The sequence below is a fragment of the Agrobacterium sp. genome (assembly GCF_059499945.1).
The window spans coordinates 282,678-339,357 of the sequence record NZ_JCABZP010000014.1 but is presented as its reverse complement, the minus strand read 5'-3'; the positions used below and the strand labels follow the sequence as shown (position 1 = coordinate 339,357).

54 protein-coding genes and 1 tRNA gene (2 of these 55 only partly in view) are annotated in these 56,680 nt (G+C 58.1%); 17 read left to right on the top strand and 38 right to left on the bottom strand.

What is annotated here, in order from left to right; all coding sequences use genetic code 11:
* From AC5I5B_RS13380 to AC5I5B_RS13340, 9 genes are all read right to left on the bottom strand, one after another.
* Nucleotides 1–768: the 5' portion of a 4-hydroxyproline epimerase gene (locus AC5I5B_RS13380; protein WP_060727044.1), read on the bottom strand. The gene continues 270 nt to the left of window position 1, outside the view; only the first 768 of its 1,038 coding nucleotides appear in the window; it begins with the start codon at nt 766–768; its stop codon lies off the left edge, out of view.
* Between the two features lie 127 nt (nt 769–895).
* Nucleotides 896–2,218, bottom strand: a complete 1,323-nt coding sequence (locus AC5I5B_RS13375; RefSeq protein ID WP_003503627.1) for an alpha/beta hydrolase — start codon at nt 2,216–2,218, stop codon at nt 896–898.
* 188 nt (nt 2,219–2,406) lie between these two features.
* Nucleotides 2,407–3,903: a succinyl-CoA:acetate CoA-transferase ScpC gene (gene scpC, locus AC5I5B_RS13370; protein WP_060727045.1), complete on the bottom strand. Its 1,497-nt coding sequence runs from the start codon at nt 3,901–3,903 to the stop codon at nt 2,407–2,409.
* 292 nt (nt 3,904–4,195) lie between these two features.
* Nucleotides 4,196–4,996, bottom strand: a complete 801-nt coding sequence (locus AC5I5B_RS13365) for a phosphodiesterase (RefSeq protein WP_080865786.1) — start codon at nt 4,994–4,996, stop codon at nt 4,196–4,198.
* 66 nt (nt 4,997–5,062) lie between these two features.
* Complete coding sequence (locus tag AC5I5B_RS13360; protein WP_003503651.1) at nt 5,063–6,355, bottom strand: ABC transporter substrate-binding protein; 1,293 nt, start codon at nt 6,353–6,355, stop codon at nt 5,063–5,065.
* A 42-nt stretch (nt 6,356–6,397) separates the two neighbouring features.
* Complete coding sequence (locus tag AC5I5B_RS13355) at nt 6,398–7,219, bottom strand: carbohydrate ABC transporter permease (protein ID WP_003503652.1); 822 nt, start codon at nt 7,217–7,219, stop codon at nt 6,398–6,400.
* Entirely contained in the window at nt 7,219–8,145 is a 927-nt protein-coding gene (locus AC5I5B_RS13350) for a carbohydrate ABC transporter permease (protein WP_003503653.1), read from the bottom strand. Before AC5I5B_RS13350 ends, AC5I5B_RS13355 begins: the two co-directional genes overlap by 1 nt.
* Complete coding sequence (locus AC5I5B_RS13345) at nt 8,142–9,287, bottom strand: ABC transporter ATP-binding protein (protein ID WP_020811735.1); 1,146 nt, start codon at nt 9,285–9,287, stop codon at nt 8,142–8,144. Before AC5I5B_RS13345 ends, AC5I5B_RS13350 begins: the two co-directional genes overlap by 4 nt.
* A gap of 445 nt (nt 9,288–9,732) precedes the next feature.
* The gene (locus AC5I5B_RS13340) at nt 9,733–10,608 is read right to left on the bottom strand and encodes a DUF5677 domain-containing protein (RefSeq protein WP_111833734.1); all 876 of its coding nucleotides are present in this window, start codon (nt 10,606–10,608) and stop codon (nt 9,733–9,735) included.
* A 761-nt stretch (nt 10,609–11,369) separates the two neighbouring features.
* Between AC5I5B_RS13340 and AC5I5B_RS13335 the strand changes: the two genes are divergently transcribed.
* From AC5I5B_RS13335 to AC5I5B_RS13320, 4 genes are all read left to right on the top strand, one after another.
* The gene (locus AC5I5B_RS13335) at nt 11,370–12,719 is read left to right on the top strand and encodes a tyrosine-type recombinase/integrase (RefSeq protein WP_162695465.1); all 1,350 of its coding nucleotides are present in this window, start codon (nt 11,370–11,372) and stop codon (nt 12,717–12,719) included.
* Between the two features lie 393 nt (nt 12,720–13,112).
* Nucleotides 13,113–13,481 carry a hypothetical protein gene (locus tag AC5I5B_RS13330; protein WP_111833736.1) on the top strand — a complete coding sequence of 123 codons (369 nt, stop codon included), beginning with the start codon at nt 13,113–13,115 and terminating at the stop codon, nt 13,479–13,481.
* Between the two features lie 62 nt (nt 13,482–13,543).
* Entirely contained in the window at nt 13,544–13,816 is a 273-nt protein-coding gene (locus tag AC5I5B_RS13325) for a hypothetical protein (protein WP_111833737.1), read from the top strand.
* 482 nt (nt 13,817–14,298) lie between these two features.
* Nucleotides 14,299–17,121: a PriCT-2 domain-containing protein gene (locus AC5I5B_RS13320; RefSeq protein ID WP_111833739.1), complete on the top strand. Its 2,823-nt coding sequence runs from the start codon at nt 14,299–14,301 to the stop codon at nt 17,119–17,121.
* 484 nt (nt 17,122–17,605) lie between these two features.
* Here the strand turns inward: AC5I5B_RS13320 and AC5I5B_RS13315 are convergent, their stop codons facing one another.
* From AC5I5B_RS13315 to AC5I5B_RS13295, 5 genes are all read right to left on the bottom strand, one after another.
* Complete coding sequence (locus tag AC5I5B_RS13315; protein WP_111833741.1) at nt 17,606–18,064, bottom strand: hypothetical protein; 459 nt, start codon at nt 18,062–18,064, stop codon at nt 17,606–17,608.
* Nucleotides 18,061–18,993: an abortive infection family protein gene (locus AC5I5B_RS13310; RefSeq protein WP_111833819.1), complete on the bottom strand. Its 933-nt coding sequence runs from the start codon at nt 18,991–18,993 to the stop codon at nt 18,061–18,063. Before AC5I5B_RS13310 ends, AC5I5B_RS13315 begins: the two co-directional genes overlap by 4 nt.
* A gap of 399 nt (nt 18,994–19,392) precedes the next feature.
* A tRNA-Arg gene (locus AC5I5B_RS13305) sits at nt 19,393–19,469 on the bottom strand.
* Between the two features lie 217 nt (nt 19,470–19,686).
* Nucleotides 19,687–21,105 (bottom strand): ATP-binding protein, encoded by a 1,419-nt coding sequence (locus AC5I5B_RS13300; RefSeq protein WP_035212580.1) that lies wholly within the window; start codon nt 21,103–21,105, stop codon nt 19,687–19,689.
* Nucleotides 21,106–21,355: 250 nt separating this feature from the next.
* Nucleotides 21,356–23,404, bottom strand: a complete 2,049-nt coding sequence (locus AC5I5B_RS13295) for a methyl-accepting chemotaxis protein (RefSeq protein WP_003503687.1) — start codon at nt 23,402–23,404, stop codon at nt 21,356–21,358.
* A gap of 351 nt (nt 23,405–23,755) precedes the next feature.
* Between AC5I5B_RS13295 and rpmH the strand changes: the two genes are divergently transcribed.
* From rpmH to yihA, 4 genes are read left to right on the top strand one after another with little or no spacing between them, the layout of a single operon-like run.
* Entirely contained in the window at nt 23,756–23,893 is a 138-nt protein-coding gene (gene rpmH, locus AC5I5B_RS13290) for a 50S ribosomal protein L34 (RefSeq protein ID WP_003493611.1), read from the top strand.
* Between the two features lie 36 nt (nt 23,894–23,929).
* Nucleotides 23,930–24,313 (top strand): ribonuclease P protein component, encoded by a 384-nt coding sequence (gene rnpA, locus AC5I5B_RS13285; RefSeq protein WP_003503690.1) that lies wholly within the window; start codon nt 23,930–23,932, stop codon nt 24,311–24,313.
* A complete protein-coding gene (gene yidC, locus AC5I5B_RS13280) occupies nt 24,313–26,118 on the top strand; it encodes a membrane protein insertase YidC (protein ID WP_035212582.1) in 1,806 nt (601 codons plus the stop codon). The genes rnpA and yidC overlap by 1 nt, the downstream gene beginning before the upstream one ends.
* Complete coding sequence (gene yihA / locus AC5I5B_RS13275; protein ID WP_003503694.1) at nt 26,115–26,768, top strand: ribosome biogenesis GTP-binding protein YihA/YsxC; 654 nt, start codon at nt 26,115–26,117, stop codon at nt 26,766–26,768. The genes yidC and yihA overlap by 4 nt, the downstream gene beginning before the upstream one ends.
* Nucleotides 26,769–26,780: 12 nt before the next feature.
* On the opposite strand, the gene AC5I5B_RS13270 is transcribed toward yihA, so the two are convergent.
* Nucleotides 26,781–27,158, bottom strand: coding sequence for a hypothetical protein (locus AC5I5B_RS13270; protein WP_003503696.1), 378 nt, complete (start codon nt 27,156–27,158; stop codon nt 26,781–26,783).
* A gap of 271 nt (nt 27,159–27,429) precedes the next feature.
* On the opposite strand from AC5I5B_RS13270, the gene argB reads away from it, so the two are divergent.
* On the top strand, nt 27,430–28,314 hold the full coding sequence (gene argB / locus AC5I5B_RS13265; RefSeq protein WP_003503698.1) for an acetylglutamate kinase: 885 nt from the start codon (nt 27,430–27,432) through the stop codon (nt 28,312–28,314).
* Between the two features lie 46 nt (nt 28,315–28,360).
* On the opposite strand, the gene AC5I5B_RS13260 is transcribed toward argB, so the two are convergent.
* A complete protein-coding gene (locus tag AC5I5B_RS13260; protein WP_111833820.1) occupies nt 28,361–29,278 on the bottom strand; it encodes an EamA family transporter in 918 nt (305 codons plus the stop codon).
* 106 nt (nt 29,279–29,384) lie between these two features.
* On the opposite strand from AC5I5B_RS13260, the gene AC5I5B_RS13255 reads away from it, so the two are divergent.
* Nucleotides 29,385–30,098 (top strand): pyrimidine 5'-nucleotidase, encoded by a 714-nt coding sequence (locus AC5I5B_RS13255; RefSeq protein WP_060722841.1) that lies wholly within the window; start codon nt 29,385–29,387, stop codon nt 30,096–30,098.
* A gap of 100 nt (nt 30,099–30,198) precedes the next feature.
* Nucleotides 30,199–30,786, top strand: a complete 588-nt coding sequence (locus AC5I5B_RS13250) for an EF-hand domain-containing protein (protein WP_003503704.1) — start codon at nt 30,199–30,201, stop codon at nt 30,784–30,786.
* Nucleotides 30,787–30,827: 41 nt separating this feature from the next.
* Here the strand turns inward: AC5I5B_RS13250 and AC5I5B_RS13245 are convergent, their stop codons facing one another.
* Together AC5I5B_RS13245 and AC5I5B_RS13240 are read right to left on the bottom strand one after the other, a co-directional pair.
* Nucleotides 30,828–31,085 (bottom strand): BQ00720 family protein, encoded by a 258-nt coding sequence (locus AC5I5B_RS13245; RefSeq protein ID WP_003503706.1) that lies wholly within the window; start codon nt 31,083–31,085, stop codon nt 30,828–30,830.
* A 56-nt stretch (nt 31,086–31,141) separates the two neighbouring features.
* Nucleotides 31,142–31,567 (bottom strand): Hsp20 family protein, encoded by a 426-nt coding sequence (locus tag AC5I5B_RS13240; RefSeq protein WP_003503708.1) that lies wholly within the window; start codon nt 31,565–31,567, stop codon nt 31,142–31,144.
* A gap of 206 nt (nt 31,568–31,773) precedes the next feature.
* On the opposite strand from AC5I5B_RS13240, the gene AC5I5B_RS13235 reads away from it, so the two are divergent.
* Nucleotides 31,774–32,718, top strand: coding sequence for a nucleoside hydrolase (locus tag AC5I5B_RS13235; protein WP_020011035.1), 945 nt, complete (start codon nt 31,774–31,776; stop codon nt 32,716–32,718).
* A gap of 68 nt (nt 32,719–32,786) precedes the next feature.
* Here AC5I5B_RS13235 and AC5I5B_RS13230 read toward each other — a convergent pair whose 3' ends face one another.
* Nucleotides 32,787–35,120, bottom strand: coding sequence for a methyl-accepting chemotaxis protein (locus AC5I5B_RS13230; protein WP_035212604.1), 2,334 nt, complete (start codon nt 35,118–35,120; stop codon nt 32,787–32,789).
* Nucleotides 35,121–35,286: 166 nt separating this feature from the next.
* The gene (locus AC5I5B_RS13225) at nt 35,287–36,153 is read right to left on the bottom strand and encodes an LOG family protein (RefSeq protein WP_373426345.1); all 867 of its coding nucleotides are present in this window, start codon (nt 36,151–36,153) and stop codon (nt 35,287–35,289) included.
* A gap of 138 nt (nt 36,154–36,291) precedes the next feature.
* On the opposite strand from AC5I5B_RS13225, the gene dapD reads away from it, so the two are divergent.
* From dapD to AC5I5B_RS13210, 3 genes are read left to right on the top strand one after another with little or no spacing between them, the layout of a single operon-like run.
* Entirely contained in the window at nt 36,292–37,146 is an 855-nt protein-coding gene (gene dapD / locus AC5I5B_RS13220; RefSeq protein ID WP_003503714.1) for a 2,3,4,5-tetrahydropyridine-2,6-dicarboxylate N-succinyltransferase, read from the top strand.
* Nucleotides 37,147–37,161: 15 nt separating this feature from the next.
* Nucleotides 37,162–38,358 (top strand): succinyl-diaminopimelate desuccinylase, encoded by a 1,197-nt coding sequence (gene dapE, locus AC5I5B_RS13215; protein ID WP_060722838.1) that lies wholly within the window; start codon nt 37,162–37,164, stop codon nt 38,356–38,358.
* Nucleotides 38,342–38,938, top strand: coding sequence for a hypothetical protein (locus AC5I5B_RS13210; protein ID WP_020811936.1), 597 nt, complete (start codon nt 38,342–38,344; stop codon nt 38,936–38,938). Before dapE ends, AC5I5B_RS13210 begins: the two co-directional genes overlap by 17 nt.
* Before the next feature lie 20 nt (nt 38,939–38,958).
* On the opposite strand, the gene truA is transcribed toward AC5I5B_RS13210, so the two are convergent.
* From truA to def, 3 genes are read right to left on the bottom strand one after another with little or no spacing between them, the layout of a single operon-like run.
* A complete protein-coding gene (gene truA, locus AC5I5B_RS13205) occupies nt 38,959–39,759 on the bottom strand; it encodes a tRNA pseudouridine(38-40) synthase TruA (RefSeq protein WP_111833742.1) in 801 nt (266 codons plus the stop codon).
* Nucleotides 39,759–40,694 (bottom strand): methionyl-tRNA formyltransferase, encoded by a 936-nt coding sequence (fmt, locus tag AC5I5B_RS13200; RefSeq protein WP_111833743.1) that lies wholly within the window; start codon nt 40,692–40,694, stop codon nt 39,759–39,761. The genes truA and fmt overlap by 1 nt, the downstream gene beginning before the upstream one ends.
* 45 nt (nt 40,695–40,739) lie before the next feature.
* Nucleotides 40,740–41,252, bottom strand: coding sequence for a peptide deformylase (def, locus tag AC5I5B_RS13195; RefSeq protein WP_003503724.1), 513 nt, complete (start codon nt 41,250–41,252; stop codon nt 40,740–40,742).
* Nucleotides 41,253–41,400: 148 nt separating this feature from the next.
* Between def and AC5I5B_RS13190 the strand changes: the two genes are divergently transcribed.
* Nucleotides 41,401–42,594: a DNA recombination protein RmuC gene (locus AC5I5B_RS13190; RefSeq protein ID WP_162692783.1), complete on the top strand. Its 1,194-nt coding sequence runs from the start codon at nt 41,401–41,403 to the stop codon at nt 42,592–42,594.
* Nucleotides 42,595–42,648: 54 nt separating this feature from the next.
* Nucleotides 42,649–43,548 (top strand): ribokinase, encoded by a 900-nt coding sequence (locus AC5I5B_RS13185; protein WP_003503729.1) that lies wholly within the window; start codon nt 42,649–42,651, stop codon nt 43,546–43,548.
* A 12-nt stretch (nt 43,549–43,560) separates the two neighbouring features.
* Here the strand turns inward: AC5I5B_RS13185 and trmB are convergent, their stop codons facing one another.
* The 15 genes from trmB to trpS form a co-directional block, all read right to left on the bottom strand.
* Complete coding sequence (trmB, locus tag AC5I5B_RS13180; RefSeq protein WP_111833745.1) at nt 43,561–44,259, bottom strand: tRNA (guanosine(46)-N7)-methyltransferase TrmB; 699 nt, start codon at nt 44,257–44,259, stop codon at nt 43,561–43,563.
* A gap of 110 nt (nt 44,260–44,369) precedes the next feature.
* On the bottom strand, nt 44,370–45,632 hold the full coding sequence (gene metK, locus AC5I5B_RS13175; RefSeq protein WP_020011044.1) for a methionine adenosyltransferase: 1,263 nt from the start codon (nt 45,630–45,632) through the stop codon (nt 44,370–44,372).
* A 191-nt stretch (nt 45,633–45,823) separates the two neighbouring features.
* On the bottom strand, nt 45,824–46,243 hold the full coding sequence (locus AC5I5B_RS13170) for a helix-turn-helix domain-containing protein (protein WP_003503735.1): 420 nt from the start codon (nt 46,241–46,243) through the stop codon (nt 45,824–45,826).
* Nucleotides 46,244–46,376: 133 nt separating this feature from the next.
* Entirely contained in the window at nt 46,377–47,966 is a 1,590-nt protein-coding gene (gene lnt / locus AC5I5B_RS13165) for an apolipoprotein N-acyltransferase (protein WP_111833746.1), read from the bottom strand.
* Nucleotides 47,967–48,153: 187 nt separating this feature from the next.
* On the bottom strand, nt 48,154–49,293 hold the full coding sequence (locus AC5I5B_RS13160) for a hemolysin family protein (protein ID WP_020011047.1): 1,140 nt from the start codon (nt 49,291–49,293) through the stop codon (nt 48,154–48,156).
* A gap of 15 nt (nt 49,294–49,308) precedes the next feature.
* Nucleotides 49,309–49,815 carry an rRNA maturation RNase YbeY gene (ybeY, locus tag AC5I5B_RS13155; protein ID WP_060722835.1) on the bottom strand — a complete coding sequence of 169 codons (507 nt, stop codon included), beginning with the start codon at nt 49,813–49,815 and terminating at the stop codon, nt 49,309–49,311.
* Between the two features lie 10 nt (nt 49,816–49,825).
* Nucleotides 49,826–50,881, bottom strand: coding sequence for a PhoH family protein (locus AC5I5B_RS13150; protein WP_003503744.1), 1,056 nt, complete (start codon nt 50,879–50,881; stop codon nt 49,826–49,828).
* 40 nt (nt 50,882–50,921) lie between these two features.
* Complete coding sequence (miaB, locus tag AC5I5B_RS13145; protein ID WP_003503745.1) at nt 50,922–52,325, bottom strand: tRNA (N6-isopentenyl adenosine(37)-C2)-methylthiotransferase MiaB; 1,404 nt, start codon at nt 52,323–52,325, stop codon at nt 50,922–50,924.
* Nucleotides 52,326–52,387: 62 nt separating this feature from the next.
* Nucleotides 52,388–53,185, bottom strand: coding sequence for a lyso-ornithine lipid O-acyltransferase (gene olsA, locus AC5I5B_RS13140; protein ID WP_111833747.1), 798 nt, complete (start codon nt 53,183–53,185; stop codon nt 52,388–52,390).
* Between the two features lie 30 nt (nt 53,186–53,215).
* On the bottom strand, nt 53,216–53,644 hold the full coding sequence (locus AC5I5B_RS13135; RefSeq protein WP_003503749.1) for a Fur family transcriptional regulator: 429 nt from the start codon (nt 53,642–53,644) through the stop codon (nt 53,216–53,218).
* A gap of 64 nt (nt 53,645–53,708) precedes the next feature.
* Nucleotides 53,709–54,203: a GNAT family N-acetyltransferase gene (locus AC5I5B_RS13130; RefSeq protein WP_003503751.1), complete on the bottom strand. Its 495-nt coding sequence runs from the start codon at nt 54,201–54,203 to the stop codon at nt 53,709–53,711.
* Between the two features lie 68 nt (nt 54,204–54,271).
* A complete protein-coding gene (gene tsaB / locus AC5I5B_RS13125) occupies nt 54,272–54,940 on the bottom strand; it encodes a tRNA (adenosine(37)-N6)-threonylcarbamoyltransferase complex dimerization subunit type 1 TsaB (RefSeq protein ID WP_111781353.1) in 669 nt (222 codons plus the stop codon).
* A 17-nt stretch (nt 54,941–54,957) separates the two neighbouring features.
* Nucleotides 54,958–55,521: a NifU family protein gene (locus AC5I5B_RS13120; protein WP_003503755.1), complete on the bottom strand. Its 564-nt coding sequence runs from the start codon at nt 55,519–55,521 to the stop codon at nt 54,958–54,960.
* A 145-nt stretch (nt 55,522–55,666) separates the two neighbouring features.
* A complete protein-coding gene (locus AC5I5B_RS13115; protein ID WP_003503758.1) occupies nt 55,667–56,158 on the bottom strand; it encodes a universal stress protein in 492 nt (163 codons plus the stop codon).
* 114 nt (nt 56,159–56,272) lie between these two features.
* Nucleotides 56,273–56,680 carry the 3' end of a tryptophan--tRNA ligase gene (gene trpS, locus AC5I5B_RS13110; RefSeq protein ID WP_099085711.1) on the bottom strand. The gene runs 657 nt beyond the window's last position, so only the last 408 of its 1,065 coding nucleotides appear in the window; its start codon lies off the right edge, out of view — the gene reads right to left on this strand; it ends in the stop codon at nt 56,273–56,275.

The following is a 56,680-nucleotide window of genomic DNA, read 5'->3' as shown; positions in this document are numbered from 1 at the left end:
TCCGCAGGGCGAACGATCCGCCCGGCCCGGCCACATGGTGGTGCAGGTGCGGATGGAACCATCTCCATCCACATCCCGGAACATCACATAGGCGACGCCTGAGATGGCCGGGATTTCAGGATGGACGACGGTCATTTCGCGGTTGACCAAATCTTTCAGGATCATGCCCGCCGAGACCAGCTTCGCGGCATTGGCCTTTTCGATCGTGAGACCGATCTGGCGGACATCGACCAGCGCATAAAAAATGCCGCCATAGGAGATATCCATCGTCACCTTGCCCCATTCGGGCGTGTCGATGCTGACATCCAGCTCGTGCACGAAGGACGGCACCATGGTCAGCTTGACCTTTTCGCAGCGTCCGTCGCGGCAGGTGGCCGTGGCCTTTACCAGACCGGCCGCCGTTTCCAGAATGATGACGGTTTCCGGTTCCTGCATTTCCACCATGCCGCTTTCCAGAAGCGCCGTCGTTGCGCAGATGGAATTCGAGCCCGAGCTGGCATGCGCCTGATCCGGCTGGAGAATGACGAAAGCCGCATGCGCATCCGGATGTTTCGGCGGCAGGAGAAGATTGACCGAGCCCATGGGCGTGCCGCGCGGTTCCAGCGTCAGAAAGCGGCGCAGAGCCTCACCCTGCGGATCGGTATTCATCCAGTGAAGCTGTTCAGCCACAGTATTGCCGGGAATTTTCGGCGCACCGCCGGTGACGACACGGCCGATTTCGCCTTCGCAATGGACATCGAGAAGCTGGAGAGTGCGTTTCCAACGCATGGGGTCTTACTCCGGAAGTTGAGCTGTTAACCGGACCATACAGATAAAAATACAAGCTGTATACAAAACTACGGGAGCGTGATGACAAAAACGCTTAGCGTTTCCGCCCCCTCTCTCGCATCGTAGTTTAGCGGTTACGGCATTCCGCCCGGTTTCGGTTGGCAGCAGCATCGCAGTTCACCCTTGACGATTGAAGCGCCTGATCGTCCACCACGGAGCCGGCCGTATCACCCACCGATCCGACCGTGTTTTCCATGGAGCGACCCAGTCGTTCCACCTGCCTGCCATAATTTTCCCGTGTGCGCGGATCGAAGACTGCAATCGGTGCGCTGACCACCACGCTGGCCGCCGTCCCAACGGTTTGCGCAGCACCAATGCTGACAGCGCCAAGAGCTTCACCGAGACCGACGTCGGAATCCGTTACCGTCTGCCCGGCGATAAGGCGGTCGCCAATCAGACGCACGACCTCGGGGCTCTCGGCAAATTTACCATGGTTCAGTCGGTCGCCGGATTGCAGCTTGGTCAAATCCAGAACGGTGATACCGGCTTTTTCAAGCTCGCTGCGATAGGGCTCGACGGATGGGTCGATCTGGCCGAGACGGTCGACATTGCCGGAAATGCGGCGCGACAGGCTGAGCGCGCGGTCATCCTGCGAAACGAAAAGCGTGAATTTGGGCGGGGTTTTGCCGAGGCTTGCGAATTGCCGGCTGAACACGTCCACATCCAGATCCGGCGCTGCGAGGATGACATTGCCGATCTTCGGATCGACACGGCCATTGCGGATGGCCATCTGGCGCAGCGCCTCCACCGCAAGCCAGGTGCCCATGGAATGGGCCATGACCGTGACCTCGCCGATGGACCTGTCCTTGGCGAGGCGGGTCAGCATCTCCTCCAGCGCATCGCGCGAATAGTTGGTGCTTTCCTTGTCGTAGTTATAGTCAAAGATGCTCGCTCGCGACGGCCAGGTGAAGACGACGGGCACGACGTCAGTGCCGGAATCATGGACGATCTGCGCGAAGCGATAAACGGATTCCTCGTACCGGTTGTTGAAACCGTGAACGAAGACCAGCACGCGCCGGTCCTTCTGGATGTGTCTGCCGATCCAGCTTCTGGTCTCGGCTTCGGAGCGAATGGGCTCCACCGCCACCGTGGTGAAATCCTTCAGCGGATTGGGCGGCAGCTTCTTCGGCCATTGCACCTGCCCGACCTTGCGGTTGGCGTTGGGCGGAATGGAAACCGTCACCGCATCCACCTTCAGACCCGTTCCACGCTCGCCGCCAAAAAGCACGGCGGCGTTTTCCGATGGCGCGCGGGTGGTGGCGACGAGAAGATTGACCGGCGTGGTTCCCGCCACGGTCTGCCCCGTCGGCGTCATGACCCCGATCGGACGCCCCCCGCAACCGGCGAGCAGGGCGACAATGGCGATTACGGCCACGAAGCGAATGGGCATCACATCACTCTCCTACAACCCAGAGGCAGCCGGAAAGCAGCCGGGGGAGAGGATTTTCTACCGGAGGCGGAACCGCCGCGCCAGCAACCTGACCACTAGAGCGGACAATTTCCGCCCCGGTGTGTCCAAACGGACCCAATTGTATGGCGGTTGAGCCGGCAGCGAGGGCACCTTTAAAAAACGCAGGCCTATTTCTGCGGCAGCATCGTGCCCCTTTCGCGCAGCGCCTCATGCCAGGATAGCGCCTCTTCAATGAGATGCGGCGTGTGCCCTCCCCGCGCCACCGCGCGCTGATAATAATCCGTCAGCGCATCACGATATTGGGGGTGCACACAGTTCGCGATGATAACCGCCGCGCGCTCGCGAGGTGCGAGACCGCGCAGATCGGCAAGCCCGGTCTCGGTCACGAGAATATCGACATCATGTTCGGTATGATCGACATGGCTGACCATGGGCACTACGCTGGAAATGGCTCCGCCCTTGGCGATCGATTTGGTGACGAAGATGGACATATAGGCGTTGCGGGCGAAATCCCCCGAGCCGCCGATGCCGTTCATCATGTGCGTTCCGCCGACATGGGTGGAATTGACGTTTCCGTAAATATCGAATTCCAGCGCCGTGTTGATGCCGATAATGCCAAGGCGGCGGATGACTTCCGGGTGATTGCTGACCTCCTGCGGGCGCAGGATCAATCTGCTCTTGTAATCGGCCAATCGCGGCATGACCTGCTCGTTCATGGCGGAAGACAGGGTGATCGATGAACCCGAGGCAAAGGTCAGCTTGCCCGCATCAAACAGTTCGAAAGTCGAATCCTGCAAGACCTCCGAATACATTTTGAGGTCGTGAAACGGCGTATCGATGAAACCATGCATGACAGCATTGGCAATGGTGCCGATGCCGGCCTGAAGCGGCTGGAGTTCATGGGTCATACGGCCGTGACGCACCTCGTTCAACAGGAACTCGGTGAGATGGCCGGCAATGGCCTTGGTCCCATCGTCAGGCGGCAGCACGGTTGAAAAACTGTCGCTCTTGTCGCTCAGAACGATGGCGGCGATCTTTTCCGGCGGCACCGGAATGAACGGCAGGCCAACACGGCTATCCGTTGCCACCACCGGAATGGGCATGCGGGTCGGGCGCCTGGCGGGAATGAAGATGTCATGCAGCCCCTCCAGCACCTCGGGCTGCGACAGGTTGATCTCGACGATGACCTTGTCGGCCAGAATGGCGAAGCTCGCGGAATTGCCGACGGAGGTGGTAGGAATGATGCCGCCTTCCGCCGTGATCGCCACGGCCTCGACAATGGCGATATCGACCCCGTGAATCTGGCCGCCGCGCAATTGCTCGACCGTTTCGGAAAGATGCTGATCAATGAACATCACCTTGCCGTCATTGATCGCCCTGCGCAAAGCCGGATCGGACTGGAACGGCATGCGGCGCGCCAGCATTCCCGCCTCGACCATGGTCTTGTCAAGATCGTTGCCCAGCGACGCACCGGTCATCAGGGTGATTTTCATGGGATGTGTCTTGGCGCGCTCGGCCAGCGCCAGCGGCACGGCCTTCGCTTCCCCGGCCCGCGTAAAGCCGCTCATGCCTACCGTCATGCCATCCTGAATGAGACTGGCGGCATCTTCGGCGCTGACGATCCTGTTCAAGAGGGACGCGTTGCGGATACGCTTTTCAAGCATGCACTTCTCCATGATCTGTCATCACGATGGCACGGCATCTGGCTGGCCACCTCACGGCGACTATGGCGCGCAGTTTCATCGATGAAACTGACATAGATCAAGGGTGCGAACGGAACCATGGCTCTCGCGTATCAAATCCGTTCAACAAACCTCAAGTGACGCATCGGCGCGACAGGCCGCGGGGTCTTCTCACCACCGCAGCCTTGTAATCGGCAAAATACCTCTCCCCCCACTACCGGCAACAGGCGACGAGGCGGAGGTCATCTCTCTGCAACACGGAAATCGTCCGGTGTCAGGGACCTTCGCAGACAGGCGCCTGACCGAGCACGACCTGCCCCACTTCCGCATCATAGGCACGCAGGCCAAATGCGCCGAGGCTTATGACCCGGTAACAAGGATTGCCGCCCGTCCACAGCGGATCGACGACATCGATATCGGTGATGAAACGGTGCGCGCAGGCCTGACCGGAGCTGTAAGCTATGCCTTCGGCCGTCGTACCCGCCATCGGCACATGGATGTGGCCAAAAATGATGTGACGTATACCGGCTGGATGGGCGGAGAGGCGGCGCATGACAGCACCGTCATCATGCATGCCGATATGTTCGAAATGGCGGATGCCGCAATCCATCGGCGGATGGTGAATGAAAACCGTCACCGGCAGATCGCCTGCGCCTTCCAGCGCACTCTCCAGCCATACCAGACGATCCGCGCCATACATGCCGCCTATGACATCGGCTTCGTGGCTGTCGAGAAACAGCAAACGGCCAAAATCCGTATCGATGAAGGACTGGATATAACCGTTATCGTCGCGCGGCTGCTCGGGAAAGGCGGCCACGAATTCCGGTCGGCGGTCATGATTTCCGAGCATCAGCCTCACCGGCATGGAGACCGGCCTGAGGATGTCGCGCAGCAGCTCATAGGCTTCAGGCTCGCCGTAATTGCAAAGATCACCCGTCATGACAAGAAGATCGGCGTCGGCGTGTTTTTCGACAATATCGGCCACCGCCGCACGCAGCTGCTTTTCCGGGTCGACGCCGTTTACAGCAATGCCGGGCGGTACGAGATGGGTGTCGGTAATCTGGATGATCTTCATAACGGGTCTTTCTGCACAAAATGGCTGCGGGAACGGATTTCCCCGCAGCCTTTTCAGTCGTTCTGCTTATTTCAGCAGGGCGTTGGTCTGCTCGACGATCTGCTTGAGACCGGCTTCCGGCGTCACCTCACCGCGCATGACCGTGCCGATGATGTCGCGCTGCGTGCGCCAGATGCGGACGGAATCGCCACCCGGATAACCGGCCCAGGGCAGAGAACGGTCAGCCTGAAGCGAAGCAGTCTTCACATTCGGGTTCTCGACATAATAAGGAGCGAGGAAGTCCGGGCCGGTGGCCAGCTTGTTGGTCGGCAGGTAACCGGTGATGCGAACGATGGTGTTCTGCGCTTCCGGACCGGTGATCCACTTCAGGTACTTCCAGGCAGCGTCCTGCTTGGCCTTTTCCTGGGTCAGGATAACAGCCGAGTTGCCGCCGGTCGGAACGCCGCCCTTTTCCTTGTTGTCGAGCGGGAAGGTCGCCGTCTTCAGTTTGAAGCGGTCGCCGACCAGACCCTGGATCGTCTGAACGTGGGCGGGCGTCGAGAAGATGAAGCCGGTAAGGCCTGCACCGAACTGCTGGCGGGACTGATCCCAGTCGAGCAGGTTCTGGCCGCCTTCGGTGACGAACTGGCGGGTCATCTTCAGGGCGTTGAGGCCGATCTCGTTGTCGAAGCCAACGGTCTTGGCCTTCTCGTCAACGAGCTTGCCGCCCTGTTCGACGATGAGCGCCTGCCACAACCAGTCATCCGGCCAGCCGTTGATGTCGTAGCTCATGCCGGCGAACTTGGGGTCGAGAGCCTTGATCTTCTTTGCAAGAGCAATGAGCTCGGCAAAGGTCGTCGGCATCTTGTCCGGATCACCGCCAGCCTTGGTGACGAGGTCGGAGTTGATGTAGATGATCGGCGAGGAGGCGTTGACCGGCAGACCGTACTGCTTGCCGTCGATCTGGCCGAGTGCCGCCATCTTCGGGCTGTAGTTCTTGTCGAGGAAAGCCTGACCGCCTTCAGCCTGAATGAACGGGCCGAGATCGGTGATCTGGTTGCGCGGTGCAAGCGTGTGAACGAGTTCCGCCGTCAGGTTGTAACCCGAGAAATAAACGTCAGGCAGATTGCCAGTGACGGCAGAGCGCAGAACCTGCTGCTGGCCTTCGTTGTAACCGGCAGCCGGAGCGAGGAAGTTGATCTTCACATCAGGGTTCTTCTTCATGAATTCGTCGGCCAGCGGCTGATGAAACTTGGTGAAGCCCGGCAGGTTGTAGAGAACGTTGAGCGTGATTTCATTGGCCAGAACCGGCTGAGCGAGGCCCGCAAAAGCCATGCCGAGAGCCAGACCGCCCATCACAGCGCGTCGGTTGAGTTTCATGTCAGTCTCCAGAGAGGTTGGGAGGAGGAAGTCTGAACGGCGTCACTTGACGCCGGTCATGGTAATACCGGCGATGAAGTGCCGTCGTGCGAGGAGGAAGCACAGCACCATCGGCGCGGTAATCAGTGTGGCGCCCGCCATCAGCGCACCATAATTCGCGCCGGATTCGACATCGGCGAAAAGCATCATGCCAAGCGGCGGCGGGGCGAGATTGGTGTCGGAGACCACGATCATCGGCCAATACAGGTCGTTCCAGTGGGCAACGAGCGAGAAGATCGAGAAGGCGGCGAGCGAAGGCAGCGACCCGCGAAGGACCAGTCCCCAGCAAATCTCCATTTCCGAGAACCCGTCCATGCGGGCAGCCTCTATGATTTCATTCGGATAGCTGCGGAAGGACTGGTTGAACAGGAAGATGGCGAAGACCGAAAGGAAGAACGGCATCATCATCGCGAAATAGGTATTCAGAAGTTCCGTCTTGGCCAGACCGACGAAAAGCGGCAATGCAAGCGCCTGAATGGGAACGCAGAGCGCCGCAATAACGAGGCCCAGCAGCAGCTTGCGGCCCGGGAACCGGAGCTTTGCCAGCGCATAGGCAGCCGGAACCGATGTCAGCACCTGCACGACGAGAATGCCGACGCAGACAATGACGCCGTTCAGCATGAAACGCGCCATCGGCACCTGACCCGCCGCCCGGGCGTAGTTATCGACAGCGTCGAATTTTTGCGGGATCGGCCAGAGCGAGACATCGAAGATTTCCGCCGGCGAGCGGATCGAGGTCAACACCATCCAGTAGAACGGCAGGAGCATCACGAAAGCGCCCAGCGCAAGCACGAGATGCGGGAAATATTTGCGCAATGCGGCCATCAGTAGTGCACCTTCCGGTCCATGTGCAGCGTCTGGCCGATAGACAGGACCAGCACGATCGCGAGGAAGATAATCGTCAGCGCGGCGGCATAACCGGTGTTGGAATATTCGAAACCTTCGAGATAAAGATCGAACAGCAGGGTTTCCGATCCGAAGCGGCCCTTGGTCAACACAGCCACCGTCTCGAACACCTTGAAGGCCGAAATGGAGGTGGTGACCACCACGAACATGGTCGTCGGCCCAAGCATCGGCCAAGTCACGGTCAGGAACCGGTCGACCGGGTTCTTGGCGCCATCCAGCCGCGCCGCCTCGTGCAGATCCTTCGAAATGGCCGTGAGGCCGGCAAGGAACAGCACCATGTTGAACCCGAGGATCTGCCAGACGCCCATCAGCGCCATGGTGGGAATGAGGAGTACGGGATTGGAGAGGAAGGCGACCGGTTCGAGACCAAGCCATTTGATCGCCGCATTCACCGGACCAAGCGAGGGATGCAGCAGGAACTGCCACACGGTCGCCATGGCGACGAGTGTTGCGGTGACGGGGAGAAAATAAGCCACTTCCCAGAAAGCGCGGCTGCGCTTGCGGTTATATACGAGCAAAGCCACGCCGAGCGCCAGAAAGACGCCGAAAGGAATGACGATGAGCGCATAGATGGCGGTGTTGGCTAGGGCGCGCAGAAAAACCGGATCCTGAAACGCCTTGACGAAGTTTCCAAGACCGACAAAGCGGGTGGAGAGCGAACCCAGCTGGTAATCGGTGACGGAAAAACCGGCCAGAACGAGCATCGGAACAATATAGATCGCCAGAAGCAGCAGGCTTGCGGGGGCTGCGAACATCAGGCCGCGCCAGATCATCCGCCGGTCCGCCTTCGACAGCCGCGGGCGAGCCTTCGCCCGTGCAGCCGAGGAGAAATCAACCGCCGTCATGCCGGCACCCGTTCGCGCACCGTCACCTTGCGACGCAGGCCATCGGCCGCGAAGAGATGCGCGCGTTCCGGTGCAAAGCCGAGATTCATGACGCCATTCGCATCGGCACCCAGCGCCTCGCCCGCGACTTGACGCAGGGTGATGGCGACGGTCTCGTCGCTCAGCAGGCGGCAGCTCACGAAACGATCGGCGCCGTGGGTTTCACTGCGCACCACGCGCACGGCAAAACCTTCTTCGCCCGGGCGCAGGTCTTCGGCACGAAGGCCGAGCGTCGCCGGGCCGGCATCACGGCCGGCACCTTCAATAGCAAGATCGCGTCCAAAAGCCGTGATCTTGCCCTGCGCATCGATTTCGACCGGCAGCAGGTTGATCGATGGCGTGCCGATAAAACGCGCGACCGTCAGCGTCGCGGGCTTGCGGTAAAGCTCGTCCGGCGTGCCCAGCTGCTCGATGCGGCCTTCCGACATCAGGGCGATACGGTCGGACATGGTCATGGCTTCGATCTGGTCATGGGTGACGTAGATGAAGGTTGCCCCAAGCCGGCGGTGCAGGCCCGCCAGTTCCTCACGCATATGGGCGCGAAGTTTCGCATCGAGGTTGGAAAGCGGTTCGTCCATCAGGAAGGCTGCAGGCGAACGCACCAGCGCCCGGGCGAGCGCCACACGCTGACGCTGGCCGCCGGAAAGCTGCGCCGGCTTGCGATCCAGCAGATGCGCGATCTGCAGCGTCTCGGCCGCCTGTTCAACGGCGGCATCGATCTGCTTCAATGTTTCAGCAGGCGCTGCAAAACGTCCGATCAGTGGCAGGCGAGCAGCGAAAGGCAGGCGCCGCATCCTGAGCGGCGTCGCGATGTTCTGGCGCACGCTCATATGCGGATAAAGGGCGTAAGACTGGAAAACCATGGCCAGATTGCGATCGCTCGGATCAACCTCTGTCACATCCTGCTCGCCGATCGAAACCGAACCGCGATCCGGCGTTTCCAGGCCCGCAATGATACGCAGCAGCGTGGACTTGCCGCAGCCCGACATACCAACGAGGGACAAAAACTCGCCTGGACGGATTGAGAGATCGATCTCTTTCAGAACATCATCAGCCCCGAAGCCTTTGCCGATGCCCGAAAGTTCAAGTGATTGTGGCGTCATTCTGCGCTCCTTTTCTGGAGCGCATATGCTTTTATTGTATGACAATATGACGAAGGTTCGGGGAAAGTTCGATGACACTCGAAAGCCCGGATATGTCGGGTGATCGGAAAACCCTTTGGTATAGGCCTCCACCCAAAACCACTAATATTTAGGGGGATATTCAAAATATTCCCAGCGCTTATCTGTAGACTGAGAAACCGTCTTGGAAGCGTCGATTTATACGGCGGCGAGAATCACATGCGCCTGAATTTTGGCGGCAACCTCGCCCCCGTGAATCTCTCCAGTGGAAAAAGCTGAAGATTCACGATTGGTCGAAAGATGCCGAGGGAAACTTTGAACCGCTGGGCTTTTTGCCCGCTAAAAGCAAGGACAAGTCGATAGAACAATACTGAGCTACAAATCTCTGCATCGCTACTATACATCTTTTTACCACGCGGTGTCGTGATCATCGCTGTGGGTAGAGTCCCTCATAAAAGGAGCGCTGACTGTCGTTGAAAGCGGCTTGCAATGGCTCACCCAGCTCCGCCGCCCTCTGGAAAGAGTTGTAGAATTTTTCCGTATCGGAAAACTCGCCTTTGAAGTGTCGGCGCAACGCTTCTGCGCAGAACCATGTCAGGCTGACCTGATCGCTCAAAATCCTCGAGATATGGCCAGCTTCAAGCAGTCGCAGTTCATCTTTAGGACGCAATGCCCGATCAGCCATCAGCTCCATAGCCGCGCTATCTGCGTGAGCGAGATGGCTGCAGATACCATAGATATGAAGAACGCTCTTCATGCCAACGAGCGGCTTGCCGTCCAATGTCCGGCCGTCGAGCGCTTCAATGATCTCGGAGAAGGACCATTTCTGTTCCAACCGCTTTCGCTCGGCCTTGTTTCCTTTGGCGTTGAGATCGAAAAGACGCTCGTCCCTTAAGGCTTCAAATATGGAATTCGGGACATCGTCTTCCTCTTTCAGGTGAACCGAAAACTCAGCTTTTCTCGCTCTTCGTCTATCGTTTATCGAGCCTAGCTTGTTCCAGAATTCGTCTATCAATTCCGCCTTATCTTCGTCCTCGGCAAAACATATAAATAATATCTTTGCAGCGGTCTCGTAGAATGATCGCAATATGATCTCGGCATCCCAGGAATACCCCCAGCTTACGAGAAAGCTAACCCCTTGGTTTCTGGCAGATAGGTACCAAAACAGCTGTTTTAATGTCGGGGTAACGTCGGGTGTGGTCTCTCCGTATCTTTCGAAGAGCCCTGCAATTTCGTCTCTGATAACAGCGTGGGCCTGTAAGCTGGCATCCTGTAACAGCCCCAACGGCGATTCGTTGGACATTTCTGAAATCCCTGAAAGCAAAAATAACCAATTCGGCTAAAGGCGACTGCAGACAGTAAATCGTTCGATTGCAGAAAGCTATAAGTCGACAACCCCGACCTGCCGAAATCCATGCGCTATGCCCAATATAAGGCTGCACCAAAACATATTATTTTCATTAAGAGAAATGGCGCACCCGAAGAGATTCGAACTCCTGACCCCCAGATTCGTAGTCTGGGACTTCGCAGGCTGACGCCTCTTTATTCGCCATCGCTCATGTCGTCAATCGAGCAAAGCTCTATTCCTACTCGTCTATCGCTCAAGCCTAAAGGCTTTCTCCTGCTCTTTCGAATCTCAGCATAAAACCGGGTGTAATGATTATTAATTTGGTATGAAGCGATAATATTAAGAATTGATAGAGATTATCCCTACCGATTGCATCACAACAAAAAATCACCAAAAACAGCGACACGCGAACAGAATTTTATTTAATCTATTGATATTACTCTTAATATTATTTCCATCAACCCCACACCTAGAGAGCAGGAGATTACGTCCGACACGACTCAAATCCATATTTTTATTTAAATATTTCATCATAACTTTATATATATACTTTCATTTACTTCAAATATAAATTATACTCCCCACTCCCGCGCGGACGATCAGGGCAGAAAGAGACGCGTTGACGAACGGGGTACAGAGACGCTATTTCGTCATTACAAATCCCGATGTCATTCCATCGTCATTACAAAAATCGCTCCAAAAACGAGAACGCACAAATGCAGGCGAAGCTATCACTCTCCTCCCTCCCATCGGTCTTGAAGCGGGTCCAAGAAGGAAAACCGACCTATGTATGGGATACTGAACTGGCAGGGTTTGGACTGTACGTCTCAGCCAAGGGCGATGTCTCATATCTCGTTCAGCGCTGGTTAGGAGGCAGAGAAGGGGGAGCCAAGCGATACGTCATCGGCAAGCAGAGAGACGGCATGGATATCCAAGATGCAAAGCGTATCGCCACGACGACAATCGCAGACCTTTTGAACGGCAGAGAACCCGAACCACTCAAGGCAAAGAATGCTGTAAGGTCTGTCATTCAACGACAAAGGCAGGACAAGGACGCCATCCTCACGAGAGATGCACTGACTCAGTACCTTGCTCGTCATCCCTCCACCGGCAGATACAGGAAAGAAATGGAGGCGACATTAGACAGGGGCTTGAAGCCCTTCCTATCATCCCGCCTGAAATCGATATCTAAGACCGACCTATCAGGGGTAATCGAAGGGTACAGTGAGAAACCTGCCGCCAAGAGGACACTATTCGCCGCCCTCCGTCCGTTCTTCAATGACTGCGTAGCCAGAGAGATAATTCCTGCCTCACCCCTTTCTACGATCAAGACCCCAAGACCGGTCGATTCCAGAGACAGAACCCTTACGAGAAGTGAAATCAGGGTATTTTGGATGGCTACCTATCATCCCTCTATCCCTCCTGTCTGGGGTTCATTTTACCGTCTCCTGCTACTGACAGGTCAAAGACGTGAAGAGGTCGCTGGGATGAGGTTCGAGGAAATCGATTTCGAGGGAATGACTTGGACGATACCGAAAGAGAGGGCGAAGAATAAGAAGGCCCATATCGTGCACATCACCCCATTGATGCTTGAGGAAATAAACTCCTGTCCTAGAGCCAACATCAGGACCGGCTATGTATTTCCCGCCGCGAGGATCAGAAAGAAATTGGTCGTCGCAGACGAAGCACGAGAGGCACACATATCAGGCTATAGCAAAATGAAGACACGACTAGACGCCGTAATGAATCTCGTCGGTAGCAAGATTGACGAGGCGGTAGACACCCATGGAAAAATCAAGCCTTTCCGACTCCATGACCTGAGAAGAACCGTAGCCTCTGGAATGGCAGAAGACGGACACTCCCCTGATGTGATCGATAGGCTCCTCAATCATGTCTCCGGGTCTCAGTCTGGTGTGAAGGGCGTTTATCAGCGGTATCAATTCCTCAAGGAACGAGAAGAGGCCACGAAGGGCTGGTCAGAAAGGGTTTCGAGCATGACGAAAGACCTTGCTGAGAAAAATAATCCTGATTTTTGGGAAATCCTGCCAGTCTTACAGCTCAATTAAACAATAGTTTAGATTTTTATTCACAAATGTATTGACTTTTATGTTAAAGTATGGTATAATGACTTGTAGGGTAGTGAGTTGATAAGACGCTTTCACCCTACTACCTTTCTATTCACATTTCGCTTGACTTTTAGTGAAGAATGTGGTAAAGGTATATTGTAGGGTATAGATTAAATTCTCACCTACCACAGCCGTCGATGGCAACTATCCAATCGGACATGCTTTATTTGACTCATAGCGAGTCATGCAGCGGCTTTCTATAGCTTTGGCTATCTCTCTATCAAAATCACCCTAATCGCTCTGAGCGGCTCTCTCTGGCCGTTTCTGGCATACTATCTCGCGAGCGGCTTTGCCGTGACCTCGTCCACTGACAGGACATTTCGAAAGGAACCAATGAAAGAATACTACCCTGAAACTGACGACGAAAAGAACGTCATTCGTACCGACTCCTTAAGACGTACAGTCCGCTACGTTTGCGGTGCAGTCGCAGAAATCGATCAGGCGGGACCCCGGAGCTGGTCGATCAAATTCAAGAACCACAAGCCGAAGAGCCGTATAATCACCGGAACCTTCCTGACTATGGATCAGGCAGAAGAGGCCCTTCATAGGTACGAACGAGAAGCGGGCCTAGAGGTGAAAGAATACTCAAGGAGACACCTCTCCCATGAGGAGTACTCCGTCCACAACCTTGAAGAATACGTTTCATATAAAGAAAAAATACAGCCCTACATTATCAATGCAAAAGCCAAAGCACTTGGCTGAATTCACTCATAATCAATTTCATAAATCAATTTTTATTTTTAATTTAATCTAGGATTTTTATAATGGCTATTACACTCCACCCTGACTGCTCCTTCTCCAAGTCCTTTGATGAACTCAACCCCGCTGAAAAGAAGTGGGCAGAACACGAGATTCAGAAGGTCGCATCGCAGCTTACTGGCAGCAAATGGTCCAACGACCATCTAGAATATTTGAAGTTCATCCTGTCCAAAGAACTCGAAGGCCGACCGGCTCCCACTCGCGTCAAACCACATGGCTTGGAGCGCAAGAAGACCCCGGAGCAGACCCTTTCCGACATCTTCAAGCAGATCAAGTGAGGGCGTATGAAAGCACGTCCTATCCGCTTGTCCTTCGATGACGGTAAGTCCCTCGTTCATGTGCCGTTGTCACGCAAGGGGGAACGAGAGGCAGTCATTGAGCAAGACGATTATCAACGGCTCATCTCTGCTGGCGTCAGTCCAAACTGGCATACTGTAGGGGGTTCTGTTACCGCGCGAACGCCGAAAGGTCAGCGACTACTGGGCAGAATCATCCTCGGGGCAGAAGAGGGCCAGACTGTCCGTTACCAAGACGGAAACCCGCTAAATCTCCGAAGGGATAACCTGTACCTTCGCTACGGCGGTTTCTCGATTAATTCGGACACTGCCTGACATTAAGATTTACCGGCTCGATAAACCACATTGAGCCATACGGGAGGGATGCAGCATGGTCTCCGCTGTGTCCCTTCTGGCGTTCATTTTAAATCCATTCAGGGCGTCGCCCAATCCATTTACATGCAACGGCATGAGCTAGGTTATTGATGCATAACACGACAGAGGCATTTCTTGAATTCCTTGATCCGACCGCCAAGGGCTTCACATTTCAGTACTACCCGGACTTAAAGAACCTGAATTCCAATGCAGGGATTCGCCACGGCAGGCTTACAGACGTAGAAAGCTTCCTATCATCCAAGAACCGTGGTCACTCCGCAATCGGTGTCTGCATTAATGAGACGGACGCCAAGGGTAGAACCGACGAGAACGTAACAAAGATTCGTGCCGTCTGGCATGATGACGACCATGGTTACATCGCCAATGGCGGAGAGTTTCCACTTGAACCCTCCCTGACGGTGGAAACCTCACCCGAACGCTTTCACCATTATTGGATTGCTGATCCTGATTCATCCGGTCTTTCGTTCGATGAGTTTGATGCGATTATGGGGATTATGGTCGATGAGTACAATTCTGACCCTGCGGCGAAATCCCGATGCCAGGCCCTCCGGCTGGTAGGTTCGAAGAATTGGAAATCATATCCCGATTCATTCACCGTCAGGATCGTAGGCGGGTCAGGCAAACGGTACTCCGGTAAGGATGTCCTTGATGCCTTTGGCTTGGCTGATGCAATCGAGACCGTTGAAGACGAAGAATCTGTTGCCAAAGAAGAAATAGAATCTCATCAGCACGGGCCGGATATTGAACGCTTGAAGTCGGCCTTGGAGTACTTGTCGTCTGACGAGTATGCAGATTGGTTCAAATACGGCGCTGCTATTTTTGACGAATTTGAAGGCTCGAAGGAAGGATTTGAAATCTGGGATGAGTGGTCAAAGCGGACCGAAAGCGAAAACTATTCCTCTCCAGACAATCGACGGCACTGGGTTCGGGAATTTCCAAAACGGACCGGAAGAGCTTCGAGGGTCAGCATCGCAACAATCTTTCACGACGCGATTGCAAACGGCTGGAAGGACAGTCCGGCTTTGCCTTTCTTTGAGATGCCAGAAGGTCAAGATGTCAGCCCGTTTAAAGGGACGAAATTCGATGATGACGAGTTTGCAGATTCGGTAATTGACGCTGTCGGTGAGAAGTTCTCAGGGTGGGACCACCGCCCTACGAGCGACGATTGGGAAGGTCTTTCCGATATCACCAAGGCTTATCATCGGATGGCAGGGAATGCACTCGGGCCGGCTTACTTCCTATCATCATTGCCACCGGGGATGGGAAAAACGACCGTAATCACCGAAAGCACTCGGGCCTTATTGTCGTGGCCAGACTATCAGACGGCAAGTGTAATCTACTTCATGTCCCGAATTGAGGAGATCAATACACTCGTAGCTCATATGGGCCTGTCGGACGACGATTTCGGGGTCTTCGTATCGGACTCTCGCAAGTCAGACGTGAAGTCTATCGGCAATCCAAACATCGGGAATGCCCGCGTTCTCTTCACGACACAGCAGATGCTGGAACGGCGCTCAATCGGGAAAAGCTTCGGGGAGATTGAGGAGTTCTTCTACAAAGGAAATCCCCGGAACATCCGCATCTGGGATGAGACCATTGCACCGACGAAAAGCATCACCCTGACGAATTTCGGGATCGGTCGATTGCTTGAGGGCCTACGGGCATCGGGGCATTGGAAAATGGCGTCAGAGCTTTTCGACTGGGCATACCAGCTAAAGGGGAGCAAATCGGGCGACATCGTAGAAGTCCCTGATGTGTCTGTGTCCATAGCGTCAATCGCTGACTTCCGAGACATGTTTGCCGACACAAAGGACAAGGACAGAGCAGAGGCGCTTTTCACAATGGCGGGACGTTCTGTCCGGGTACGAAAGGATAATCTCGATGGTACGACAGCGCTAGAATATCAGGACATCCTTCCCGAAGACCTAGGGCCGATGTTGATCCTTGATGCGAGTGGCGGGCTACGGAAGACCTATTCGTTCTGGGAGGGTCATAGAGGTGGCCTGCATCGTCTCAAGTCTCCTGCAAAGCGCTATGGCAATCTGACGATACACCACATGGACAGAGGGTCAGGGAAAACGCTCTACAAAAAGGACGCGAGCAAGGTCAGAGAGATCGCCGAAGCCGTCACAATGACGATCAACGCTGACTTGCCATCTGACGATCCTGTCCTGATTATTCACCCACTTAAGGAAAACAAAAACAGCCCTGACGTCCAACGGCTAATAATGGAACGATTGAATCCGAACAGAAAGGGAGAGGTGCATTTTCTAAACTGGGGCAGACATACAGCGACAAACGAGTTTGCCCATGTGAAACATGTATTCCTGATTAGCATCCTGCAATATAACGAGGCTCAATATGAGGCTATTGGAAGGGGTGCCAAGAAGTCGAGCTTTGATGAACCTTTTCTTGATGCCGATTATGAAAGCGTCCGGTTCGGGGAGATAGCTCATAACATCCTACAGGCCGCATGTCGGGGCACGGTCAGACGGTCTTTCGAGGGTGACTGCCCTCCGGGTTGTAACCTCTACGTTATCTTTCCGACGAACAAGAAAGGCTTCTCCAGAGAGGGATTGTCCCGGATATTTCCGGGTGCGACGATAAAGGACTGGGCATCGTCTAAGAACGAGGAAGCGAAGCTGACCGGCAATGCTCTTAAAGTTTATGATGCCGTGATGCAGACGGCTACAGGGGCAGAAAGCATAGCAGTATCGGAGGTCATGGACGTATCCGGTATCCGAGATAAAACGAACTTCTCCAAGATCGTGCAACGCCCTGACATACAGGAAGCATTGAGGATGAAGGGTATCGAATATCAGAAGGGTATCGGACGGTCTGTCCCGATGTTTAGGAATAAACGGTATCTGCCATTCATAGCCCAGACAGCTAAACAAAAATTACCCTTCTAATCTTAGCTAGTCAGGCGGGGGGCGTAGAGTTAGTACAAAGGAAAAATGAGTAAAGGAATTTAGCTAGTCAAACGTCCATATAGAAGAAACCCCTTATGGAGACATTACTAGCCAAAAGTTCTGATTATGGGAAACCAAGTGTAGACCTACGGATGCCATAGTTACCATTACTTTTCTCTTGAGCTAGCTTGACGCCCCGCCCCGTCGTTCACGATCTGGCCATGACAGACATCGCGGCAGCCCCGATTGCGGATACGAAGCTAATCATTATCCCCCAGTTTTGATCGATGTAGCCTTCTCTCAAACAGAAGGTCAGAATGAAATATACGACCGCAACCAGACCCCATCCGTAGCTGGCCCGTGCGTTTGCTTTTCGCCGATGGAGAGATTCGAGCTTGTGTCCCTCTGCACGTTCTCTTTCTAAGTCCTGATACTCATGCAATCGCGCCCTAAGATATTCTGTATCGTCCATCACCGGCATCGGTCAGTCCTCTTTGTCTGCATCAATGACTTTGTATGTCGCACCAGAAGTATCCTTTTGCGTGATCTCATCGATCAGGTACTTTGCAAACATCGCCCCTCCCCCCAGAACCATCCATAGTGGAACCCCTACAGCTCCTCCGAGAGCCGCAATTCCTGCGTTGGCACCACCAAATACGGTAATCCCTACAGCGGCCGCACCCATTCCTACTCGCTGTGCAGCAGAGCGGTTATCCCAACCATATTTCTTTGATTGCTTGGCTATTATCTTTAGGGCCGGTAACACGACCTTGCTTTTCGCCGTCAAGGTTAGGGCCTTCTTCGCCTTCATAGGAGCCGAGATTGATTCCCCTCTTATCTCTAAGAGCTTTGCTGCCCATTCCCTTATCTCATCCCCTTCGGATTGACTGACCTGCTTTGCAATCGTCACGGCCAACTGACGTTGTTTATCATTCTCAGTCACTTCAGTTCCTTCTCTGCCGTCGTCAGGAAGACAAGTGTGGAGGCCGTCATATGGAGCATGTAAGCCGTGAGGTAGTCGGGAACTTCTTGGGGAACCGCACCTTGCCCATGACCGCTCAATTTGTTCCGTCCAGTCGGAATGCTACTTTCGAGAAGGCTTCTCAGCGAGGTCATCTGTTGCTGCCAGAATGGGGGAATAAGACCGTTGGACAGGCATACGTCAATCAATGCCTTTGCCGTGTCAGTCGTCTTGTACGTCCACCCCCTCTTGTCGCAGACGGCCTTCATGGTTGATTCAAATGCCTTTAGGCACTCGTTCAAGGCTTCTTTGTTGTTACCGTGCCTGTAGTGCTCGTAGGCTGACAAAAATTCCTCGTGGGGGCCTGCATAGTCCTTTGTGTTCAGGAGCCGGATGGCTGGTTTCACAGCCTCTGTATGGATGAGTTCAGAGTCTACCCGAATGATTTCCCCGTCTATGAATTGGTAGCCGACTCCGCTCTCTTTAAATCGGGTATTCAAATCCTGAATCACTTCGTCCGCGTTTTCGTTGTAAGCCCCATAGTAACAATAATCGATCGTACGCGTGAGCTTATCAATTACCCGCATAGACAATTCTACAACATCAAGGCAGCGATCAATGTCTGTTTCATTTGCAAGAAAATGTAATAACTCGAAATCAGGAGCGTACTCTTGATATCCAGTGGCAACCAGACTGTGCACACCGTATTCGGCCCGAAGGGTATCAACAATAAACTTGAATGTGCTGCGAACTCTGCCCGCACTAAGGCTATCAGAAGGATTCAAACCTTGCTTTATAAGATAACCAATTTGGACACGTAGGGAATTGGACAACTGGTCATACGTGTAGACGTCAGGCACTTCGCCCCTAATTCGCTTCTGACGCTTCGAATAAAGATCAAATACTGCCATATCATCCACCGACATAGAATCGCAGAGGATATATTAGCTCACTGAAATCCAAGCGTAAGACGGCATCTCTACCATTCCCCCGAAAATCGGGAATTTTTCTGAGAAAATCTTTAGGTACAATACACTACTGCACTAGGCACCCCATTTCCCCCTCCTACCGGGTGCCCTAGGGGCAAGACCAAGAGCCGAAGAAATCTATCGTCCATAGGGAACCGGAGGTTCTTAACGGACCCTTGGTCCTTGAGGGCTTCGCCCGAAAGCTTAGCTCGACCATTGGGGCGGCTTAGAGGATTTGGCAGTGCTAAAGGGATTGTCATTACAGGGTCATTACATTTCCTGCCCACCATAACGAACAGAAACAGCCCCAAGAGACTAACGTATTGTTATAGAAAGGAGAAATGGCGCACCCGAAGAGATTCGAACTCCTGACCCCCAGATTCGTAGTCTGGTGCTCTATCCAGCTGAGCTACGGGTGCGTGCCGTTCCGGTCGTTTCCGGTGGCGTGGCGATCCTCTAAAACGTCCTCATTCCGAATGCAAGCGATTTCGTTTGGAAATTGTCATTTTTCCGCAGCAATTCCTGTATCCTGTTGATTATATTGAAAATTCCATGCGCCTCATTTTCCACGGGCCTGAGACCATGTCCATTCCGGCGGAGATAATGATTTCACGGGCCTGCTGCGGTGCGGGTTTTTCAGGCGGTTCTGGCGGCCTGCACGGAGGCGGCGCGGTCGGCGATTTCAATGCGGAACTGCGTGCCGGGACCGGGCTTTTCGACGAGCGCGATGGTGCCGCCATGGGCGAGCACGAGTTCGCGGGCAATGACCAGCCCGAGGCCCGTGCCGCCGGAGCGGGCCGAACCCCGGAAAGCGGAAAACAGGTTCTCCTTGGCCTTGCGCGGCATTCCCGGCCCATTGTCGTCGATGACGATGCTGACGACGCTGCCGGCTCTCTGGGCCAGGATGGAAAGGTGCCTCGGCGCGGCATTTGTGGCATCGGACTGCAGAGCCTGGACGGCATTGCGACAGAGATTATGGATGACCCGGAAAAGCTGTTCGGAATCCGCATCGATCGTGAGATCCGGGGGGACGCTGTCGTGAAACTCGATACCGCTGTCGGGATCGAGCGCCAGAATGTCGCGTACGTCCCGCACCAGAAGGCTCAACTGCACCATCTTGCGTTTCGGCGCGCCTTCGGTCGCCTGGCCATAGGCTAGAACCTCGCCCGTATAGGCCACGGCGCGGTCGATGGTGCGTAGCAGTTTCGGCGCGAAGCTCCTGACCATCGGGTCCTTGGCATCCACAAGCCGGTCGGACATCAGCTGCGCGGAGGAGAGGATGTTGCGCATGTCATGGTTGATCTTCGACACCGCAAGGCCGAGATCCACAAGGTTCTTCTGCTGGCGCAGGGTTTTCTGCAGTTCGGTCTGCATATCCGCAAGATGGCGGCCCGCAACCGACAGTTCGTCCGTCCCCTCCTCGGGCACGAAAATCCGCTCGGGATTGCCTGGATCCTCGGAGAAATTCTGCATGCCGAGCGTCAGCCGGCGTATCGGCCGGATCATGATGCGGTTGATGGAGATGAATATCAGGCCGGCCGTGATCAGCGACAGGACGATGGAAATCAGGAAAACGTTGCGGGCATAGGCAAGCATCGCCGCCCGCAGCTTGTTTTCGCCCAGCACCAGTTCGATGATGGTATCGCTGTCGCCCACCACATCGAAGACGCGGATGACGCGGTTGCCGCCGAACAGCAGGGTGGAGAAGGCATCCCGCACCGCCGCCACCTGCGAAACATCGGAAAGATCATATTGCTCGTCGACACCGGGCGGTGTTTCCGCCACTGCGAGCAGGCGCGAGGTGCCGTCCTTTCGCAGCGCGATAAGCTTTGCCCCGGTTGCCATCAGCGTGTCGTTCTGCACGCTTCGCGGCAGTTCGGCCTGCAGGCCATCAATCACCGCGCCGGCGGCGGCGGCCGTATTCAGACGGTCCTGCAGCCAGGAAAGACGCATATTGGCGACGGAAGGCACGAAGATCAGCACTTCGGCGATCATCACGAAAATGACCGTGAGCAGCAGCAGCCGTCCGGAAAGACCGGCGGTCAATCCCGGCATGCAGTGCACCGGATCGTCTTGCGTGCGGTCCAAGCTGTCTACGCCTTTAGAAAACACCGGGCCATGATCCTGTATGCGCGCCGCTGCTTGCGTGGAACGGCTCGGTTTATATGCAGCGACGATAATAGGACCTAATGGATATTTTTCCAATGCGCTGCAAAACAAACGTTTTCATTGCCGGAAAACAAACGCCGCCCGAAAAGGGCGGCGTTCGCAACGTAAGCCTGTTTGAAGCGGAACTGCAGGTCGCCTAGAATTCCTGCCAGTCGCCATGCGCCGGTGCTGCAGCGGGCTGGGCATTGAGCGCACGACTGACGCTGTTCATCAATTTGCGGGCCGGGGACGCCACCGCAGCCGTCCTGCCGGAGACCGCAACCGGTCCGGCGGATGCCGTTACCGGTCTTGCGGGCTGCTCGAAACGGTGGCTGCGCTGCGCATTTTCGGCACCGACATTGAAACGGGTCACCAGCGTCACGAGATGATCCGCCTCGCTGCTCAGCTTGTGGGTTGCGGCCGAGGTCTCCTCCACCATGGCAGCATTGCGCTGCGTCACCTGATCCATCTGGTTGATGGCGGTATTCACCTCGTGCAGACCGGTGGACTGCTCCCTGGCCGCCGTGGCGATCGAATGGATGTGCTCATTGATCGCCAGAACGCGGGTCTCGATCTCGCTCAGTGCGCTGCCGGTTTTCTGCACCAGCGACACGCCGCGTCCGACCTCCTGGCCGGATTTGGTGATCAGCGCCTTGATGTCCTTCGCAGCCGTTGCGGAACGCTGCGCCAGTTCCCGCACTTCCTGCGCGACGACGGCGAAACCCTTGCCGGCCTCGCCGGCACGTGCCGCTTCCACGCCTGCGTTCAGCGCGAGAAGGTTGGTCTGGAAGGCGATCTCGTCAATGACGTTGATGATCTGGCTGATTTCACGCGAGGCATGCTCGATGCGATCCATGGCGGAGACGGCATCGCGCACGACACTGGCGGATTCTTCCGTCTTCTGCTTGGTTTCGGCAACCATGGCGCTGGCTTCCTGCGCACGGTCGGTGGAATTGCGGACGACGGCGGTGATTTCGTCCAGTGCGGCGGAGGTTTCCTCCAGCGCCGCAGCCTGCTGTTCCGTCCGCTTCGACAGGTCGTCGGCCGCCGAGCGCAGTTCGCTTGCGTTGCCGCTGATGCCTTCCGTGCTGCCGCGCACCTCCCTCATTGTCTCGCGCAGCTTGGTCAGCGTCTGGTTGACGTTCTCCTGGAGTTCGCCGAACACGCCGCGGAACTCGCCGTCCATCCTCTCCGTCAGATCACCCCGCGCCAGACCTTCAATGACGCGGCTGGTCTCGGATACGCCGTTATGGACCCCCGTGAGGAGAGAATTGATCGTCGCGGCGAAACGATTGAGGTTTTCGTCGCCATAATCCTTGTTGATGCGGCGGCTGAAATCGCCCTGGGCCGCAGCGTCGACGACGACGGCCATGCCGGCCTGCAGGTCGTCGCTCTTGGCGCGCATGGCGGTCTCCTGCGCATTCATGCGGCGCACCTCGCGGCCGTTGTTCTTGAAGACCTCGACGGCGGCAGCCATTTCGCCGATCTCGTCGTTGCGGCCGAGATAGGGGACTTCCGCGTCCAGATTTCCATCGGCCACCGCATTCATCACCTGCGAAACCCGGCGGATGGGCGCGCTGAGCTGCCGCGTTCCGATGTAGAGACCGAAGGCGGCTCCCGCGCCGACACCTGCAACCGTCACCGCGACGATCGCCCAGAATATGGCGGTGCTGAAAGAATCCATTCCTGCCTTTACGACTTCCAGTTCGGCAATGTCGTTTTTCACGACACCATCGATCTCCGCCTGATAGGCCTTGCGGTTGGCGCGGTTCGCCTCATTGTTGCCCTGCTGGGCGGCTGCCTGCGGCCCGCTCTCCTTCGCCAGCCGGACAGTCTCCAGACGGAAGGTCCGGAACTCCTTGGACCGGCCGACAAGCTTGTCGAAACTCGCCCGCTGTTCCGCCGGCACGAGCGGAGCCCAGCTGGCAATCAGCTTTTCCATGGCATCGAGGTTTTTGACCATGCCGTCGGCAAAGGGGGTGGCTGCGGCCACATCGGCTGCCGCATAGACACCACGCGCCTCCATGACGACCGCCGTCACCAGACGGTTAAGCGCCTCGCCCTTGTAGGCCCTTTCGGCAGCTTCCTCGAAATGATGCGACCGGACCCGGAATTCGTTGATCGCATAGATGGACAGCCCGCCGATGGTGCAGGCAACAAGGCTCATAAGCCCGACAAGTAGATTGATACGACCGCGAATTCTCAATTTCGTTCCCCCAACAAAAACCAGCCGCGCAATGAAAATGGGAAGCTGGCATAACTTTTCGCGTCACAAGATTTATCAATGCGGCGTTAAGAAAGAATTTCGGATTTTATCGATTGCGCGTCGGAATCAGCCTCTATCGGCAGTCGGCGAAGGAGATTGCGGTGCGTTTTCCGCAAAAGGTGAACCGCGAAAACCCCTTCGGCAATTGACTTTGCTCGGCCTATGCCCTTATAAGCCGCGCACGCTCGGCCATTGAAAGCTCGCCCAGGCGGGGTTAGCCGTGCAAAAAACGAAACGCTCTTGCAAATAATTGCAAATTCAAGAAGGGCCGCACACCGCGGTATTAAATAAATGTCGAAGCGTACTTACCAACCGTCCAAGCTTGTTCGCAAGCGTCGTCATGGTTTCCGTGCCCGCATGGCTACCGCCGGCGGTCGCAAGGTTCTCGCAGCCCGCCGTGCGCGCGGCCGCGCACGTCTGTCGGCTTAATTGCCGAGCCTGTGGCCCGATGAAAGTCGTGGGCACATGAGCAAGACTGAAAAACACCCCGGCCGGCTTAAAAACCGGTCGGAGTTTCTTGCCGTTCAGGCGGGGGAAAAACGGCGGGGAAGCACCTTTCTTCTGGAAGTGCTTGACCGGAAAGCCCCGGAAACCGAGCCTCGCGTCGGTTTTACCGTAACAAAAAGACAAGGCAACGCGGTCGAGCGAAATCGCATGCGCCGCCGTCTCAGGGAAGCCGTCAGGCTTTCTGCCGGGGTCGCAATGAAGCCCGGTCATGACTATGTGATTGTCGCCCGCAGGGATGTGCTCGATACAGCCTTCCCGAAACTTCAGTCTCTCCTTGCCGAGCGCATTGAAGGAACGGCGAAACCGAAACGGTCCCAGGAGACCCGCTCCAGGAAAGAATGATGGAAAAGAACCGCAATTACTTCATCGCGATAGCCCTTTCGGTTGTCATCGTCCTCGCCTGGCAATTCCTTTACATGAATCCGCGTATCGAGCAGCAGCGCCGCGCCGAAGAGGCCCGCCAGGCGCAGCAGCAGCAGACGACGCAGCAACAGCAGCCGGCACCGGGTGCCGCGCCTGGTGCAGCCGTCGAAGGCACACCGCCCGCCTCTTCGCCGCAAACCGCCGCAACGGCGACCCGTGAAGAGTCGATTGCAAGAACCCAGCGTGTGGCCATCGACACCAACGCCATCGCCGGTTCGATCAATCTCGCCGGCGCCCGTTTCGATGACATCCGGCTCAAGGATTACCATGAGACCGTCGATGACTCGAGCCCGATCATCACGCTGTTCTCGCCCTCCGACACCAAGGACGGCTACTTCACCGAACTCGGTTTTGTTGCTGCACAGGAAGTCGGCGGCGTTCCCGGTCCGACCACCGTCTGGACGCTGGCAAGCGGCGAGAAGCTGACGGAAACCACCCCGGTCACCCTCACCTACACCAATTCCAAGGGCGTGATTTTCTCCCGCACGATTTCGATCGACGAGCATTACATGATCTCGGTCGCCGACAAGGTCGAGAACCCGGGACAGGCTGCGGTCTCCTTCGCCACCTATGGCCGCGTGACGCGCAACAACAAGCCGGCGATCCCGCCCGTCTTCGTCATCCATGAAGGCTTTCTCGGCGTTTCGGGCAAAGACGGCAGCCTGACGGAAGAAAAATACAAGGATGTTGAAGAAGCACCGGTAACTATTGCCAAGGCAACCGGCGGCTGGCTCGGCATTACCGACAAATATTGGGCTGCTGCCATCGTTCCGCCGCAGACAACACCGTTCGAAACCCGCTTTTCGCATATCACCGGCAATCAGCCGAGCTATCAGGCGGATTTCAAGAGCGACACGATGACGGTCGAACCCGGCCAGTCCATCGAGCTGAAGAGCCTTGTCTTCGCCGGCGCCAAGGAAGTGCCGCTGGTCGACCGCTATGAAAAAGAATATTCCATCCCGAAGTTCGACCTTCTGATCGACTGGGGCTGGTTCTACTTCATCACCAAGCCGATGTTCAAAATGATGGATTTCTTCTTCCGTTATTTTGGCAATTTCGGCGTGGCCATCCTGCTCACCACCATCGTCGTCAAGGCGCTCTTCTTCCCGCTCGCCAGCAAGCAATATGCTTCCATGGCGAACATGAAGCGCGTGCAGCCGAAGATGGAGGAGCTGAAGGCCAAGCATGGCGATGACCGCATGGCCATGCAGCAGGCGATGATGCAGCTCTACAAGGAAGAGAAGATCAATCCGGTTGCCGGCTGCTGGCCGATGCTTCTGCAGATTCCGGTCTTCTTCGCGCTCTACAAGGTCATCTACGTCACCATCGAAATGCGGCATGCACCGTTCTTCGGCTGGATTCACGACCTTTCCGCGCCCGATCCGACATCGCTCTTCAACCTGTTCGGCCTTCTGCCTTACGACGTGCCGCATTTCCTGATGATCGGCGTCTGGCCGCTGGTCATGGGCATCACCATGTTCCTGCAGATGCGCATGAACCCGACGCCGCCCGATCCGACGCAGGCAATGATCTTCAACTGGATGCCGCTGATCTTCACCTTCATGCTGGCCTCCTTCCCGGCCGGTCTGGTCATCTACTGGGCATGGAACAATACGCTCTCCATCACCCAGCAGGCCGTCATCATGAAGCGTCAGGGCGCCAAGATCGAGCTGTTCGATAATATCAAGGGGCTGTTCAAGCGAAAGCCGGTGCAATCGAAATGAGTGAAACAGGCACGGCAACCGAAAAGCCCCTGTTCGGGCGACCCTGGATTTTCATTCGCGGCGTTCCCGCAATGAAATTCCTGCCGCCCGAAGGCCCGCCGGAGATTGCCTTCGCCGGTCGTTCGAATGTCGGCAAGTCCTCGCTCATCAATGCGCTGGTGGGCCACAAGGGGCTTGCCCGCACGTCCAACACACCCGGACGCACGCAGGAACTCAACTATTTCGTTCCGGATGGTTATTCCGGCGAAGCGGGCGACCTGCCGCCGATGGCGCTGGTCGATATGCCCGGTTACGGCTACGCGCAGGCCCCCAAGGATCACGTCGACGCCTGGACGAAGCTCGTCTTCGATTATCTGCGCGGCCGTGCGACACTGAAGCGCGTTTACGTGCTGATCGATTCCCGCCATGGCGTGAAAAAGAATGACGAGGAGGTTCTGACCCTGCTCGACAAGGCAGCCGTGTCCTACCAGATCGTGCTGACGAAGACGGACAAGATCAAGGATGTCGGCGTTCCGCGGCTGATCGGCGAAACGCTGGAAAAAATCCGCAAGCGCCCTGCCGCCTATCCGGAAGTTCTCGCCACGTCCTCGGAAAAATCGTTCGGGCTGGATAGCCTGCGGGCCGAGATCGTCAGAACGATCTCCCTTTGAGAGGCGCGCCCCTCAGGCGATAGTGAAAAGCAGAACGGCGGTCCACAGCATCGCCGTCAATGCCAGAAGACGCCAGAAGCGCACCGAATGCCAGACCTCCGAAAGCATGGCTGCAAACATGCTGCCACCGCGCAGCGGCTGGCTCCTGAATGGCAGGCCGGAGCGGCTTGGATCCCGTTCCAGCAGCGCGGCGACGGTCGCATTTTCGCGGTATTCGGTTTCCGCCAGATTGTCCCGCCAGCGCCTGACCATGGCCGCGAACTGGCGGTCGCGTTTGATGCGTTTGGCAAGCTCCGCCATGCTTTCCGGCGGCAAGGCACCCAGCACATATTCGCCCGCAAGGACTTCGTCCCGCAAACCGCTTTGCTTGTCTCGATCGGGTGCCGTCATGTGGTCTCTCGCTCCTCAGTCGTTCAGGTCAGCATCGCTTGCGCGGCGCGCGACATCTCCTGTCGCCCTGAATTCACCCCTCCCCTTTCCCCTGCAAGGCTGGTCCCATTGGGCCTTTATGTCAATCGCATTACAGGGCCGGGAGCGCCAAAAAAAAGAAATTTGACTGCTGCCGACACAATAAGGCCGGGAGGTTATTTCATCCGTCAAAGACTTGCTTTAGAGCGGTGACAGGCTCTCAACAGCCGCAACCACAGACCGAGGTTTTTAGATGACGTCTTCCGAAAGCGAAACTCAGGCGCGGCTGCTCGCACAGGCTCTGCCTTTTATGCAGAAATACGAGAACAAGACCATCGTGGTGAAATATGGCGGTCACGCCATGGGGGATTCCACACTCGGCAAGGCTTTCGCGGAAGACATCGCGCTGTTGAAGCAATCAGGCATAAACCCGATCGTCGTGCATGGCGGCGGCCCGCAGATCGGCGCGATGCTGACCAAGATGGGCATCGAATCGAAATTCGAGGGCGGCCTGCGCGTCACCGACGCCAAGACCGTCGAGATCGTCGAAATGGTTCTGGCCGGCTCGATCAACAAGGAAATCGTCGCCCTCATCAACCAGACAGGCGAATGGGCCATCGGCCTGTGTGGCAAGGACGGCAACATGGTCTTCGCCGAAAAGGCGAAAAAGACCGTCATCGATCCTGACAGCAATATCGAACGCGTGCTCGATCTCGGCTTCGTCGGCGAAGTCACCGAAGTCGACCGCACCCTGCTCGACCTGCTTGCCAAATCGGAAATGATCCCGGTCATCGCCCCGGTCGCGCCTGGCCGCGATGGCGCCACCTACAATATCAACGCCGATACCTTCGCCGGCGCGATTGCGGGCGCGCTTCACGCCTCGCGTCTGCTGTTTCTCACCGACGTTCCCGGCGTTCTCGACAAGAACAAGGAACTCATCAAGGAACTCACCGTCTCGCAGGCGCGTGCGCTCATCAAGGACGGCACGATTTCCGGTGGCATGATCCCGAAGGTCGAGACCTGCATCGACGCCATCAAGGCCGGTGTTCAGGGCGTGGTGATCCTCAACGGCAAGACGCCCCATTCCGTCCTTCTGGAAATCTTCACGGAAGGCGCCGGCACGCTCATCGTGCCCTGATGTGCTTCGGGTGGCGGACGGCAAGCTTGTCCGCCACGTCTGGCTTTCAGCCGAATACCAGAAGCGACAGCACACCCACCACAATCAGCAGGCAACCGGAGAGTTCGAGCCGGTTGATCTTCTCCTTGAAGAAGAGCACGGTCGAGGCGAAGGCGAAGAGCATCTCCACCTGCGCCAGCGCCTTCACCACGGCGGCCTGCTGCAGGGTCATCGCCGTGAACCAGCCGAATGAGGCCGTGGCGCCCACGAAACCGACAGCAAGCGACGGTTTCCAAACCTTGGCGATACGCCGCAATTCTTCCCGCTCGCGCCAGATGATCCACAGGAACATCGACACCGTCTGCATGACGATCACGACGACGAGTGTGAAGCCCGCCTGCATCATCGCGTCCGGAACGGGAAGGCTCGGCGCAAGCGCGAGCGACGCCGATCGGTAGGCAACCGACGACAGGCCGAAGAAAGCGCCTGAGGCGAGGCCGATGCCCGCCGTCCGGCTGAAGATCGACGTCAGGAAGGAAGCGGGCGTCACTTCCGTGCGTGCCACCGAAATCAGCATGACACCGGCGACCGATATGGCAATGGCCGCCAATGTGCCGCCATTGACGCTTTCACCGATGAAGATAAGCGCGAACAGTGCCGCCTGCGCCGGTTCTGTGCGGGAATAGGCCGTTCCCACTGCAAAGTTGCGGAAGGAGAACAGGTGCACCAGCAGGAACGTGGCGGCAATCTGCGCCATGGCCCCGACCGTCGCCCACAAAGCGAAGGACATGTTGGGCACCGGCAGCGGGCGACCGAGCCCGAAATGCAGAAAAGCGAGATAGGCGAGAGCGAAGGGCATGCCGAACACGAAGCGCACAAAGGTCGCGCCCGTGGTGCCCATCATGCCCTTGAGGTGCTTTTGCAGGGTCGAGCGCAGGTTCTGCAAGAACGCGCTTGCGAAAGTAATGCCTATCCAGAGTTCCATGGCTTTGGCGGTATCATGCGCCGGAGGCCGCAGCCAAGCCCGATTTTCTAACCAATCGTCGTCTTTTCGATTTTCTTCGGCATTCGAAACGGGCATAAAGCAGCCCATGGACACAAAGCCGAAAAACCTGCCCGAAGCCGCCGATTTCGACCATGTGAGCGAATGGGTCTTCGATCTCGACAACACGCTCTATCCGCATCACATCAATCTGTTTTCGCAGATCGATCGAAACATGACGGCCTATGTGGCGGAGCTTCTGAAGCTTGACCCCGAGGAAGCCCGCGCGCTGCAGAAACGGTATTATCACGACCACGGCACCACGCTGCAGGGCCTGATGATCCATTACGGCATCAGCCCGGACGAGTTTCTGGAACGCGCCCATGCCATCGACTATTCGGCACTGAAACCGCATCCGGAACTTGGCGAGGCAATCAAGGCTTTGCCCGGTCGCAAGTTCATCCTCACCAATGGCAGCGTGAAACACGCGCAGGCCGCCGCCGGCGCGCTCGGTGTTCTCGATCACTTCGAGGATATTTTCGATATCGTCGCCGCAGGCTATCTGCCTAAACCAGCTAGCGCGACCTATGAGAAATTCGCCGCACTTGCGAAACTCGACACGAAAAAAGCCGCCATGTTCGAGGATCTGCCGCGCAATCTTGCCGCCCCCAAGGCGCTGGGCATGAAGACCGTGTTGCTCGTGCCTTCAAATCTTGAGGGCGTCATCATGGAACGCTGGGAAATTCCGGCCGTGACGGATGAGCATATCGACTACATCACCGACGACCTGACCGGGTTCCTGACGAAAACCATCACCCGCTGAGCAGCGAACATTACCGAAGCTTCATCCACCTTACGGATGTTTAAGTGGTGAGGCTTGCTGGACGTCACTATCTTTTCTTCAGGGACACCAAAGAAAGGTAATGACGATGACCACACGCAAAATCGCCCTCTCTGCTCTTGGCGCAGCCCTTGTGCTCAGCACGGCCGCAACGGCCAGTTTCGCCGCGCCCGGCAAGGGCCACAAGGATCGCATGCCGATCCGTCCGGAAGCGGCTTTCGTTCACCTGCTGAAGGTGGCCGACGCCAACAAGGACGGCAAGATTTCGAAGGAGGAATTCGCCGCCCGTCAGGACGCGCTCTTCACAGAGATCGACAAGGACAAGGACGGCTCGATTACGCCGAAGGAAATCCGCGAATACCGCCAGGCGAAGATGGAAGCCTTCCGCGCCGCCCATCCGCGTCCGGAGCGGGAGGAAGCCAAGGCGGATGAAGGCAAGGGTCCCGAGGGCAAGCGCGCCGAGCGCGAACATGGCGGCCGTCAGGGCTGGGGCAAACATGGCGGCAAGGGTGGAGCCTACGCACTGTTCCGCATGGCCGATACCGACGAGAACGGTCAGGTCAGCAAGGCCGAATTCACCGCCGCCGGCGAAAAGATGTTCGAACGGCTGGACAGGAACAAGGACGGCGTCATCTCCATCGACGACATGCCGGACCGCCCGTTCCTTTGATCCACTAAGCATAAAGCCCGCTCAAAAGCGGGCTTTTTTATTCAATGCAGGCTGACGGTCTTGAGATCGTCTTCGGCAGCCTTGAAAAACGTGCTTGAACGGTTGTCCGTGAGGAGGATCGGCGTACCATCCGCACCGAACAGTGCCCAAAGATCCAATTGCGGATCGAGATCAGGCGCTTCCGGGAAACAGCGGCTGACGTCTTCCGCCCGGATCTTGCGGATATATCCCACTTCTCCTTCGCCGATATGGGCGAGCTGGGATTGGGTGAGACGCGCATGCGCTTCTTTCAAAAGCATATTTCAGCCTCCTTCTTCACGCCGAGCGATTCGTGTCGGATTCTGGCGTTCACGTTCTACTCTGAGACGGAAATATTAATTTTCTTCACCACGTTTGAAATTTCCGGCCGGACCAGATCGATGGAAAGAAGGCCGTTGCGCAGGCGCGCTTCCCTGACCTGCATGCCATCGGCAAGCACGAATACCCGCTGGAACTGGCGCGCTGCGATGCCGCGATAGAGAAAATCGCGCTTCTCCTGTTCCTGCTGTCGTCCCCGAATGACGAGCTGGTTATCGGCCGTCGTCACATCCAGATCGTCCTGCGAAAAACCTGCGACTGCGATGGTGATGCGCAGGCGTTCGGGCATATCTTCGCTGCCGGGCAGGCGCTCTATGTTGTAGGGAGGATAGCCGTCATTGGCCTTCGCCATGCGCTCCAGCGTTTTTTCCATGGCATCAAAACCCAGCAGAAGCGGGTGGGTGAATGGCGTCATGCGGCTCATGTCTCTTCTGTCCTTGCAACCAAGCGACGTTTCGCGGTCCCGCTTCCGGCAACCTTGCCGGTCAATCGCACCGGCCCCAGCAATATGGGAAGCCGAACCACGATGCGCAAGACGAAACGCGGGGCAAAGGCAAGCCGCAGGAATGAGACTTGACAAGTGAGCACCCGCCGCTCGAAAAAAGCGCTCATCTCAACGGCGGGCAAGACATGGCAGAACGCAGAAAAATCATCATCGACACCGATCCCGGCCAGGACGACGCAGCGGCAATCATGCTCGCTTTCGCAAGCCCGGAGGAAATCGACATTCTCGGATTGTGCGCCGTCGCCGGCAACGTTCCGCTGAAGCTGACGAGCCGCAACATCCGCATCATCTGCGAATTGTGCGGGCGCACCGATATTCCAGTCTATGAGGGCGCCGAGAAGCCGCTGGTGCGCAAGCCCATCACCGCCGAACATGTTCACGGCAGCACCGGCCTCGATGGCCCGGTTCTCGACGAACCGTCCATGGAGGCGCAAAAGCAGCACGCGGTCGATTTCATCATCGAAACACTGATGCGGGAACCCGCCGGCACCGTAACGCTCTGCACGCTCGGCGCGCTGACCAATGTGGCGCTGGCGCTCCTGAAGGCGCCTGAGATCGCCGACCGCGTCAAGGAACTGGTGATGATGGGCGGCGGCTTCTTCGAGGGCGGCAACATCACACCGGCGGCGGAATTCAACATCTATGTCGACCCGCAGGCCGCCGACATCGTCTTCCGATCCGGCATGCCTGTTGTCATGATGCCGCTCGACGTCACCCATCAGTTGCTGACGACCAAGGCCCGGGTCAGCCGCATTCGCGAGATCGGCACACGGCCGGCCATCGCCATGGCGGAAATGCTGGAATTCTTCGAACGCTTCGACATCGAGAAATACGGTTCGGATGGCGGCCCGCTGCACGATCCGACCGTCATTGCCTATCTCGTCAAACCCGAACTGTTTCAGGGTCGCGAGTGCAACGTCGAAATCGAGGTCCATTCAGAACTGACCATGGGCATGACCGTGGTGGACTGGTGGAATGTTACCGAACGGCCCGCCAATGCCCGCGTGATGCGCAATGTGGATGCCGACGGCTTCTTCGAGTTGCTGACGGAACGTTTCGCCCGTCTCTGACGGAAGCGGACAAAAAAAGGCCGCTGGCGATACCAGCGGCCCTTTTCATTTGAGGCGGAAATGGCGCGTCAGAACTCCGTCCAGTCATCCTGCGCCAGTGCGTTTGCGCCGCTGGTTCTCGGACGGGCGCGTTGCGCGGCCGGACGGCCCGATGCCTGCGCCGGAGCGGCGGGTGCACGCATCGCCGCGGCAGTGGCGCGCAATTGCTGGCTGGAATGGCCGCCGGAAACGGAGAAACCGGCAACGAGCGATTTCAGCGTTTCGGCCTCGCTGTTCAGCGTTACACTCGCCGCGGTAGTTTCTTCCACCATCGCCGCATTCTGCTGGGTAACCTGATCCATCTGGGTAACGGCGGAATTGATCTCCTTCAGACCCACTGCCTGTTCGCTGGCGGAGGCGGAGATCTGCCGTATCAGCTGGTTGATCTGCAGAACCTGATCGGCGATCTTTTTCATCGTCTCACCGGCCTTGCCGACCAGCTGGACGCCCTCGCCAACCTGGGTGGCCGAAGTGTTGATGAGACCCTTGATCTCCTTGGCGGCGGTGGCGGACCGTTGTGCCAGTTCGCGCACTTCCTGTGCGACGACGGCAAAGCCCTTGCCGGCATCACCCGCGCGGGCGGCTTCGACGCCCGCGTTCAGCGCCAGAAGGTTGGTCTGGAAGGCAATCTCGTCGATAACACCGATGATACGGGAAATTTCGGCCGAGGATTGCGCGATGCCTTCCATGGAATTCACGGCCTGCTGCACAACCTCGCCTGACTTGCCGGCGTCATCGCAGGCATGGCTGACGGCGCCGGCCGCCTGTGCAGCATTTTCCGCGCTGGAATTGACCTGTGCGGTCAGCTGATTGAGGGCGGCAGCGGTTTCTTCGAGGCTTGCGGCCTGCTGTTCCGTGCGGTGCGAAAGATCGCTGGCGGCGCGGGTGATCTCACCCGTACCGTTGCCGATGCTGACGACGGTTGCATTGACGGTGGAAACCGTTTCCTCGAGGCTCGCAAGCGCCGAGTTGAAATCCTCGCGCAGCTTCGCATATTCGCCCGGGAATTCGTCCTCGATGCGGTAGGTGAGATTGCCCTGCGAGAGCGCATTGAGGCCAGCACCCAGCACGCCGACAATGTGCTGTTGCATGCGGCTGTTCTCATTGCGCTCGAATTCGGATCGCTGGCGCTCCGTCTCCGCGTGACCGCGCTGGGCGTCGGCTTCAGCCTCCATCTCGCGAATGCCAGCAAGCTTCGCGCGGAAACCTTCAAGCGCGGTAGCGACGGCGCCCGTCTCGTCCCGGCGCTCCTGTCCGGAAACCGGCACATCGTAGCGCCCGTCGCTCAGCGTCCTGACATCGGAAACCAGCGAAGCAAGCGGATTACGGACGAAATAACGCACGGCGAAATAAAGCGCGGTGATGACGGCGGCGAGAATGACGATCGCGCCGATGATCATCATGTAGGTCTGCTCCTGAACCGGCGCGTTCAGGGCCTGATGCGGAATATCCACCAGCACCACCCAGGTCGCGTTGAGGCCGGGAACGGCGAAGGGATAGACGAGACGGTTATAGGGCGCGTCCGTATCAAGACCGAGATTTTCGATGAGGCCCTGCTTGCCTGACGTGATTGCCGCCTGAACGGTGCTTGCTCCGTCTCCGTCATAGGCCTTCATGTTCTGTTCGGGCGTCGGCGGCACCAGCCACTGGCCGCCCTGCGAAACGAGCGTCACGCGGCCGGTCTCGAAAGGATGCAGGGCCTGCAGCTTCTGCGACAGCGAGGCCAGCGAGATATCGACACCAGCCACACCGATCATCTTGCCGTCAGACATGACGGGATAGGCAAGCGACGTCATCGTCGTCGGCACTTCCGTGCCTTCGGCGAGATAGGGCTGCGTGATCGCGCCTTTACCGGATTTGGCGGCAAGCGCATACCATTCCGCCGCATAATCATTCTTGAACGTCGAGAACTGGATTTCGCCCTTCTGGGTTTTCGACCAGTAAGGAGCGAAGGCGCCGGTGGCATTGGTGCCGAGATCGAGCCTGTTGGCGATCTCCGTCGTCTGGCCGTCAAAAAGGCCGAGCTGCTCACAGAACCAGCTGCCAAAGGCAAAGGCGTTCTGCTCGACATTGGCCTTCAGGATGTTGACGATGCCGGGGCGATCCATTGATTTCGCCTGATGCGCACGGCCGATGACACCGGCCATGGAGCGTGCGGCGCTGCCGAGTTCACCCACATCAGCGGCGATGACGTTGGCGATGGCGCGCGCTTCGGTATTGGCCTGATCCATGGTCAGCGCGTGCACGCGCTCACTCGTCTGGGAAATGAGGAAGGAATTCGATGCAACGAGAACCGTGGTGATAGCGCAGCCGGTTACGAGGATCAGCTTGGTCGCAAGCGACTTCACTTGGAAATTGAACATTTTGGCCTCGATCAAATCGCCCGCCTGAAAAGGCTGACTTCAACGGATGATAAATCTCCGTCATGGAGGCCCGTCCCCTTGGGACAGTGCGCTGCAGCGCGACGGGGCAAAATTAGAAGAAGATTGCTAATTAAGCCCTAAAATTACTTCGTCGCGCCAAGCATAATCAGTGTTCGTAGTGGGCCGAGATGATTCTCCATGCATCGTCAGCCGTTTCAGCAAAATGCAGAAGATTCATATCTTCAGGTGCAATAGTGCCGAAGTCCGCCAGGAACTCGAAATTGATCACCGATCGCCAGAATTTCTCACCGAACAGGATGAGAGGAATTGGCTCCATGCGCTTCGTCTGGATCAGGGTCAACGCTTCAAACAATTCGTCCAGCGTGCCGAAGCCGCCGGGGAAGATCACCACGGCCTTCGCCCGCATCAGAAAATGCATCTTGCGAATGGCGAAATAGTGGAAGTTGAAGCTCAGCTCCGGTGTCACATAGGGGTTCGGCGCCTGCTCGTGCGGCAGGACGATATTGAGGCCGATGGACGGGCCACCCGCATCGGCCGCACCACGATTGCCCGCTTCCATGACGCCCGGACCGCCGCCGGTGACCACGACATATTCGAGGTGATCCGATTTTGCGGCATAGGCGGTGCAAAGACGGGCAAACTTGCGCGCCTCATCGTAATAGACGGAGGATTGTTCCAGATTGCGCTTTTGCGTCTCGTTGCGCGCCGCCCAGGCTTCGCCGCCGGGTTCGGGAATGCGCGCGCCGCCGAACATGACGACGGTGGATTTTATGCCGCGCTCGGTGAGCGCCATTTCCGTCTTCAGAAGCTCAAGCTGCAACCTGACGGGGCGCAATTCCTCGCGGCAGAGAAAATCCATGTCCACATAGGCGAGGCGATAGGACGGGGAGTCCGACTGCGGTGTTTTTTGAACGACCTCGGCCTGCTGCTTGTCCACAGCACTGCGCTTCAACGGGTCCCATACCCCGTCCTTGCGCCGCAACTTGCCGTTTTTCAGTCGTGTCATTTCCATGCCTTTCGTCTGACGCGCCAAATCACCCAAATCACATTGACGCCTTTCCAACACTCCCTTAGATCAAATGACCAAAGCCTTCCAGCGGCGCGGTACCATCCGTGACCATGAACACCACGCGACTTTAAGGAATTTTCCATGAGCCTTACGGATCTCACCTCCCTCGAAACCATCATCGAAACGGCGTTCGACAACCGCGATAGCGTGAACGTATCGACGAAGGGCGAGGTTCGCGACGCCGTGGACACATCTCTTCAACTTCTCGATAGCGGCAAGGCACGCGTTGCTGAGAAGCAGGCGGATGGAAACTGGAAGGTGAACCAGTGGCTGAAAAAGGCCGTGCTCCTCTCCTTCCGTCTGAACGACATGGAGATCGTGACCGGCGGACCGGGCGAATCCACCTGGTGGGACAAGGTGCCGTCGAAGTTCGAAAACTGGGGTGAAAACCAGTTCCGCGCCGCCGGTTTCCGCGCCGTGCCGAACGCCGTCGTCCGCCGCTCCGCCTATGTGGCCAAGAACGTGGTGCTGATGCCCTCCTTCGTCAATCTCGGCGCCTATGTCGATGAAGGCACGATGGTCGACACCTGGGCGACTGTCGGCTCCTGCGCACAGATCGGCAAGAATGTGCACCTCTCCGGCGGCGTTGGCATTGGCGGCGTTCTGGAACCGCTGCAGGCGGGCCCGACGATCATCGAGGACAATTGCTTTATCGGCGCCCGTTCGGAAGTCGTGGAAGGCTGCATCGTGCGCGAAGGCGCGGTTCTCGGCATGGGCGTCTTCATCGGTAAGTCCACCAAGATCGTCGATCGCGCCACCGGCGAGATCACCTATGGCGAAGTGCCGCCCTATTCCGTCGTCGTTGCCGGCACCATGCCGGGCAAACCTTTCCCGAACGGCGAGCCGGGCCCGAGCCTCTATTGCGCCGTGATCGTCAAGCGCGTCGATGAAAAGACCCGCTCCAAGACCGGCATCAACGAGCTTCTGCGCGACTGATATAAAGCGACTGCCATGACCACGACCGATCCCGTTGCCAATCTCGCCGCCCTCATCCGTTGCCCTTCGGTGACGCCTGCCGAAGGCGGCGCGCTTTCTTTGCTCGACACCCTGCTTTCGCCGCTCGGCTTCAAGGTAGACAAGATAGTGGCGAGCGAGGCGGGAACGCCTGACGTGGAAAACCTCTATGCCCGGCTCGGCACCGAGGGTCCGCATCTGATGTTTGCGGGCCATACGGATGTCGTTCCCGTGGGCGACGAGGCAGCGTGGAGCCATCCGCCTTTTGCCGCAGAGATTGCCGGTGGCGAAATGTTCGGTCGCGGTGCAGTGGACATGAAAGGCGGCATCGCCTGTTTCGTCGCCGCCATCGCCCGCCATATCGAAAAACATGGCAAGCCGCAGGGTTCCGTTTCCTTCCTGATCACCGGCGACGAGGAAGGTCCGTCGATCAACGGCACCTCCAAACTGCTGGAATGGGCCGCCGCCAAGGGCGAGACGTGGGACGCCTGCGTGGTGGGCGAGCCGACCAATCCCGACCAGCTTGGCGACATGATCAAGATCGGTCGCCGGGGTTCGCTTTCCGGCCGCATCACCGTCCATGGCGTTCAGGGCCATGCTGCTTATCCGCATCTCGCCGACAACCCCATTCGCGGTCTGCTGCAGCTGACCCATGCGCTGATGCATCCGCCCTTCGATCACGGCACGGATGATTTCCAGCCTTCCAATCTGGAAGTGACGACCGTCGACACCGGCAACGCCGCCACCAATGTGATCCCGGCGCGGGCGACAGCGGCCTTCAACATCCGTTTCAACGACACCTGGACAGCAGAAAGCCTGCGCACGGAGATCATCCGCCGCCTCGACGCCGCTGCGGCCGAAGGTGAGCTTCGCCCCGACCGCGCACCGGTGAAATATGAGATCGTCTGGGCCGACCGCCCGTCGCATGTCTTCCTGACGCGGAACAATGCGCTTATCTCGTCGCTCTCAGGCGCGGTTGAAGCCGTTACCGGCAGGGAACCGAAGCTTTCGACCACCGGCGGCACATCCGATGCACGCTTCATCAAGGATTATTGCCCTGTCGTGGAATTCGGCCTCGTCGGGCAGACCATGCATATGGTCGATGAACGCGTGGCCGTTGCCGATCTCGAGACGCTGACGCGCATTTACGAGACCTTTATCGAACGCTGGTTCGCCCATGCCGACGGCAAGTGAAGTAAGGCTCTATCTGACCGGCCTGTGGCTTCTGCTGCTGGGTGACCACAATGGTGCGCGTTATCTTGATCTCTCCGAGCGCGGCATGTGGCGATCCTTCTATTCCGCCCTCTGGTGCCTGCCCGCCATGCTGGTTTCCTGGCTGTGGCTGCGCGCTGCCTTCCTCGCCAGCTATCCGCCCGGCACCGGAACGGGGTTCATCTTCTTCTTCCGTCTGGCGATGGTTGAGGCCATCTGCTGGATCGTGCCGCTGCTTTTGATCGGCATGCTACTATACGCCTTCGGCGCTCGGGAAAAATTCGCGCCGCTCGTCACCACCATGAACTGGCTGTCGCTGCCATTTTCCTATGCCTATGCGGTTCTGATCCTGATCGCGTTCTTCCTGCCGCCGCTGCAAGGACTGATCGCCGTTCTCTGGCTGGCACTGCTTCTATCGCTGGTCTTCGCCTTCTCGCGGATCGTGCGGTTTTTCATCCGCGATCAGTCGCTGCTCGTCTCGGCCATCGTCATGACGCTGCTGGTGCCGGGCATGCTTCTATCGGAAGCGCTGCAGCGTTTTCTCGGTGTCTATCCCGCCTGAGAACTGGCACAGCTTAAACGTCAGTCCGCATCCTCGGTCACGTCGACTTCGGGGGGCCGGCGCGGCGGAATGACGTCGGGATAATCGACCTGCATGAAATAAAGACCGTCCGGCGGTGCGACAGGGCCGCATGCCTTGCGGTCCCGTGCCTCCAGTGCGGCACGCACGTCCTCCGGCGTCATCGTGCCCTCGCCCGCCAGTTTCAGCGTGCCGGCGAAAGAGCGGATCTGGTTATGAAGGAAGCTCTGCGCCGTCGCGCGTATCTCGATGAGATCGCCATTGCGCGTTACATCCAGCCGGTCGAGCGTGCGCACGGGGCTGTTCGCCTGGCAATGGACCGAGCGGAAGGTGGTGAAATCATGCCGGCCGACAAGCATCTGGGCGGCTTCATGCATGCGCTCATGGTCGAGGTCCTTCGACACCCACCATGCCCGCTTGTGCTCCAGCGCCAGCCGGGCCTTGCGGCAAATGATGCGGTAGAGATAGTGCCGACGAAGGGCGGAAAAACGGGCGTCGAAATCCTCGGTCACGGAAGCGGCGTCGAGAACGGCCACGGCTTCGCCCGCCATGGCGAGATGCGCATTGAGCGCGTTGCGAAGCTTGTAGGGCTCCCAGTCGCGCAAAAGATCGACATGGACAACCTGCCCAACGGCATGCACACCGGAATCGGTGCGGCCGGCGCCGCGAATGGAGACGCTCTCTCCCGTCAGCGAGCGAACCGCAGCCTCCAGCGCACCCTGAACCGAGGGGCCGTTATCCTGTCTCTGCCAGCCATAATAGGGCGTGCCGTCATATTCGACGGTCATGCGGAAACGCGGCATCAGCCGAGCCTCGTTGTGGCCGGAACGGGGGTGCCGCGCACGAAATCAGCCGCCGACATCGGTTTGCCGCCGGCCTTCTGCAGGCGGGTGAGCCGCACGGCCCCGCTGCCGCAGGCAATGGTCAGAGCATCGTCGAGCGCTGCGCCCGCTTCTCCCATGCCGCTTGCCAGTTCGGAGGCGAGAACCTTCACGCGCTCCGTCTTGCCGCCGATGTCCATTTCCAGCCATGCGCCGGGAAACGGCGAAAGGCCGCGAATGTGATTATGCACATCCTGCGAGGGCCGAGAAAAATCGACGCGAGTCTCGCCCTTGTCGATCTTCGCGGCATAGAGAACACCCTCTTCCGCCTGTGTGACGAGCGGCAGGTCATCTGCTTCCAGCTTTTCCATCGCCTGCCGCATCAACCGCGCGCCTGTTAGCATCAGACTGTCATGCAGCTCCCCGGCCGTCATGTTATCGCCGATCGCGACTTTCGCGGTCAGCGCGACGGGACCGGTATCGAGCCCCTTTTCCATTTTCATGACCATCATGCCGGTTTCGGGGTCGCCGGCCATGATCGCCCGCTGGATGGGAGCAGCACCGCGCCAGCGCGGCAGTAGCGAGGCATGACCATTGTAACAGCCGAGACGCGTACCGGAGAGGATCGCTTCGGGCAGCAGCAGCCCGTAAGCCACGACAACCGCCACATCAGCATTGAATTCCCGGAACTGCTGACGATCTTCCTCAGCCTTGAAATTCACGGGCGTAAACACCGGGAGCCCCAGCAGTCCGGCAGCCTGATGCACCGGTGACCTCTGCAGATCGAGACCTCGGCGGCCACCGGGACGCGGCGGCTGGGTGTAGACAGCGACAACCTCGTGGCCCGCCTCCACCAATGCACGCAATGTGGGAACGGAAAAATCCGGTGTGCCCATAAATATGATGCGAAGAGCCATTATCGCCCCCTGCCCTGTCGTCCATTCCGGTCCAGAGAGGACGGATCAGATCTTTGCGCGGGCCGCTTTCGTGAATTTCTTGATGACCATGTCGCGCTTCAGCCGCGAAATATGGTCGATGAACAGAACACCATTGAGGTGATCGATCTCGTGCTGCAGGCAGGTAGCGAGCAGACCATCCGCCTCGACCGTCTGCTGCTTGCCGTCACGGCCGACATATTGCACCGTGAGCGAGGCGGGACGCTCGACCTCGGCGTAGTAGTCGGGAATGGAGAGGCAGCCTTCCTCATAGGTCGAGACATCGTCCGACACCTTGAGGATTTCCGGGTTGATGAAGACGATCGGGGTCTTTTCCTCGCCTTCACGCGCAACGTCGATCACCAGCATGCGGCGCGCCACGCCGATCTGGATAGCGGCAAGACCGATACCCGGCGCATCGTACATGGTTTCGAGCATGTCGTCGGCAAGACGCAGAACCTCTGCATCCACCTTTTCGATGGGCTTCGATTGCTGGCGCAGCACGGGATCGGGCAAAATGATAAGCGGTTTGATGGTCATGGCTTCCCATAACGTATCTCTTGCGCGGAGGAAATAAAAAACACGAGGTTCAAATCGCCTCGGGCATCCACCCCGCCCGACTCATTTCCGCCACAGGAATGTTCTTGTTTTGATCTTCCGAATCACTGGAAATCTGCTAGATTTAATCATGAGTATAGATTTCTCCGTTCTCCTTGATCCCGCGCTGCGGGCCGGCTCCGTTGATATCAGCTTCGGCGCGCTGCTCGCGGCTCTGGTTTTCGGTCTGGTCATAACCTGGCTGGTCACGACAAACCGCGTGAAAAAAGCGGGAGCCGACGGTGAAATCTCGGACCTTCTGAAAACGCAGTCCGAACTGCACGGCCGGATCGCCGCCATGGCGGAAACGCTCGGCACCCGCCAGACCGAGATGAGCCAGACGCTCAACCAGCGCCTCGACGGCATGTCACAGCGCATTGGCGAAACACTGACGGAACAGACCCGTTCAACCCATGAAAATCTGAGCCGACTGCAGGAGCGCCTCGCGGTGATCGACGCCGCGCAGGGCAATATTCAGGATCTGGCCAAGGACGTGGTCGGACTGCAGGCCATCCTTTCCAACAAGCAGACGCGCGGCGCCTTTGGACAGGCACGCATGGAAATTCTGATCGCCGATGCCCTTCCCGCCGGCGCTTTCCAGCTTCAGCCGACGCTTTCGAACGGTTACCGGCCGGACTGCACCATCAAGATGCCGAACAATGCGCCGCCGCTCGTCATCGACGCGAAGTTTCCGCTGGAGGCATGGAACGCCATCAAGGCGGATGAGACACCGGAAACCAAACGTGCCGCCGTTCAGCAGTTCCGACGTGATATGGAAGTGCATATTCGCGATGTGGCCGAGAAATACCTCATCCGTGGCGAAACACAGGATACCGCCTTCATCTTCGTGCCGTCCGAATCGATCTTCGCCGATATCCACCAGCATTTCGAATATCTGGTGCAGCGCGCTCACCGCGCCCGTGTCGTCATCGTTTCGCCATCGCTTCTGATGCTGTCGGTGCAGGTCATCCAGTCCGTGCTGAAGGATCAGCGCATGCGGGAGCAGGCGCATCTCATCCAGGGTGAAGTTGCCCTTCTGATGGACGATGTGCGGCGGCTGGACGACCGGACGCGCAAGCTGCAGGCCCATTTCGGGCTGGCGCAGAAGGACGTCGACATGATGCTCATCTCCTCGGACAAGGTGCTGGCACGCGGCCAGAAGATCGAAGGACTTGATTTCTCGCCAACGGAAAAAGACGCCCCGCATGGTGAAATCGAGCAGGCGCGCCGCTTTGCCGAAAACAGGGCCGGTGCGGCCAAATTGCGGGTAGTTGACGACGAGTGATCGTCTCGGGCAAAGTCGCCGCCTTGCTCAAATTTCATATGGACCCAGCGCCCCATGATTACTGTTTTCGGCTCCATCAACATGGACCTCGTCGCGACCGCCAAACGCCTGCCCAAGCCCGGTGAAACCGTAACGGGAGAGACATTCTCCACGGCCGCCGGCGGCAAGGGAGCCAATCAGGCGCTGGCCGCACGGCGTGCAGGCGCCGCAGTCAAGATGGCAGGGGCTGCGGGCGATGATACTTTTGCCGCACCGGCGCTGACATTACTGCGTGATGCTGGCACCGACCTGTCTCTGGTCAAGACTGCGCCCGGCCCGACGGGAACGGCGGTGATCCTGATCGGTGAAGGCGGAGAGAACATGATTTCGGTCATTCCCGCCGCCAATGGCGAGGTCTCCGCCTCCGATGCCGCAAAGACCGTATCCGACATGGCCGCTGGCGATATTCTGATGCTGCAGTTCGAGATACCGGCCGCAGCCATCGAAGCGGCGCTGACGGCCGCCAAGGCAAAGCGCATCACCACCGTCATCAACACAGCGCCGCTGACCGCAGACGGTCCGCGTCTTGCTGGCCTTGCCGATATCGTCATCGCCAATGAAACCGAGTTCGAGCTGCTGATCGGCAAGAATGGCCTCTCCAGCGTCGAGCGGGAAAACGAACTCAAGACCCTTCACGACAGGACCGGCCAGACATTGATCGTGACGCTTGGGGCGGACGGCGTGATCGCCATGCGCAACGGCAAGGTCTACAGGGCTTCCGGCCTCAAGATCGAGCCGGTCGATACGGTTGGTGCGGGCGATACCTTCTGCGGTTATCTCGCCGCCAGCCTCGATCAGGGGATGGATTTCGAAAGGGCGCTGAAGCGTGCCGCCGTTGCAGGCTCGCTCGCCTGCACGCGTGCCGGTGCCCAGCCTTCCATTCCGCTGGCAGCGGAAGTGGATGCGGCCCTCTGAGGGCTCAATCGCTCAACGACAGATGAAGGTGAGATAGGCCGAGCTGCGGCCTTCTCTTTTCGCCTTGTTTTCGTAGCGCGTGCCCGGCCAGTTGGCATAGGGCGTACGCCAGTCGTCAGCGCTCGTCGCCGTCCATTCAAAACCGCCATGCCGGGCGCAATGCTGCAGCGTCCAGTTGACGTATGTATCGATATCCGACGCAAAGCAGAATTTGCCGCCGGGTTTCAACACGCGATGGAAACGGGCGAGATTGACGTCCGAGACAAAGCGGCGCTTCCAGTGCTTCTTCTTTGGCCACGGATCGGGATAAAGCAGATCGATGTGATCGATCGACCCCTCTGGCAGCCAGTCGAGCAGCTGCGTCGCGTCATCGTCATAGAGCCGGATATTCATCAGCTCGCGTTCGCGCACGGTGGCGAGCAGTTTGGCCATGGAGTTAACGAAGGGCTCGACCCCGATGAAACCCGTCTCAGGGTTTTCAACCGCGCGGTGCGCGAGATGCTCGCCGCCGCCGAAACCGATCTCCAGACGGATCGATCGCACATCCGCCGGAAAAAGAGCGGCGAGATTTTGCGGCGGAGCGCTTTCCAGATCGATTTTCAGCAAAGGCAGCAGGTTCTCGATCGTATCGACTTGCTGATTGCGCAGGGGCTTGCCCTTGCGTCTGCCAAAAAACGCTTCCTTTGCGCGCGAACGCCGTTCTTCCGTCATCTCATACTCTCAAGAACAAATAGATTTAACCCGCACAGCGCCACATGAGGCATTGTGCGGGTTACAAAAGTTGGTGACGGTATCTCTCAATCGCCGTCAAATAACAAGTGTTAGGCGCTCAAAGCTTCCTTAAGCGGCTTCACCAGATCGAGCTTCTCCCAGGAGAAGGAGCCGTCACGGCCGGCCTTGCGGCCGAAATGGCCGTATGAGGACGTCTTGGCGTAGATCGGCTTGTTGAGATCGAGATGACGGCGGATACCCGACGGCGAAAGGTCCATGACCTTACGGATCGCGTTCTCGACCTGATCTTCGCTGACCTTGCCGGTGCCATGCAGATCGACATAGATCGACAGGGGCTGGGCGATGCCGATCGCGTAGGAAATCTGGATCGTGCAGCGCTCGGCAAGGCCGGCAGCCACGACGTTCTTGGCAAGATAGCGGGCGGCATAGGCGGCGGAACGGTCAACCTTGGTCGTGTCCTTGCCGGAGAATGCACCACCACCATGGGGGGCAGCGCCGCCATAGGTGTCGACGATGATCTTGCGGCCGGTGAGGCCCGCATCACCATCGGGACCGCCGATGACGAACTTACCGGTCGGGTTGATATACCACTGGCAATCGTCGGCGATCTTCAGGTCGCCCAGAGCTTCGCGGATATAGGGCTCGACAACGGCGCGAACCTTCTTCGAATCCCAGCTTGCATCGAGATGCTGTGTGGACAGAACGATGGATACGGCTTCCGAAGCCTTGCCGTCGACGTAACGAACCGTCACCTGGCTCTTGGCGTCGGGGCCAAGTTTCGCCGCTTCACCTTCGCCGCTCTTGCGGGCGGTGGCGAGCAGCTGGAGGATACGGTGAGAATAATAGATCGGCGCCGGCATCAGATCCGGCGTTTCCTTGCAGGCGTAACCGAACATGATGCCCTGGTCGCCGGCGCCCTCGTCGCCCTGCTTGTCGGAAGCATTGTCCACGCCCTGCGCGATATCTGCCGACTGCGGGTGCAGGAGAACGTCGATCTTGGCGGTCTTCCAGTGGAAACCATCCTGCTCGTAGCCGATGTCACGGATCGCCTTGCGGGCGGCGGACTTGAACTTCGAAGGGTTGATGACCGGATGGCCGGCGGCGTCTTTGACGACCTTGCCGTCCTTGTCCTTCTTCAGAAGTGTATCGGGAACGCGAACTTCACCGGCGATAACAACGCGGTTGGTCGTCGCAAGCGTTTCACATGCGATGCGCACGGTCCACGGGTCAACACCCGTCTTGGACGCTTCACGATAAATAAGATCCACGATTTCATCAGAAATACGATCACAAACCTTGTCCGGATGACCCTCGGCCACGGACTCGCTGGTGAACAGGTAATTGGCACGCATGCGGGATTCCCCTCAAAGAACGGTCTTGGAGTTTGTTAGTCATTTCAGCCGCGAAAAACAAGGACACAACCACATAAATATATCTTTATGTGAGAATTCCTTTCCAATCCGGCACAAAAAAACGGTCCTTGCGGACCGTTGAGTGCCCGGCATCCCGTGCCGGAAATTTTCTGCGCTGTGCGGACCAGGCTCTACTCGGCATCGCCCTCGGCGGCGAGCGCCTTGACGAGATCAACGAGGCGACGGCGAACCTTGGGGTCGGCGATCTTCACGAATGCGCGGTTCAGCTGCAAACCTTCAGCCGAGGACAGAAAGTCGACCACGTAATTGGAGCTCGACGCTTCCGCCATGCCGGTCGTACCGCCGACCTGATCGCCGGGCGCATCTTCGAAAAAAAAGGAAACCGGTACATTGAGGATCCCGGAAATATTCTGCAGGCGGCTGGCGCCGACGCGGTTGGTGCCTTTTTCATATTTCTGGATTTGCTGAAAGGTAATTCCAAGACTTTCACCCAGCTTCTCCTGACTCATTCCGAGCATGGTTCTGCGAAGGCGAATTCGGCTTCCGACATGAATGTCGATGGGGTTAGGCTTTTTCTTATTCTCGGTCATCATGCGGTCCTGACACTCGGAAAGGGTTGATATCTCGCTTCAGTACTATTCGAAGAAATGAGCCGGTATTTCGACAACGGCTAAACTTGTTTTACGACTGACGTATTCACTATGCAATTGTGGGGGTTCGCGGTCAATTCTGGCGCCGCGCAAAACTCCACGCAGGCAATACCGCGACGATTATCAAGATGGAAAAAATCAACCAGAAATACGTCCGATGTGTGTCGTAGGTAAATGCGTCGTTTGACCCACCACTCAAAGTGGCGTCAACAATTCCGACCCGACCGTAGTCCAGCCCTGCAATAATGCGGCCATAGGGATCGATGACGGCAGAAATTCCGGTATTGGCGCCGCGAATCACCGGCACGCCCGTCTCAACGGCCCGTACTCTCGCCTGCAGAAAATGCTGATAGGGGCCGGGCGTATCACCGAACCAGCCATCATTCGTCACGTTCAGGATGGCGGCCGAGCCGGCCAGCCCGGGCGTCATCTCGCCCGGGAAAATGATCTCGTAACAGATCAATGGATAGAAGGTCTTGCCCGAAGGCAGCGTGAGCGGCGTACGCGAAGAGGCCGCGGAAAAACCTCCCGGCAGGGCAATGACATTGTCGATACCGAATTCCCGCAGGATGCCTTCAAAGGGGACATATTCGCCGAAGGGGGTCAGATGCACCTTGTCGGTCGCACCGATGATCTCGCCCTGGCTGTCGATCGCATAGACCGAATTATAATAACGCGGCGGTCGGCCGGCCCCCTGATCTTCCATTCTGACAGCGCCGGTGAACAGCACCTGTCCATCCTCCAGCGTTCTGGCGATTTCCGCCAGAGCATCCGGGTTTTGCGTCAGGATGAACGGGACGGAGGTTTCCGGCCAGACGATGATATCAGGGCGTTTTTTCCCTGCGCCCGGCGACAGGGCCGTCAGCCGCAGATGATCGCTGAAAATCTCGGCACGGTCGTCGTTCAACATCTTGCGGGACTGATCGATGGAAGGCTGAACGATCCTCACCGTCAGGGCGTCCGCCGGGATCTCCGCCGGCGTCTGCAAGCGATAAAAGCCATAACCGAAGTGGGCGGCCAGCAGCAGGCCCGCCAGCGCCAGCCCCGGTCCCATGCCTTTTTTCGTACCGATCAGCGCCGGTGCAGCGAAGATGAAAACCGCCAGCGTCGTGATACTGAAAAGACCGAGCAGATGCGCTGACTGCATCATGATCGGGATGGGCATGATGCCGTAACCGATGGCGTTCCAGGGAAAGCCGGTCGCCAGAAAACTGCGCAGCCATTCCGAAAGGCCGAAGGCCGCGGCAAGCGCCGCGATGCGGCCAAGGCCATCCGACCAGAGGAGATTGGCGGCGGCAACCGCAAAACCGTAAAACAGCGCCAGAAACGCCGGCAGACCGAGGATGGCAAGTGGCAGTGCCCAGGCGAATTCATCAGCCTCCAGCAGAAGCGCATTGCCCAGCCACCACAGGCCGGCCACGAAATAACCAAGCCCGAAACACCAGCCTATGCCGAAAGCCGGCAGAATACGGCTGAAGAGGCCGCCGCCGGGCTTTCCCGTGCAGCCGTCCACGAGCCAGACGAGCAGGGTAAAAGACAGAAATAGCGCCGCGAAAAAGCCGAATGGAGGCAAGGCAAGCGCCCCGACCGCACCTGCAGCAATCGCCATCACTGCGCGGCTCATGCCGCCGGCCAGCATTACCCTGCCTGCAAGACGCTCCATGCCATCTCCGTTTATGCGCGTGTGGAAAAGCCCGCAGCCACGGAATTTCCCCTCAGACTCGACGTAAAGGAAAAAAGATTCGCAGTCCACAGGAGGGATGGCAGCCAGAGCGCCGTGCGGCCTTTTGGCCGCTCCGACCTGTCAAATTGCTGCGTGGCGGAGGTGACGGGGCATCCCGTCACCTTTCCTAATCGGCGTTCTGCTGGTGCGTGATGAGGCGAACATCCGGCGCGGGCAGCGCAATGACCCCGTTGGCTTCGCCCGGAGCGCGGTCATCCTCACCTTCGGAGCCATGATCCCGGGCGATACGAACGCCCTTGATGCGCCGGCTATCCGCATCGAGAATCTGGAACTCGAAACCGGGCACTGCCCGAACCACCTCGCCCTTGGCCGGAATGCGGCCGAGTGCAAAGAAGATGAGGCCGCCAAGCGTGTCGATTTCTTCGAGATGTTCGCGCACGTCGAATTCCGGCCCGATCACCTCGGCAAGTTCGGTGAGTTCCGCACGAGCATCGGCAACAAGCACATCGGCGGAAAGGCGCGAGAACATCGCCTCGTCCTTGTCGTGCTCGTCATCGATATCGCCTACGACCATCTCAACGATATCCTCGTGGCTGACGAGGCCGTCCGTGCCGCCATATTCGTCGATAACAAGTGCAAGCTGTGTTCTCTGCGCCTGCATCGTCTTCAAGAGATCGGAAGCGAGCATCGAGGGCGGTGCGAATAGAATTTTGCGCACCAGCCCGGCATCGGCGACCGTCTGCTCAAGATCCACCCGAGCCAGATCGAAATTCGGCCGCGGTGAGCGCGGCGCCTTCACCTCGCCATAAGCGACGCTTCGCGATCCGGCGCGGCGCTTGTTGCGGGCCTGCTTGGCGACATAGGCCAGCAGATCGCGAATGTGGATCATACCCTTCGGGTTATCCAACGTCTCATCGTAGACCGGCATGCGGGAGCGCCCGGTTTCCTCGAAGAGGATCAGCGCGTCGCCGATCGTCATGTTCTGGTCGAGACCATCGATATCGACCCGCGGGATCATAATATCTTCGACCCTGATCTCACGGAAACGGAGGATATTGTTCAGCATCGCCCGTTCTTCAGGCGAAAAGGCCGCACCGATTTCGGTGTCGTCCATCAGTGCATCGGTCAGATCCTCGCGCAGGCGTTCACCCTGGGATGGTTTCAGCAACCGTGCGATGCGTGACCAGATGGTCGATTTCGGCTTGGCATTGTAGTCGTGACGTAAGTGACTACTGCCCTCCTCCGAAGAGGACTGCTCGCCGTTTTCTCTGCCCTCATTGGCAGGTCGTGCAGAATGTTCGTTCATGGCTCCAGACAATATTTAAAGCGGTTCCTGACCCGCGTAGGGATCAGATAGGCCAAGCACCGCCAAAATGCGAGTCTCAAGCGACTCCATTTCTTCCGCTTCTTCCTCGTCCATGTGGTCATAACCGAACAAATGGAGGAACCCGTGGACGAGAAGATGGGTCAGATGATCCTCGAAACTCTTCTCAAGTTCAAGAGCCTCGCGTTCAACCGTCTCGCGCGCGATAACGATATCGCCCAGCATCGGGCCCGGCATTCCGCCCGGTTCCAGCGGAAAAGCGGGGAAAGACAAGACATTGGTCGCCTTATCCTTGTCGCGCCACTCGGCGTTGATTTCCCGGATATTTTCATCGTCGGTGAAGACCAGCGAAAGTTCCACGGGCGTTTTCGGGAAGGGTTGCTCCTCTTCCCTCTTCAAAAACTCAACCGCCGCATCCAGCACTTTGGTTGCAAAGGCAAGCAGGTCCTCTTCCGAGGACCAGCCTTCGGCCTCGACGCTGATTTGAATATCCAGAGCTGTCATTGTCTTTGCGTCAGTCGCCCTTCACGAGGCTTTCGTCCGGCACGGCCGTGTGGGATTCGTAAGCCCGGACGATGCGCGCCACCATCGGATGACGCACGACGTCGACATCCTTGAAGCGGACGACGGACACGCCTTCGACATCGGTGAGGATTTGCAGGGCCTCGACAAGACCGGATTTTACGCCGCGCGGCAAATCCACCTGGCTCGGGTCACCAGTCACGATCATGCGGCCGTTTTCGCCAAGACGGGTCAAGAACATCTTCATCTGCATCGTCGTGGTGTTTTGGGCTTCGTCCAGAATGACGGCGGCGTTGGCGAGCGTGCGTCCGCGCATGAAGGCCAGCGGCGCGATTTCAATGACACCCGCCTGAATGGCGCGCTCCACCTTGTCACCCGGCATCATGTCATAAAGCGCGTCATAAAGCGGGCGCAGATACGGATCGACCTTTTCCTTCATGTCGCCGGGCAGGAAGCCCAGACGCTCGCCTGCCTCGACGGCGGGGCGTGAGAGGATGATGCGGTCGACCGCGCCACGCTCCAGAAGCTGGGCCGCATGCGCCACTGCCAGATAGGTCTTGCCGGTGCCGGCGGGACCGACGCCGAAAACCAGCTCGGACTGTTCCAGCGCCCGCATATAGACATCCTGCGTCGGGGTGCGGGCAGCAATTGTCTTCTTGCGGGTGGAAATCTGCGCCATGGAAATCTTCGCCTTGCGCTCCATGGTCGGCAAGGTCAGCTGGTCGTCCGCGGCCATGGCCATGCGGATCGCGCCTTCCACGTCGGAAACCTCGGCGGTGCCGCCCTTGAGCAGGCGCTCGTAAAGGAAATCCAGCGCCCGGCGGGCCTGGTTGGTAGCAACCATATCGCCGGTGATGGCAACGGAATTGCCGCGCGGGCGGGCGTCGATATTGAGGCGCTGCTCCAGGAGCTTCAGGTTCTGATCGAACTGACCGAATAGCTCTCCCGCTATCCTGTTATTCTCGAACGTGAGGACGAAGTGATTGGCGTCGGTCGCGGCTTGGCGTGGCTGGCGCGATGAATTTGATACCAATTCGTGTGCGTTCAAGCGGTCAGGCTCCTGTCCCAATCAGTGTCGGCTCCCCACTCTAACTCCCTGCCACCTCGGCAAACAAGCTGTTTGGACCCGTTGCGGTGATTCGTACATTAACAATGTCACCGATTTTCAACGTCTTTGCATCAAGATTCACGGATTGCAGCCAAGGAGAGCGACCTATCAACTGCTCATGCATGCGGCCGGGCTTTTCCAGCAGCACATCCATGGTTTTTCCGACCAGCGATTCCGCAAATTCCTTCTGCTGCCGCAGCAACAGCGCCTGCAATCTCTCCAGCCGCTCAGCCTTCACGTCTTCCGCAACCTGATCCGTGAGATCGGCACCCGGCGTGCCGGGACGGGTGGAATATTTGAACGAAAAGGCCTGCGCGTATTTTACCGTCTCGACCATCGCCATCGTATCTTCGAAATCGCGATCCGTCTCACCGGGGAAACCGACAATAAAGTCCCCCGACATGGCAATATCAGGGCGGGCGGCGCGGATTTTTTCGATAAGCTGGATATATTCCTCACCCGTATGGCGGCGGTTCATCGCTTTCAGAATGCGGTCTGAACCGGACTGCACCGGCAGGTGCAGATAGGGCATGAGGATACGCAGATCGCGATGCGCGCCGATCAGGCGGTCATCCATGTCGCGCGGATGGCTGGTGGTATAGCGAAGCCGCGCAAGCCCGGGAATTTCCGCCAGCCGATACAGCAATTCGGCAAGGCCCCATTTCTCGCCCTTCGGGCCTTCGCCCTGCCAGGCATTCACGTTCTGGCCGAGCAGTGTGATTTCGCGCACGCCGGCATCGACGAGCTTCATCGCTTCATCGACGATCTGGCGCACGGGGCGCGAGACTTCCGAACCGCGCGTATAGGGCACGACACAGAAGGTGCAGAACTTGTCGCAGCCTTCCTGCACCGTCAGAAACGCCGTGACACCGCGCGTGCGCAGCGTCGCCTTTTCGGCGACCGGAAGATGCTCGAACTTGTCTTCGACGGCGTATTCGGTTTCGATGACGCGCTCGCCGCCGCGTACGCGCTTCAGCGCATCCGGCAGGCGATGATAGGTCTGCGGGCCGATGACGACATCGACGGCAGGCGCACGGCGCAGGATTTCCTCGCCTTCCGCCTGTGCCACGCAACCGGCAACGCCGATCATGAATTCGCGGCCCTGCTCTTCGCGGGATTTTTTCATGTCACGCAGGCGGCCGAGCGCCGAATAGACCTTTTCAGCCGCCTTTTCGCGGATATGACAGGTGTTCAGTAGAACCAGATCCGCCTCGCCCATATCCTCCGTCTGAACGTAACCATCCTTCGCAAGCGCATCGCTCATGCGGACGGAATCGTAGACATTCATCTGACAGCCATAGGTCTTGATGAAAACCTTACGGTTGTTCGAGCCCTCGGGGGCGATCATGGGTGTGGCGTCAAGGCCAAGCGTTTCCTGGGTCATGGCGGCTATCTAGTGTTTTTCCCGGCCAGATTAAACAGAAAAATGCCGGAAAAGCTACGATCTCACGAATTCCGCCAGCCGCCGCGCAGGCTGAAGGCCAGCATGGAGCGGATAGCGGCGGCAACATCGGTCGCCAGTCGCTTGCGGTTGTCAGTGCTGTGGAACGGTACGCTGTCACCGAACGTCACGTCGACATCGATGGCGCCGGCCCTGATGATACCGAGCAGATGCGGCACGAGCGTGATGCTGCCCGGCCAGGCGGCAATGACGCGGTGGTAACGCCCCATGGCCATGCCCTGCACCCGCGTATAGGCGATGGCGACCGGCTGCACATAAACGAGCTTGCCCGGAACCTGTTCAGCCGCAGTGGAAGCCGCACCGAACAGCGAGGATTTGACGGCGAGCATGCGGTTGCCATCCGAGGTGGTGCCTTCGGGGAACAGGACGACAATCTCGCCATCGGCCATGCGGCTGGCGATCTCGCTCACCTGCGCGCCGGTGCTGCGCTTCTGCTCGCGCTGCACGAAGATGCTTTTCTGCAGACGGGCTAGCCAGCCGAAGACCGGCCAGTCGCGCACCTCCGTCTTGGCGATGAACACCACGTCGGCAATGCTGCCCAAAACGAGGATGTCCTTCCACGAGGCGTGATTGACCGCCAGCATCAGCGGTTTTGCCCGCTCCACATCCCCATGGACATGCACGCGAATGCCGAGAACATGGCAGGCGATGCGGTGCCAGAGGCGCGGAATGCGGCGGCGAAGCCGCCAGTCGAAGGCAAGGCCCAGCAATTGCAGCGGCAGCAAGACGAGCGTGACGATCAGGAGAACGATCGCAATATAGGCTGTCCGCAGCCACATCATGATGGGAACGCCCGCTTGCTCACCGGCGTCTCAGTGTTCGCCGGGCTTCAATGGCACGCCGTAAAGTTCCAGCCGGTGATCCACGAGCTTGAAGCCGTGTTCGCGGGCGATCTTTTCCTGCAGGGCCTCGATCTCGGCCGAATGAAATTCGATGACCACGCCGTTCTTCAGGTCGATCAGATGATCGTGATGCTCTTCGGGCACGGTCTCATAACGCGAGCGGCCATCGCGAAAATCGTGACGCTCGATGATGCCGGCATCCTCGAACAGCTTCACCGTTCTATAAACGGTGGAAATCGAGATGCGCGGATCCACGGCGGAGGAACGGCGGTAAAGCTCCTCGACATCGGGGTGGTCCGCAGATTCCTGAAGGACACGGGCGATGACGCGGCGTTGGTCGGTCATCCGCATGCCGCGCTCGGCACAAAGCTCCTCCAGCGTTTTCGAAAGGTCTGTCACGTCTTCTGGCCTTTTGAGAATTCCGGTTTGCGGCTTTCGCCGAAAAAATGCCTGTCGCAGGGAACTAGCGAAGATCGCGACGCATGACAAGCGCCGTCGACTTCGTTCCATCCTTGGCGGTGTAATAGGCCTTGCGTTCCGCGACGGTTTTGAAGCCGAGCTTCCTGTAGAGCCCGAGAGCGGAAACATTCTTATTGTCCACCTCGAGAAACATGGTTTCAGCGCCACGCATCATCGCCTCGCGGATCGCCGACTGCATCAGGCGCCAGCCGAGACCCGCGCGTGCGAACTTGTCGGCCACCGCAACGGTGAGGATTTCCGCCTCGCCCGCCACTTCCCGCGCCAGCACGAAACCGCCAAGCGGCTTGCTGAAAAATGCGTTGGTCTGGCGTGCGACGGCGCCGAAAACCGACCCTTGCGTCAATAGTCCGGAGAACTCCCCGTCGTTCCACGGGCGCGGGAAGCGCAAGGCATGCAAATCCGACACCGCGGCGCAATCCTCATGCTGCATCGGCACGATCTCGAAATAGGGTTTCCAGGTCAGATAATCGTCAAACATCACAAAAATCAGGCATCACAAAAATCGGGCATCACGGGAATCAACGGCATGCATCAAGGCTTGCCCTATCAGGCAACGCCCTGACGTGCCAGCGCAAAACCAGTCTGTGGCCGGGCGTCCGGCCCGCGCAGATAAAGCGGCGCGGGTTTCGGCTGGCCCGCCGGCTTGCGCGCGGCCGCACGCGCCACCGAGGCGATCGGGAAATGATCCGGCCCGGAACCGATCTCCGCACCCGCGAAAAGGGGTGCAGCGGAACCGATGACGGCGCCATCGAAACTGTCGATGACCATCCTGGCGTCTTCAAGCGACAGGAGGCCGGCATCGCGAAGCGGCGATCCGTCAGCCGAAAATGTCTGGAGATAGGTTTCGCCGCGCTTGGCATCCAGCCCGACAGCCACGGGCCGGTCGGGGTTTTCCAGCAGGTGATGCAGGGCAAGCGTCTCAAGCGTGGTCACGCCCATTGCTTCAATGCCGAGCGACAGGGCAAAACCACGCGCAGCAGCAACACCGACACGGATACCGGTGAAAGACCCCGGCCCGATCGTCACGGCAATGCGTTCGACATTCTGGAGCGACAGTTGCGCCTGCTCCAGAGCCCCATCGATCACGGCCATCAGCCTTTCGGCATGGCCCTTGCCGATCGTTTCGCAGACCTCTCCGAGCACCCTGTCTGAGGTGCTGTCATAGATGCAGGCGGAACAATCCACACCTGAGGTGTCGAGTGCGAGAACAATCATGACCTGGCTTTACAGCATTATACCGCTTCGACTTCGCGCACTTCCGGCACGAAATGGCGAAGTAGGTTCTGAACGCCATGCTTCAGCGTGGCGGTGGAGGACGGGCAGCCCGAGCAGGCGCCCTTCATGTTCAGGAACACCGTCCCGTCGCGGAAACCACGGAAGGTGATGTCGCCGCCATCCTGCGCCACGGCGGGGCGAACGCGGGTATCCAGCAGTTCCTTGATGGTCGCGACGATGGTTTCGTCACCCTCTTCGAAGAACTCGCCTTCTTCATCCGATACTTCGGCCGCAATAGCCGTACCCATGATCGGGCGGCCAGACATGAAGTGCTCCATGATCGCGCCCAGAATGGCCGGCTTCAGGTGCTGCCATTCCGCGCCGTCCTTGGTGACGGTGATGAAATCGAAACCGAAATAAACGCCGGTAACCCCCGGAATGGTGAAGAGACGCTCCGCCAGCGGCGAAGCCTGCGCCTGCGAAGGATTGAGAAACTCCACCGTCCCGCTTTCCAGCACCACCTTGCCCGGCAGGAACTTCAGCGTGGTGGGGTTCGGCGTGGCTTCCGTCTGAATGAACATCGTCTTCTCCTTCGAGGTCGCCGTTCACGCCCCGTAATTTAGAATTCTTCCAAAAAATACGCCCGGCGAAGCTTCACTTCAAGCCCTGACATGATAATTACATTCAAGAAATCGTCAGCCCCTAAATCTTGCCTGAGCCCCGGGGTCAGCAGAGTGCGTCGATTTCCTCGTCCGATAACGTATCCGGCAGCACGGTGACGGGGATCGGGAAGGCTGCCCCTCGCCCGGCAATGGAGGAAACGAGCGGTCCCGGCCCTTCTTTAGTCGATCCCGCCGCCAGAACGAGAATCGCGATATCGCGGTCTTCCTCGATCAGCCCGTGGATCTGCTCGGTGGCGCTGCCTTCGCGAATGACAGCTTCGGGCTCGATGCCGATGGTCTCACGAACCTTCTGGGCGATCTTGGCGAGTGTGGCTTCCGCCTCCTCCCGCGCTTCCGCCCGCATGATCTGCTCGACACCAAGCCATTGCTGGAAGTCGCCTTCGGGGATCATGTAGAGCAGCACAAGCCCGCCATTGGAATTCTTGGCGCGACGACCGGCATAGTGCACGGCCCTTTCGCATTCCGGTGTGTCATCGATAACAGCGAGAAACTTGCGACGATGCCCTTCCAGACGCGACAGCCGTTTTGAAACCATTCTGCACTCCCTAGGTCCGCCGTGATCCGAGAAACCGCCCGACGGTTCGGGCGGAGATTATATCAAATCACGGCAGGCGCAAACCGCCCACCGCATCCGCGCGGCAGCGACCTGTCAGCGCAGGAAGCCGATGATATCGCGCACCTCGTTCATCGTCTTTTCGGCGATGGCACGCGCCCGCTCGCCGCCTTGGCTGAGGATGGCGTCGATATGGGTCGGGTCATCGAGAAGACGGCGCATCTCATTATTGACCGGCGCCAGGACATTGACGGCAAGCTCGACGAGGGCCGGCTTGAAGGCCGAGAACTGCTGTCCGCCGAATTCGGCAAGAACATCGGCCTTGGTCCTGTCGGACAGGGCGGCATAGATGCCGACGAGGTTTTCGGCTTCGGCACGGCCTTTCAGGCCTTCCACTTCGCTCGGCAGCGCGTCCGGATCGGTCTTTGCCTTCCTGATCTTCTTCGAAATCGCATCGACATCATCCATGAGGTTAATGCGCGACAGATCGGAGGGATCGGACTT

What these genes read in the sequence shown, in the direction of transcription:
- AC5I5B_RS13330 (WP_111833736.1), top strand. Translation starts at nt 13,113, where the DNA reads ATGAAAGAATACTACCCTGAAACTGACGACGAAAAGAACGTCATTCGT.
- AC5I5B_RS13250 (WP_003503704.1), top strand. Translation starts at nt 30,199, where the DNA reads ATGACGATGACCACACGCAAAATCGCCCTCTCTGCTCTTGGCGCAGCC.
- AC5I5B_RS13325 (WP_111833737.1), top strand. Translation starts at nt 13,544, where the DNA reads ATGGCTATTACACTCCACCCTGACTGCTCCTTCTCCAAGTCCTTTGAT.
- AC5I5B_RS13270 (WP_003503696.1), bottom strand. Translation starts at nt 27,158, where the DNA reads ATGACGGCACCCGATCGAGACAAGCAAAGCGGTTTGCGGGACGAAGTC.
- trmB (WP_111833745.1), bottom strand. Translation starts at nt 44,259, where the DNA reads ATGACGGAAGAACGGCGTTCGCGCGCAAAGGAAGCGTTTTTTGGCAGA.
- AC5I5B_RS13300 (WP_035212580.1), bottom strand. Translation starts at nt 21,105, where the DNA reads ATGCCGGGATTGACCGCCGGTCTTTCCGGACGGCTGCTGCTGCTCACG.
- AC5I5B_RS13225 (WP_373426345.1), bottom strand. Translation starts at nt 36,153, where the DNA reads ATGGAAATGACACGACTGAAAAACGGCAAGTTGCGGCGCAAGGACGGG.
- AC5I5B_RS13375 (WP_003503627.1), bottom strand. Translation starts at nt 2,218, where the DNA reads ATGCCCATTCGCTTCGTGGCCGTAATCGCCATTGTCGCCCTGCTCGCC.
- yihA (WP_003503694.1), top strand. Translation starts at nt 26,115, where the DNA reads ATGAGTGAAACAGGCACGGCAACCGAAAAGCCCCTGTTCGGGCGACCC.
- lnt (WP_111833746.1), bottom strand. Translation starts at nt 47,966, where the DNA reads ATGGAGCGTCTTGCAGGCAGGGTAATGCTGGCCGGCGGCATGAGCCGC.
- olsA (WP_111833747.1), bottom strand. Translation starts at nt 53,185, where the DNA reads ATGATGTGGCTGCGGACAGCCTATATTGCGATCGTTCTCCTGATCGTC.
- ybeY (WP_060722835.1), bottom strand. Translation starts at nt 49,815, where the DNA reads ATGACAGCTCTGGATATTCAAATCAGCGTCGAGGCCGAAGGCTGGTCC.
- AC5I5B_RS13245 (WP_003503706.1), bottom strand. Translation starts at nt 31,085, where the DNA reads ATGCTTTTGAAAGAAGCGCATGCGCGTCTCACCCAATCCCAGCTCGCC.
- AC5I5B_RS13360 (WP_003503651.1), bottom strand. Translation starts at nt 6,355, where the DNA reads ATGAAACTCAACCGACGCGCTGTGATGGGCGGTCTGGCTCTCGGCATG.
- metK (WP_020011044.1), bottom strand. Translation starts at nt 45,632, where the DNA reads ATGCGTGCCAATTACCTGTTCACCAGCGAGTCCGTGGCCGAGGGTCAT.
- AC5I5B_RS13235 (WP_020011035.1), top strand. Translation starts at nt 31,774, where the DNA reads ATGGCAGAACGCAGAAAAATCATCATCGACACCGATCCCGGCCAGGAC.
- dapD (WP_003503714.1), top strand. Translation starts at nt 36,292, where the DNA reads ATGAGCCTTACGGATCTCACCTCCCTCGAAACCATCATCGAAACGGCG.
- AC5I5B_RS13260 (WP_111833820.1), bottom strand. Translation starts at nt 29,278, where the DNA reads ATGGAACTCTGGATAGGCATTACTTTCGCAAGCGCGTTCTTGCAGAAC.
- AC5I5B_RS13210 (WP_020811936.1), top strand. Translation starts at nt 38,342, where the DNA reads ATGCCGACGGCAAGTGAAGTAAGGCTCTATCTGACCGGCCTGTGGCTT.
- scpC (WP_060727045.1), bottom strand. Translation starts at nt 3,903, where the DNA reads ATGCTTGAAAAGCGTATCCGCAACGCGTCCCTCTTGAACAGGATCGTC.
- AC5I5B_RS13335 (WP_162695465.1), top strand. Translation starts at nt 11,370, where the DNA reads ATGCAGGCGAAGCTATCACTCTCCTCCCTCCCATCGGTCTTGAAGCGG.
- AC5I5B_RS13160 (WP_020011047.1), bottom strand. Translation starts at nt 49,293, where the DNA reads ATGAACGAACATTCTGCACGACCTGCCAATGAGGGCAGAGAAAACGGC.
- AC5I5B_RS13320 (WP_111833739.1), top strand. Translation starts at nt 14,299, where the DNA reads ATGCATAACACGACAGAGGCATTTCTTGAATTCCTTGATCCGACCGCC.
- rnpA (WP_003503690.1), top strand. Translation starts at nt 23,930, where the DNA reads ATGAGCAAGACTGAAAAACACCCCGGCCGGCTTAAAAACCGGTCGGAG.
- AC5I5B_RS13255 (WP_060722841.1), top strand. Translation starts at nt 29,385, where the DNA reads ATGGACACAAAGCCGAAAAACCTGCCCGAAGCCGCCGATTTCGACCAT.
- AC5I5B_RS13240 (WP_003503708.1), bottom strand. Translation starts at nt 31,567, where the DNA reads ATGAGCCGCATGACGCCATTCACCCACCCGCTTCTGCTGGGTTTTGAT.
- yidC (WP_035212582.1), top strand. Translation starts at nt 24,313, where the DNA reads ATGGAAAAGAACCGCAATTACTTCATCGCGATAGCCCTTTCGGTTGTC.
- rpmH (WP_003493611.1), top strand. Translation starts at nt 23,756, where the DNA reads ATGTCGAAGCGTACTTACCAACCGTCCAAGCTTGTTCGCAAGCGTCGT.
- AC5I5B_RS13170 (WP_003503735.1), bottom strand. Translation starts at nt 46,243, where the DNA reads ATGACCGAGAATAAGAAAAAGCCTAACCCCATCGACATTCATGTCGGA.
- AC5I5B_RS13230 (WP_035212604.1), bottom strand. Translation starts at nt 35,120, where the DNA reads ATGTTCAATTTCCAAGTGAAGTCGCTTGCGACCAAGCTGATCCTCGTA.
- AC5I5B_RS13120 (WP_003503755.1), bottom strand. Translation starts at nt 55,521, where the DNA reads ATGTTCATTCAGACGGAAGCCACGCCGAACCCCACCACGCTGAAGTTC.
- AC5I5B_RS13130 (WP_003503751.1), bottom strand. Translation starts at nt 54,203, where the DNA reads ATGTTTGACGATTATCTGACCTGGAAACCCTATTTCGAGATCGTGCCG.
- AC5I5B_RS13365 (WP_080865786.1), bottom strand. Translation starts at nt 4,996, where the DNA reads ATGAAGATCATCCAGATTACCGACACCCATCTCGTACCGCCCGGCATT.
- tsaB (WP_111781353.1), bottom strand. Translation starts at nt 54,940, where the DNA reads ATGATTGTTCTCGCACTCGACACCTCAGGTGTGGATTGTTCCGCCTGC.
- AC5I5B_RS13190 (WP_162692783.1), top strand. Translation starts at nt 41,401, where the DNA reads ATGAGTATAGATTTCTCCGTTCTCCTTGATCCCGCGCTGCGGGCCGGC.
- fmt (WP_111833743.1), bottom strand. Translation starts at nt 40,694, where the DNA reads ATGGCTCTTCGCATCATATTTATGGGCACACCGGATTTTTCCGTTCCC.
- dapE (WP_060722838.1), top strand. Translation starts at nt 37,162, where the DNA reads ATGACCACGACCGATCCCGTTGCCAATCTCGCCGCCCTCATCCGTTGC.
- truA (WP_111833742.1), bottom strand. Translation starts at nt 39,759, where the DNA reads ATGCCGCGTTTCCGCATGACCGTCGAATATGACGGCACGCCCTATTAT.
- AC5I5B_RS13310 (WP_111833819.1), bottom strand. Translation starts at nt 18,993, where the DNA reads ATGGCAGTATTTGATCTTTATTCGAAGCGTCAGAAGCGAATTAGGGGC.
- AC5I5B_RS13115 (WP_003503758.1), bottom strand. Translation starts at nt 56,158, where the DNA reads ATGGTTTCAAAACGGCTGTCGCGTCTGGAAGGGCATCGTCGCAAGTTT.
- argB (WP_003503698.1), top strand. Translation starts at nt 27,430, where the DNA reads ATGACGTCTTCCGAAAGCGAAACTCAGGCGCGGCTGCTCGCACAGGCT.
- AC5I5B_RS13185 (WP_003503729.1), top strand. Translation starts at nt 42,649, where the DNA reads ATGATTACTGTTTTCGGCTCCATCAACATGGACCTCGTCGCGACCGCC.
- AC5I5B_RS13350 (WP_003503653.1), bottom strand. Translation starts at nt 8,145, where the DNA reads ATGACGGCGGTTGATTTCTCCTCGGCTGCACGGGCGAAGGCTCGCCCG.
- miaB (WP_003503745.1), bottom strand. Translation starts at nt 52,325, where the DNA reads ATGACCCAGGAAACGCTTGGCCTTGACGCCACACCCATGATCGCCCCC.
- AC5I5B_RS13340 (WP_111833734.1), bottom strand. Translation starts at nt 10,608, where the DNA reads ATGTCCAACGAATCGCCGTTGGGGCTGTTACAGGATGCCAGCTTACAG.
- AC5I5B_RS13345 (WP_020811735.1), bottom strand. Translation starts at nt 9,287, where the DNA reads ATGACGCCACAATCACTTGAACTTTCGGGCATCGGCAAAGGCTTCGGG.
- def (WP_003503724.1), bottom strand. Translation starts at nt 41,252, where the DNA reads ATGACCATCAAACCGCTTATCATTTTGCCCGATCCCGTGCTGCGCCAG.
- AC5I5B_RS13355 (WP_003503652.1), bottom strand. Translation starts at nt 7,219, where the DNA reads ATGGCCGCATTGCGCAAATATTTCCCGCATCTCGTGCTTGCGCTGGGC.